Annotated in this window: 46 protein-coding genes, 1 tRNA gene and 2 pseudogenes (1 of these 49 running past the window's edge); 35 read left to right on the forward strand and 14 right to left on the reverse strand. The window is 60.5% G+C overall.

The window, feature by feature from the left end; all coding sequences use genetic code 11:
- Positions 1-61: 61 nt before the first annotated feature.
- Together HW554_RS00005 and HW554_RS00010 are read right to left on the reverse strand one after the other, a co-directional pair.
- The gene (locus tag HW554_RS00005; protein ID WP_176906305.1) at positions 62-1,195 is read right to left on the reverse strand and encodes an App1 family protein; all 1,134 of its coding nucleotides are present in this window, start codon (positions 1,193-1,195) and stop codon (positions 62-64) included.
- 150 nt (positions 1,196-1,345) lie between these two features.
- Positions 1,346-2,155 (reverse strand): M48 family metalloprotease, encoded by an 810-nt coding sequence (locus HW554_RS00010; protein WP_176906306.1) that lies wholly within the window; start codon positions 2,153-2,155, stop codon positions 1,346-1,348.
- A gap of 296 nt (positions 2,156-2,451) precedes the next feature.
- Between HW554_RS00010 and HW554_RS00015 the strand changes: the two genes are divergently transcribed.
- Positions 2,452-3,567, forward strand: a complete 1,116-nt coding sequence (locus tag HW554_RS00015) for a DNA topoisomerase IB (protein WP_176906307.1) — start codon at positions 2,452-2,454, stop codon at positions 3,565-3,567.
- Positions 3,568-3,805: 238 nt separating this feature from the next.
- Positions 3,806-4,573 carry an IS110 family RNA-guided transposase gene (locus tag HW554_RS00020; RefSeq protein WP_176906308.1) on the forward strand — a complete coding sequence of 256 codons (768 nt, stop codon included), beginning with the start codon at positions 3,806-3,808 and terminating at the stop codon, positions 4,571-4,573.
- A 284-nt stretch (positions 4,574-4,857) separates the two neighbouring features.
- Here the strand turns inward: HW554_RS00020 and HW554_RS00025 are convergent, their stop codons facing one another.
- A complete protein-coding gene (locus HW554_RS00025; RefSeq protein ID WP_176906309.1) occupies positions 4,858-6,456 on the reverse strand; it encodes a hypothetical protein in 1,599 nt (532 codons plus the stop codon).
- Between the two features lie 165 nt (positions 6,457-6,621).
- On the opposite strand from HW554_RS00025, the gene HW554_RS00030 reads away from it, so the two are divergent.
- Positions 6,622-8,229, forward strand: coding sequence for a hypothetical protein (locus HW554_RS00030; RefSeq protein ID WP_176906310.1), 1,608 nt, complete (start codon positions 6,622-6,624; stop codon positions 8,227-8,229).
- Between the two features lie 133 nt (positions 8,230-8,362).
- Here the strand turns inward: HW554_RS00030 and HW554_RS00035 are convergent, their stop codons facing one another.
- The 4 genes from HW554_RS00035 to HW554_RS00050 all read right to left on the reverse strand — a co-directional run bounded on the left by HW554_RS00035 (position 8,363) and on the right by HW554_RS00050 (position 12,589).
- The gene (locus HW554_RS00035) at positions 8,363-8,791 is read right to left on the reverse strand and encodes a hypothetical protein (protein ID WP_176906311.1); all 429 of its coding nucleotides are present in this window, start codon (positions 8,789-8,791) and stop codon (positions 8,363-8,365) included.
- A gap of 295 nt (positions 8,792-9,086) precedes the next feature.
- Positions 9,087-10,592 carry an exonuclease domain-containing protein gene (locus tag HW554_RS00040; protein ID WP_176906312.1) on the reverse strand — a complete coding sequence of 502 codons (1,506 nt, stop codon included), beginning with the start codon at positions 10,590-10,592 and terminating at the stop codon, positions 9,087-9,089.
- 231 nt (positions 10,593-10,823) lie between these two features.
- Complete coding sequence (locus HW554_RS00045) at positions 10,824-11,291, reverse strand: ferritin-like domain-containing protein (protein WP_176906313.1); 468 nt, start codon at positions 11,289-11,291, stop codon at positions 10,824-10,826.
- A gap of 110 nt (positions 11,292-11,401) precedes the next feature.
- Positions 11,402-12,589, reverse strand: coding sequence for an AI-2E family transporter (locus HW554_RS00050; protein WP_176906314.1), 1,188 nt, complete (start codon positions 12,587-12,589; stop codon positions 11,402-11,404).
- 194 nt (positions 12,590-12,783) lie between these two features.
- On the opposite strand from HW554_RS00050, the gene HW554_RS00055 reads away from it, so the two are divergent.
- The 8 genes and pseudogenes from HW554_RS00055 (at position 12,784) to rplT (ending at position 23,763) form a co-directional block, all read left to right on the forward strand.
- Positions 12,784-14,694: a DNA topoisomerase IV subunit B gene (locus HW554_RS00055; RefSeq protein WP_176906315.1), complete on the forward strand. Its 1,911-nt coding sequence runs from the start codon at positions 12,784-12,786 to the stop codon at positions 14,692-14,694.
- A gap of 100 nt (positions 14,695-14,794) precedes the next feature.
- Positions 14,795-17,719 carry a DNA gyrase/topoisomerase IV subunit A gene (locus HW554_RS00060; protein ID WP_246285011.1) on the forward strand — a complete coding sequence of 975 codons (2,925 nt, stop codon included), beginning with the start codon at positions 14,795-14,797 and terminating at the stop codon, positions 17,717-17,719.
- A gap of 150 nt (positions 17,720-17,869) precedes the next feature.
- Positions 17,870-18,787, forward strand: coding sequence for a tetratricopeptide repeat protein (locus tag HW554_RS00065; RefSeq protein ID WP_176906316.1), 918 nt, complete (start codon positions 17,870-17,872; stop codon positions 18,785-18,787).
- Positions 18,788-18,833: 46 nt separating this feature from the next.
- On the forward strand, positions 18,834-19,955 hold the full coding sequence (locus tag HW554_RS20895; protein WP_176906317.1) for a tetratricopeptide repeat protein: 1,122 nt from the start codon (positions 18,834-18,836) through the stop codon (positions 19,953-19,955).
- Between the two features lie 158 nt (positions 19,956-20,113).
- Positions 20,114-22,063, forward strand: coding sequence for a threonine--tRNA ligase (gene thrS, locus HW554_RS00075; RefSeq protein WP_176906318.1), 1,950 nt, complete (start codon positions 20,114-20,116; stop codon positions 22,061-22,063).
- A gap of 199 nt (positions 22,064-22,262) precedes the next feature.
- Positions 22,263-22,820 (forward strand): annotated as a pseudogene (infC, locus tag HW554_RS00080) (translation initiation factor IF-3); the annotation flags it as partial.
- A gap of 241 nt (positions 22,821-23,061) precedes the next feature.
- The gene (rpmI, locus tag HW554_RS00085) at positions 23,062-23,256 is read left to right on the forward strand and encodes a 50S ribosomal protein L35 (RefSeq protein WP_092737641.1); all 195 of its coding nucleotides are present in this window, start codon (positions 23,062-23,064) and stop codon (positions 23,254-23,256) included.
- A gap of 162 nt (positions 23,257-23,418) precedes the next feature.
- Complete coding sequence (rplT, locus tag HW554_RS00090; protein WP_092770401.1) at positions 23,419-23,763, forward strand: 50S ribosomal protein L20; 345 nt, start codon at positions 23,419-23,421, stop codon at positions 23,761-23,763.
- A 124-nt stretch (positions 23,764-23,887) separates the two neighbouring features.
- On the opposite strand, the gene HW554_RS00095 is transcribed toward rplT, so the two are convergent.
- Together HW554_RS00095 and HW554_RS00100 are read right to left on the reverse strand one after the other, a co-directional pair.
- Entirely contained in the window at positions 23,888-24,145 is a 258-nt protein-coding gene (locus HW554_RS00095) for a hypothetical protein (RefSeq protein WP_176906319.1), read from the reverse strand.
- A 346-nt stretch (positions 24,146-24,491) separates the two neighbouring features.
- Positions 24,492-24,565: transfer RNA gene (locus HW554_RS00100), tRNA-Met, on the reverse strand.
- A gap of 136 nt (positions 24,566-24,701) precedes the next feature.
- Between HW554_RS00100 and HW554_RS00105 the strand changes: the two genes are divergently transcribed.
- The 9 genes from HW554_RS00105 (at position 24,702) to HW554_RS00145 (ending at position 34,366) form a co-directional block, all read left to right on the forward strand.
- Positions 24,702-25,115 carry an START-like domain-containing protein gene (locus HW554_RS00105; protein WP_176906320.1) on the forward strand — a complete coding sequence of 138 codons (414 nt, stop codon included), beginning with the start codon at positions 24,702-24,704 and terminating at the stop codon, positions 25,113-25,115.
- A 114-nt stretch (positions 25,116-25,229) separates the two neighbouring features.
- Entirely contained in the window at positions 25,230-26,663 is a 1,434-nt protein-coding gene (locus HW554_RS00110; RefSeq protein ID WP_176906321.1) for an LptF/LptG family permease, read from the forward strand.
- 212 nt (positions 26,664-26,875) lie between these two features.
- Positions 26,876-27,151: a 30S ribosomal protein S15 gene (rpsO, locus tag HW554_RS00115; RefSeq protein WP_176906322.1), complete on the forward strand. Its 276-nt coding sequence runs from the start codon at positions 26,876-26,878 to the stop codon at positions 27,149-27,151.
- Between the two features lie 195 nt (positions 27,152-27,346).
- Positions 27,347-29,506 (forward strand): polyribonucleotide nucleotidyltransferase, encoded by a 2,160-nt coding sequence (gene pnp / locus HW554_RS00120; protein WP_176906323.1) that lies wholly within the window; start codon positions 27,347-27,349, stop codon positions 29,504-29,506.
- A 144-nt stretch (positions 29,507-29,650) separates the two neighbouring features.
- On the forward strand, positions 29,651-30,514 hold the full coding sequence (locus HW554_RS00125; protein ID WP_176898989.1) for a sigma-70 family RNA polymerase sigma factor: 864 nt from the start codon (positions 29,651-29,653) through the stop codon (positions 30,512-30,514).
- A gap of 213 nt (positions 30,515-30,727) precedes the next feature.
- Entirely contained in the window at positions 30,728-31,672 is a 945-nt protein-coding gene (trxB, locus tag HW554_RS00130; RefSeq protein ID WP_176906324.1) for a thioredoxin-disulfide reductase, read from the forward strand.
- A 126-nt stretch (positions 31,673-31,798) separates the two neighbouring features.
- Complete coding sequence (locus HW554_RS00135) at positions 31,799-32,932, forward strand: peptidoglycan DD-metalloendopeptidase family protein (RefSeq protein ID WP_246285014.1); 1,134 nt, start codon at positions 31,799-31,801, stop codon at positions 32,930-32,932.
- A 91-nt stretch (positions 32,933-33,023) separates the two neighbouring features.
- Positions 33,024-33,743, forward strand: coding sequence for a bacillithiol biosynthesis deacetylase BshB1 (bshB1, locus tag HW554_RS00140; protein ID WP_176906325.1), 720 nt, complete (start codon positions 33,024-33,026; stop codon positions 33,741-33,743).
- A gap of 182 nt (positions 33,744-33,925) precedes the next feature.
- The gene (locus tag HW554_RS00145; RefSeq protein ID WP_088465630.1) at positions 33,926-34,366 is read left to right on the forward strand and encodes a DUF6331 family protein; all 441 of its coding nucleotides are present in this window, start codon (positions 33,926-33,928) and stop codon (positions 34,364-34,366) included.
- Between the two features lie 314 nt (positions 34,367-34,680).
- On the opposite strand, the gene accC is transcribed toward HW554_RS00145, so the two are convergent.
- Positions 34,681-36,192, reverse strand: coding sequence for an acetyl-CoA carboxylase biotin carboxylase subunit (gene accC / locus HW554_RS00150; protein WP_176906326.1), 1,512 nt, complete (start codon positions 36,190-36,192; stop codon positions 34,681-34,683).
- Between the two features lie 365 nt (positions 36,193-36,557).
- Here accC and HW554_RS00155 point away from each other — a divergent pair, with 365 nt between their 5' ends.
- The gene (locus HW554_RS00155) at positions 36,558-37,808 is read left to right on the forward strand and encodes an aminotransferase class I/II-fold pyridoxal phosphate-dependent enzyme (RefSeq protein ID WP_176906327.1); all 1,251 of its coding nucleotides are present in this window, start codon (positions 36,558-36,560) and stop codon (positions 37,806-37,808) included.
- A gap of 239 nt (positions 37,809-38,047) precedes the next feature.
- Positions 38,048-38,215 (forward strand): annotated as a pseudogene (locus HW554_RS00160) (histone H1); the annotation flags it as partial.
- Between the two features lie 253 nt (positions 38,216-38,468).
- On the opposite strand, the gene tyrS reads toward HW554_RS00160, so the two are convergent.
- The gene (gene tyrS, locus HW554_RS20495; RefSeq protein WP_317170810.1) at positions 38,469-39,998 is read right to left on the reverse strand and encodes a tyrosine--tRNA ligase; all 1,530 of its coding nucleotides are present in this window, start codon (positions 39,996-39,998) and stop codon (positions 38,469-38,471) included.
- A 212-nt stretch (positions 39,999-40,210) separates the two neighbouring features.
- Here tyrS and holA point away from each other — a divergent pair, with 212 nt between their 5' ends.
- From holA to HW554_RS00195, 5 genes are all read left to right on the forward strand, one after another.
- Positions 40,211-41,284, forward strand: a complete 1,074-nt coding sequence (gene holA / locus HW554_RS00175) for a DNA polymerase III subunit delta (RefSeq protein ID WP_246285015.1) — start codon at positions 40,211-40,213, stop codon at positions 41,282-41,284.
- Between the two features lie 35 nt (positions 41,285-41,319).
- The gene (locus HW554_RS00180; protein ID WP_176906330.1) at positions 41,320-41,847 is read left to right on the forward strand and encodes a GyrI-like domain-containing protein; all 528 of its coding nucleotides are present in this window, start codon (positions 41,320-41,322) and stop codon (positions 41,845-41,847) included.
- A 72-nt stretch (positions 41,848-41,919) separates the two neighbouring features.
- Positions 41,920-42,381, forward strand: coding sequence for a type II RES/Xre toxin-antitoxin system antitoxin (gene parS / locus HW554_RS00185; protein ID WP_176906331.1), 462 nt, complete (start codon positions 41,920-41,922; stop codon positions 42,379-42,381).
- Between the two features lie 15 nt (positions 42,382-42,396).
- Complete coding sequence (locus tag HW554_RS00190) at positions 42,397-42,858, forward strand: RES family NAD+ phosphorylase (RefSeq protein WP_176906332.1); 462 nt, start codon at positions 42,397-42,399, stop codon at positions 42,856-42,858.
- Positions 42,859-42,912: 54 nt separating this feature from the next.
- Positions 42,913-43,179 (forward strand): hypothetical protein, encoded by a 267-nt coding sequence (locus HW554_RS00195; protein ID WP_176906333.1) that lies wholly within the window; start codon positions 42,913-42,915, stop codon positions 43,177-43,179.
- 252 nt (positions 43,180-43,431) lie between these two features.
- Here HW554_RS00195 and HW554_RS00200 read toward each other — a convergent pair whose 3' ends face one another.
- The 3 genes from HW554_RS00200 to HW554_RS00210 all read right to left on the reverse strand — a co-directional run bounded on the left by HW554_RS00200 (position 43,432) and on the right by HW554_RS00210 (position 46,117).
- A complete protein-coding gene (locus tag HW554_RS00200; protein WP_176906334.1) occupies positions 43,432-45,153 on the reverse strand; it encodes an alpha/beta fold hydrolase in 1,722 nt (573 codons plus the stop codon).
- A gap of 291 nt (positions 45,154-45,444) precedes the next feature.
- Positions 45,445-45,681 carry a hypothetical protein gene (locus tag HW554_RS00205; protein ID WP_176906335.1) on the reverse strand — a complete coding sequence of 79 codons (237 nt, stop codon included), beginning with the start codon at positions 45,679-45,681 and terminating at the stop codon, positions 45,445-45,447.
- A gap of 19 nt (positions 45,682-45,700) precedes the next feature.
- Positions 45,701-46,117 (reverse strand): hypothetical protein, encoded by a 417-nt coding sequence (locus HW554_RS00210; RefSeq protein ID WP_176906336.1) that lies wholly within the window; start codon positions 46,115-46,117, stop codon positions 45,701-45,703.
- A gap of 655 nt (positions 46,118-46,772) precedes the next feature.
- On the opposite strand from HW554_RS00210, the gene HW554_RS00215 reads away from it, so the two are divergent.
- The 8 genes from HW554_RS00215 to trmB form a co-directional block, all read left to right on the forward strand.
- A complete protein-coding gene (locus HW554_RS00215) occupies positions 46,773-49,940 on the forward strand; it encodes a tetratricopeptide repeat protein (RefSeq protein WP_176906337.1) in 3,168 nt (1,055 codons plus the stop codon).
- A gap of 247 nt (positions 49,941-50,187) precedes the next feature.
- Entirely contained in the window at positions 50,188-51,876 is a 1,689-nt protein-coding gene (locus tag HW554_RS00220) for a TonB-dependent receptor (RefSeq protein WP_176906338.1), read from the forward strand.
- An 85-nt stretch (positions 51,877-51,961) separates the two neighbouring features.
- Positions 51,962-53,146 (forward strand): HU-CCDC81 and SPOR domain-containing protein, encoded by a 1,185-nt coding sequence (locus tag HW554_RS00225; protein ID WP_176906339.1) that lies wholly within the window; start codon positions 51,962-51,964, stop codon positions 53,144-53,146.
- Positions 53,147-53,352: 206 nt separating this feature from the next.
- The gene (locus tag HW554_RS00230; protein ID WP_176900874.1) at positions 53,353-54,087 is read left to right on the forward strand and encodes a MotA/TolQ/ExbB proton channel family protein; all 735 of its coding nucleotides are present in this window, start codon (positions 53,353-53,355) and stop codon (positions 54,085-54,087) included.
- Positions 54,088-54,189: 102 nt separating this feature from the next.
- A complete protein-coding gene (locus HW554_RS00235) occupies positions 54,190-54,594 on the forward strand; it encodes an ExbD/TolR family protein (RefSeq protein WP_176906340.1) in 405 nt (134 codons plus the stop codon).
- A 109-nt stretch (positions 54,595-54,703) separates the two neighbouring features.
- Complete coding sequence (locus HW554_RS00240; RefSeq protein ID WP_176906341.1) at positions 54,704-55,588, forward strand: hypothetical protein; 885 nt, start codon at positions 54,704-54,706, stop codon at positions 55,586-55,588.
- A 167-nt stretch (positions 55,589-55,755) separates the two neighbouring features.
- Positions 55,756-57,057, forward strand: coding sequence for a bifunctional folylpolyglutamate synthase/dihydrofolate synthase (locus HW554_RS00245; protein WP_176906342.1), 1,302 nt, complete (start codon positions 55,756-55,758; stop codon positions 57,055-57,057).
- 43 nt (positions 57,058-57,100) lie between these two features.
- Positions 57,101-57,671: the 5' portion of a tRNA (guanosine(46)-N7)-methyltransferase TrmB gene (gene trmB / locus HW554_RS00250; protein ID WP_176906343.1), read on the forward strand. The gene runs 98 nt beyond the window's last position; the window shows 571 of its 669 coding nt (coding positions 1-571); the start codon lies at positions 57,101-57,103; its stop codon lies off the right edge, out of view.

Raw genomic sequence — 57,671 nt, forward strand, 5'->3', positions numbered from 1 at the left:
GCCGGAATCCGGCGGGGGCGTTTTGCATGTGGAGCGTACTTGTGGTAATGGCTGTAGGGCTCTACTCCTCCACCTCATCCTTCGCCTTTTCCTGCTCCACGGCCGGAATGGCTTCGTGCAAGATCAGGCCGGTGGCGGCGGCGTGCTCGGCGGCCTGTACGGTGTCCTGTACCAGCAGCAACTCCACTTTATCGCCCTGTAAGTCTTCGCGCACCTGCTCGACGAGAGCAGCCCGGTCGGCCCGGTTTACGTCGCGGATATAGATGGCCAGGATGCGGCCCGGGTGGCGGCGCACCACTTCGCGGTAAATGTTGGCATCTTCCTGGCCCGAGTCGCCGATGAGTATGAAGGGCAGGAGCGGATAGGTAAGCAGCAGATTCTCGATTTCGTGCAGCTTGTGGGCGTGGTGGCTGCTGGCGGCGGCCGTCTGACGCTTCAAAGACGCGTCGCGGAGCAGCAATGGGCCGGGCGGAATACCGTTCAGCTCCAGGAAATCGTCGAGCAGGTCGTAGAGGTTCCAGGGTGAGCTGCTGACGTAGAAGAACGGGTTGTTGCGCTTCCCGTTGCGGCCCAATTGCAGCTGGCGGTAGAACTCGGCGACTCCTTTGAAGGGCAGCCGCGAGCGGGCGTTGCGCAGCAGTACCGTGCGGGCCATTCGTAGCAAGTTGGTAGCCGACGTCTCAATTACGGTGTCGTCGAGGTCGGAGATGACGCCGTACTCGGCATCGGGTGGCGGAATGAGCACCATGGCATTGGCGTGCAGCCCGTGCGGGGTAGGGAGGGGGGGCGGCGCCTGCTGTAAAGCCACCTCCACCGGATACCACAGAAAATCGACCGGCACCGGCAATGACTGCGGGGCCAGGTTGAGCGTAAAGTAGCCTTCCTCGTCGGTGAGAATGGGGTGAGTGGTGCCGTCGGTGGGGCGGATGCTGATTTGAGCCCCGGCAATTTCGTTGCTGTCGAAGCGGCGATACATGTTCAGCAGGTTGCGCCAGCGCGAGTCGTCGTCAACTGGCTCGTTGATGCCCCGGTCGGTGAGCAGGCGGCCCTTTACGTAAAGCCGTTCGGGCGTGCCGTAGCTGCGGTAAGGCACCAGTTGCAGCGGGTGCAGCAGCCCGAGGCGGCTGCGCAGGCGGGTCAGAGATTCGTCGGCGTTTTCGGCCCAGGTGTGGAGTGTATCGCGGAAAGGAAGCATAGAGCGCAAATGAAGCAGTTTGCCGGAGAGCTGTTTACGCAGCAGCCGGCCGGTGGTGTTGCCCCGTCGGTGGTAAAGGGTCAGTATCAGCCATAAAAAAGGCTCCCGGCAAACTGCCAGGAGCCTGAAAATACCGAAGAGTGCGTGGCATTACAACGCGCTTCGCAGCTGGTTGAAGTCGTCGGAGCCGGCCGTACGGTTACGGCAGTTCAGCTGGTCGGCCTTGGCCTGAATGCTCTCCACGCGGTTGCCAGGGTTGGGGTGAGTGCTGAGGAACTCAGGGGGGCTGGCCTGGCCGTCGTTCTGCGTTTTGATGAAGAAGCCGGCGGCCCCGTCGCAGGCGTAGTAATTGGTGCCGTTGAGATATTCCACCGAATAGTCATCGGCCTCGATTTCGTAGTCGCGGCTGAACTTGAGCTGGCCCAGGCCGTTGGCTATGTCTACCAACGCGTTCTGGTTGTTGCCCAGCACCAGGCTCAGCAATACGCTGATGCCATACTGCTGCTGTAGCTGGCGGGAAGTGTGGCGGCGGTCGGCGTGCGCAATTTCGTGGCCGATTACGCCGGCAAGCTGGGTTTCGTTGTCGAGGTACTTAATCAGGCCGGAGTACACGTAAATGTGGCCGCCGGGGGTTGCAAAGGCGTTCCGGGTCTGGTCGTCCTTGATTATTTTTACATCCCAAGGGAATTCGTTGCGGTACTGGAGCTTGCCCGAGTTGAGCACCCGGAGCACGATTTTGTTGAGGGCTGCGTAGGCCTGCGGGTTGCTGCCGGGTTCCAGCAGCTGGCCCTTGGCCCGGAAAGTCGAGTCAGTCTGGGCGGCTACCTGCTCGCCCAGGGCCTTGTCGTCTTCAATGGAGAAGAGGAGTACGCCGTCGCCGTCTTTGGAGCAGGAAGCTGCGCCGCCCAGGGTGAAGGCGAGGCCCGCCAGAAGACCGGTTTTTTTCAGAAAATTCCGCATGTGAAGCGAAGAATGGAATGGTTGGATAAGAGAGAGTTGTCTGGCTCCCTAGAAAAAATGGTGCCAGGGCCAGCGGTGCACTAACGGTCCAGCCCGGCGGGGTGTTGCTTGCCCAAGCGTAAAAACAGGCGCCATTCACGCAGAATGCGGCTAATCAGGTAGAAAAAAACAGCTGGCTATTTTACCTGCGCTATCTGGCGGGGCGATGTGCGGCGGCCACCTTCTGCCGGGTTTTTGCGTAGAGCAAAACCCACTCGCCAGCTCCGGCGCGTGTCGTATTCCCTCTTTATTCCGCTATGGTTACCACTGCCACCGCCCGCCCCAAAACCAAAAAAAAACGCCTTGACCCGCTGCCCGCTGCCCACGAGCTTTATAAAGACCCCGCCCGCCAGGCCGAGCTGGCCGGCCTGCGCTACCTCACCGACACCAAGCCCGGCCTGACCCGCGAAACCACCCGCGTCGGCAACGTGCGCTACCGCACGACCAAGGGCGAGCTGCTGCAGGACGAAAAAACGCTGGCCCGCATCGGTGGTTTCGTCATTCCGCCGGCCTGGACCGACGTCTGGATTTCGCCCTCGCCCAACACCCATCTGCAGGTAACGGGCCGCGACGCCAAGGGCCGCAAGCAGTACCTGTACCACACCGCCTGGGACCAGGCCCGGGCCCTCACCAAATTCAGCCGCCTACGGGCTTTCGGTGAAAACCTGGCCGACCTGCGGACCCGCATACACAAGGATCTGGCTCGCCCCCAACTCGATAAAACCAAAGTGGTGGCCCTGGTGCTCACGCTCATGGACCAGTCGTTTATCCGGGTGGGCAACAAGGAATACGCCAAAAAGAACAAAACCTACGGCCTGACCACGTTGCGCGACAAGCATGTGAACGTGAGCGGGGCCGATGTGCGCTTCAGCTTCGTGGGCAAGAAAGGCGTACCCCACGACCTCACCATCCATGACCGGAAACTGGCGCGCATGGTGCAGAAGTGCAAGGAAATACCGGGCCAGCACCTGTTCCAGTACTACGCCCCCGATGGCCACCGCCAGGAACTGGAATCGGGCGACGTGAACGAGTATCTGCACGAAGCCACCGGCCTGAGCCTCTCGGCCAAGGACTTCAGAACCTGGGGCGGCACCGTGAAAATGGTGGAGGCGCTGGAGCGGATTCTAGACGAAGAGCCCGACTTTCCGCGCCCCAAAACCCTGAAACGGGCCGTGAAGGACGTAGCCGAAAACCTGGGCAACACGCCCACCGTGTGCTCGAAATACTACATCCACCCGCAGGTTATCGAGCTCTTCAACTCCAATAAGCTCGTCGACTATCTGCGCCGCCACGATGTCGACCCCAAGCAAAACGACCTGCTCACGCCCACTGAGCATATGGTGCTGGAAATGCTGAAGGAGCTTGAAAAATAGCAGCCGCTTGGATGCCAAAACAACGTCATCATATGTTTGTGTCGCCTCCGCCTTGGGCCACGCCGCCGTTCGTCATTGGCCTCGCAGGCCGTTCAGCATGCCGGCACCCACCCGCGGATGGTTTCCTGTCAAACCCGAACAGTTCAGTGGTCCTTACCGGCCGCATGTATGATGATGGGAAACAGGTACCGAGGCAACGCAAAACAAGGTGTTTTTCGCTCACTTTACGTCTTTTTCCATGCCCTACATCGGTATTGACCTCAGCAAAACCCACCTGGACGTGGATCTGGGCACGGGCCCGGTCCGCCGCTTTGCCCAAAGCAGCGCCGACTACGCTGCGCTGCTGGCGGCGTTGCCCGCCCAGGCCATTTGTGTGCTCGAAGCCACTGGCCCCTATGGGCTGCGGCTGCTCGCCGCGCTCCACCAGGCCCAGCAGCCCGTGTGCGTGGTCAACCCGCTGCAGGTGCGCCGCTTTAGCCAAAGCCAGTTGCGGCGCAGCAAAACTGACCGCACCGATGCGCGCCTGCTCACCCAGTTTGGCACGCTTTTCACCCCACCGCTGCACCAGGCCAGCCCGTTGTGGCTGAGTCAGTTGCAGCAGCGGCAGGCCCTGCTCGACTTGCTCACCCGCCAGCGCACGGCCCTGCGCAACCAGCGCCATGCCCTGCTCGAGTCGCCCTATCCCGACCCGGTCAGCGAACAAATCCTCGACGAGGACATCCGCCGCCTCGATGAGCGAATAGGGCAGCTGGAGCAAGGTTTGGAAGCAACGGCCAAGCGCGAGGCGGGGGCCGATTATGGGCACCTGCTCAGTATTCCGGGCATCGGCCGGCGCATCGCCACGGCCTTGCTGCTGGCGGGTCCGGGCCTGCGCGCTTTTGCTGGCTGGCGGCAGGCCGTGGCCTATGCGGGGCTGTGTCCGCGCCATTTCGAGTCGGGCAGCAGCGTGCACGGCCGACCCCGGTTGAGCAAGCTCGGCGACGGGCGCCTGCGCCGGCTCTTGTAGCTGGGGGCCTGGTCGGCGCGGCGTTTCAACCCCGCCTGCCGGGCGCTCTATGAGCGGCTGCTGGCCCGCGGGCTGGCCAAGCCCCAGGCCTTGTGCGCCGTGGCCGCCCGCCTCTTGCGCCAGGCGTGGGCCGTGCTCGTGCATCAACGACAATTTGATCCCACCCATCATCTAAAACTTGTTTCTTGACACAGTTCATGCTGAGCTTGCCGAAGCATCTCTACCGCATTTAACGAAGCGGTAGAGATGCTTCGGCAAGCTCAGCATGACGTTGTTTTTTTAACTCACCTTCCCGATCCGTCCCGATCAAAGGCGTGGGAGAGGACATCGTGGCTGGTTTTGTCCTTTATTTCGGAGCCGCGCTGAAAATCGTTGTTGCGGGCCGTATCGAAGAAGCGCGTGCGCTTGCGGAGACCGGTTACGCGGGAGGAGTCGCGCACCATGTCTTCGTGGGGGCCGCCGTAAATGTTGATGAAGGGCGAGCGGCGCACCTGGCCCGAAACCAAGAACTCATCTTTGCCCTTGAGGCCGTGCAGGCGCACGGTTTTGGTATCGCGCGGGTCGAAGCTGCGGCTGTACAGCAGTTGCCCCTGCGACTGCCCGGCGGGTACTTTTTCCAGCGAATACACCGACACCACCGTGGCCGTGTCGTTCAGGCGCTCCACCACGAACCGCTCCTTCTCGTCGGTGCCGGCTACCAACACCTCCTCGGCCTGCAGGTGGTAAAATTCGTTGGCTACCTGAGGTAGTTGGGTGCGGCGGGCTTTCAGGCTGGCAATCATGCGTGGGCCTTCGTAGGCGTACACGGCGGGCGGCAGGCCCTGGCGCACAGCCTGCTCAATTACGGCGTCGGTGAGGCGCTGCTGCAGTTCGCGGGCTGCTGCCAGGTAAGTGGCCCGCGGCACGGCTGGCAGTGCCCGGCTGTCAATAAACGAAGCGTTGCGCGTGTAGCCGGCAATGCTTTCGTAACGCGGCCCGAAAGTGCGGAACTTGGCCACGGCCTTGCTCACCACCCACGAAGCCCAGCCATCATCAAACCGGAAAAATACCTGGTCGCGGTCCTGCGGAACGGGTTGCCAGCGCCGTTGCCGGTCGGGCTGCGGGTAGGCGGCCCAGCTCCACTGGCCTTCGTGTCGGTCCCAGTCGCCCAGCCACATGTCCAGCAGGCGGGCCCGCACAAAGGCCGCGCCGTCGAGCTGGTCGCGCTGGTTTTCGTAGCGGGCGGGCAGCACATCCTCCGTCTCATCGAGGTCGGAGGCTCCGGCTACTGGCCCGTCAATGTTTTCCTTGCCCTCATATCGGCGCTCCACCAGTACTACCCGGCCCTGAAAACGCTCGGATTCGGGGCCGAGCCCGGTTTCATCGGGGCGCACGTAGTAGGGCCGTGGGCTGCTGTGCGGAACGCCGGCAGCCTCGGCCAGCGGCGGTACCACAAACGCCCCATAAGGCATGGCTGCCGAAGTGGCGTCGCGCACGGCCCCGAACACAAAGGTGGCCCGCAAGAACTTGGGTAGCGTTTTTTCGGGATTTTTGTCGATGGTGCGCACCGCGTAGCTGTGTCCCGCAGGGTCGGCCATCGTCAGGCTGGTGGTTTGAAATCCCCCGCCCATCTTCACGAATTTTAGCCCGCCCGGCGCCAGGCGCTCGGGCCGGAATACGGGTAGCGTCACTGGCTCGGCCCAGGCCCGGCGGTAGTGCGGGCCCAGCACGAAGCGGCCCAACGGTCCACGCTGGTAGTGGCGGCCGGCCGTTACCAGCGCGCTATCGGCGGTGGGGGGCAGGGGAGTGGTGTAAGCCACGCGGGCATCGGGCTGAAAAAAAGGCTTGCGGCTGCAGGCAGTGGCACTCAGCAGCAGAAATGGCAGGGCGTAACGATAGTTCATGCAGGGCGTAAAGTTCGCGGCAATGGCTTCTGCTACGTAATTGGTCGCGGCTTGTTTGGCTACGGCTTGTTGGTTTCGCAACAACCGCCGGCCCCGGCTTTGCGCTATAAGGGTAGTTGGCCCGCCTGGCGGCGGCCACTTGGTAGGTTCTCCTTCTCTGTTACTGTGTACTTCTTCTCCTCTCCGGCCTGGCTGATAACTGGTCTTAGCAGCAGCCTGCTGCTGCTTTCCTGCTCAGCTCCGGCCCAGCCCTCGGGCGCTACTTCCACATCCCACCCGGTAATCGGCCCCGACTCGACGGTAGTGGTGGCGGCTGGCCCCCAATACGACCGGGGCGGTATCCATCGTTTTTTCTGGGGCACCCACTACCGCGACCTGTGGAAGCTGCCGGTGCGAGTACCCGTGTTCAACCTGCGCACGGCCGTGCCCGGCGGCCTGACGCCCATCAAGGAGGGCGGCTCGTTCCAGACCAAAAACCTGCGCCTCGTTGATCGGAAAGGCCGCGAGTACGTGTTGCGCTCCGTGGATAAAGATGCCACCCGGGCCCTGCCCGAAGGGCTGCGCGAGGGGCCCATAGGCCGCATCATGAAGGACCAGACCAGCGTAATTCATCCGTATGGGGCCTATATTGCCGCGCCGCTGGCCACCGCCGCCGGCCTTTACCACACCAACCCCCGCCTCGTGTACGTGGCCGACGACCCGGCCCTGGGGGAGTTCAGAGAGGAGTTCGGCTATGCGCTGTATCTGTTTGAGGAGCGGCCCGAAGGCGACCAGACCACGGTAGCGAGCTTCGGCCGCTCGGCGTTGGTGGAAAGCTCGCGCAAGGTGTTCACCAACCTGCTGGCCAGCTCCCGGTACCAGGTAGATGCCCGCCAGTACCTGCGCAACCGCTTGTTCGATATGTGGCTCGGCGACTGGAGCCGCCGCGAAGACCAATGGCGCTGGGCCAGCTTCCCGGCTCAGGCTGGTGGTACCACCTACCGGGCAATTCCGCGCGACCGGGACCACGCTTTCTTCAAGTTTGATGATGGCCTGCTGACGCACATGATCGGCTGGGTGAAAACCAACTACCAGAGCTTCCACGAGAAAATACGACTGGCCGATGTGGAGGGCCTCAACCGGGCAGCCTTGCCCATGGACAAGTCGCTGCTGGCTTACCTGACCCGCGAGGATTTCCGGCAGGTAGCCGATTCGCTGACCGTGGCACTTTCTGACGACGTAATAGCCCGCGCGCTGGCCGTGTGGCCGCCCGAAGTGCGGGAGCTTAGCCAAGCCGAATTCACGCGTAAGCTCCGCGCCCGCCGCGCCCAGCTGCCCGCTGTAGCCAACCGGTTCTACGAGCTGCTGGCCCGCGACATAGAGCTGCCCGGCACCGACGAGGCCGAGCGGTTTGTGGTGGAGTCCGCCGGCCCCGATGCCGTGCGGGTGCAGCTGCTGCGCCGCACGCCTCAGGGCGATACGCTCCTGCACCAGCGTACTTTTTCGGCCCCCGAAACCCGCTCTATCAAGCTGTTCGGGCTGGGCGGCAACGATGCGTTCGAGTTGCGCGGCGAGCCCACCGGCCGCATCCGGCTCAGTATCTACGACGGCTCGGGCCAGGATCTGATAGAAGCATCGCCTGCCCCCCTGAAACGCCCCGCAAGCCGCCTCACCATCTATGAAAGCGGCGACGGCAACACGTTGCGGGTAGGCAAGTTTAAAACCGAGGCCTACCAGCCCCAGGCGCAGGAGTTCGATGCCGCCGGCTGGTTACTCCGCCATCGGCTGTACTAGCGCGTACGGTAGCGGCCCCATTCGAGTCTTGGAATGTCTGTGTTGACGACATTCCAAGACTCGAATGGGGCCGCTACCGTGGGGTTGCTGCGCTCCGGACTGCTTGCCGGCGCAGGGCAACGCCCCGATAAAATTATTTGGGTGCCATTTGCTGAAGCCAGCTGGTGGCAACGCCCTCGTCGCTGAAAAGCTGCACATGATACTCGTCTTTGGAAGCCATAGACGAAGACTGCGCCAGCACAGCTAAGGGCGTAGCAGGGGCGTTGCCCGGCTGCCAGGTAGCACCTACCAAGCAAGCCAGGTATATAGGGCGGTTGTCTAGGGCGGGGCTAAGCTCGGGCAGATACTCCTGAGCCAGCCAGTCTACCATTTCGGGGTTCGACTTAAAGCGGCGGCGCGAATCAACGAGCCAGTAGGCCGCCTGGTGCTGGATGGCCGCCTGTAAAACCTGGGCGTAGCCCTCCTGCAACTCGCTTTTTTTTACATCCCGAAGCCAGCGCACAATGAGCAGGTCGAGGTCGGAACGGAAGGTAATCGAAAGCGCAGAGGTATTGGCAGGCATGTAGAAATGAAACAATGGAGCAACTCGCTAGGTCAAAGATACGGCCCGCATACTGGGCAAACTAGCGGCCCACCTGGCTGCGGGTCCACCGGGCACAGTTGCGATGCGCATAATTGCTCCCGACGGTCGGCGTAGCTTCCCTGCTGGCCCACTGCCACCTGCTGGAAACTGGCCGTATTTATTGCTAAACCGGGAACCGCTCCAGGCCAGTCGGTGTGCCGGCATTGCGTTGTTTGCGCATCTTTCGGTACGTCGGGCAACCACCTGGGCCGCGCCAACACCGAAACGCCGGCCACTAGTTGAACACCTTCACCTTGTCCTTATGCTCGGTGCGCAGGTACTGGCGAATAATCTGCTGCACATCCTTATTGTCGTTGTAGCGCGTGATGGCGTCGCGGAAGTCTTCGAAGCGACGGGCCGAAAATGTCTCATCCACGTAGCCAAAGCCTAAGTAGCGGCCATTTTCTACCACCACCAGGGTCTTTTCATCGGGCCGGCGGCCTGCCCCAATCACCACAAACGAGCCGTGCTCGTAGGTAAACGACTCGACGGCCGCCTCCACGCGCTTGTTATACTCCTCGGCCGGCTCCAGGCCCAGGCAGGCCCCCTGGCAGCGGTCTACCTGGTAATCGAAGCAGGCGCCCGGCGTTTTGTACAGGTCGCAGAGCTTCTGGCACAGGTTGAACTTGGCCACCTTATGAAACAGAAAGCCCTTGGCCTTGAACTGGTTGCCCAGCGCAATTAGCGGGTGCGACTCGGCGTGGTCGTCGGCACGGCCGTAATACAGGCGCTTGTAACCGTTGTCGTCGGTACGCAGAAAGATGCCCGCCGGAAATACCGAGCGCCGCTGCTGCCGGTTGTACAGCGGCTTCAGGCGCTTGATTTCGTGCGACTCGTACAGCAGCGCCACCAGTTCCGAACCCGTCAGCTCCCAGGTGATTTCCGATATCGAGTTCTTGAACTCGATGCTCTTGCGCGATTTGTAATCGACGGCAAAATGCTGCTGAATACGCTTGTAGATATTGATACTCTTGCCCACGTAAATCACCTCGCCGGCCTCGTTGTGGAAGTAGTACACGCCCGCCTCGTGGGGTAGCGCGGCCACATGCTGGGGTGTGATGTTGGGCGGTAGCAGCGCAGTTTTAATGGCTTCCTGCACGGCCTTCATCTTGCGGGGCGAGGGCGCCTTGGTAGCGGTAACCGTAGTGGCCGCCGCCGGCTTGCGGCCCGAGGGGGCGTTGGCATCCACTACGGCCAGCGCATCGGCCGGGCTAAGACCGTGGGCCGCGGGGGGCGTTTCCTGTTCCTGGCTGATATCGAGCAGCCGGCCGAATAAAATGGCCGTAGCCGCCGCGTCGCCGGCGGCGCGGTGGCGGCCATTCAGCGGAATACCGATGTTCTGGCAAAGCTTGCCCAGGCTGTAGCTGGGCTGGCCCGGCATAAGCGAGCGGCTCAGGCGCACCGTACACAACGTTTTGCGCGAGTAGTTATAGCCCAGGTCACCGAACTCCTTCTTCAGAAACGAGTAGTCGAAGCGCACGTTGTGGGCCACGAACACGCAGCCCTCAGTCATTTCGACCACCTTACGAGCTACCTCATGGAAGCGCGGGGCCTCACGCACCATATCGTCGGTAATGCCGGTGAGCTGGGTGATGAAGAACGGAATGGCCCGGCCGGGATTGATGAGGGAGCTGAACTCGTCAATCACTTTCTCGCCATCATGAATGTAAATGGCAATTTCGGTGATGCGGTCCTGCGCCGGCTGGCCCCCGGTGGTTTCAAGGTCGATGATGGCGTACAACGGCGTTTCTTTGAGCTGTTAGCTAATAGCGGATGGCTGATAGCGCTGGTTCTGGTAAGACCCGGCAGGGCTGAATTGGCTAAGCAGATTGGTAACAAAGATACCCGCCCGGATGGTTGCACAAGTTATCAAACCAACAGGATTGGTATAAAGCCAAAAAAGAGGCCTACCGATTGGTAGGCCTCTTCTAAAAAGACAGCCGCTAACAGCTGTCAGCTAAAAGCTCAAAAACTAGCGGCCTTTCTGGCCGGTAATCCAGTTCTTGGTCGACAGAATTTCGCTGTGCTGCTTCTCGATAACACTGCGGGCCTGCGCCGGCAGCTCGTTCGATTTGAGCGCTGTTTCGTAGCCCTGCAGTGCCGTAGCGTCGCCGGTTTCGCACTCGCCCAGAATAGCCGAGTCGTCTTGGCCCGTGATGGCCGATTTGATGTTGATCCAGCCGCGGTGTACGGCGGCAGCGGCGTCGGTCAGGGCGCCTTCAACGGTGCTTTCGTCTTCGGGGCTGATGCCGAACTGCCGGGCGCTCTGGCTCAGTTCCGAGGCAAACTGCGCACGCTGCTGGCTGAACTGGCTGAGCTTGGCCTTTAGGTCGGGGCTGCTGACGCCTTCAGCAGCTTCCTGGTAGCCTTTGGCCGCCGTTTTATTGAGTTCTACGAGGTCGTTGTAAGCGCGGGTGGTTTCGCCGGTGATAGTAGCCATGGGGAAGTAGGGTAAGGTAAACGATAAATGCCGGGCCGGTTGGCGGCGGCAACTGCATCCTTATACTGCTGGAAGCCAAGGCCGGGTTGCGTGTAAAATTAGGGGCCGGCCTATGCCGTACCCCGGCCCAGCATCTGGTTCCAGAGCCGCTTGAGCCCGCCCGGCTCGGCCGATTCGGGCTTGAGCGAGTCATCGCCCTCGGCCGTGTCGCCCAGCAAAAAGCCCCAGGGCTCTGTCGACTTATTGGCGTCGAGTACCACTTTTATCACGGCCATCAGCGGAATGCTCAGAATCATGCCGGGCGTACCCCACAGCTCGTTGCCCAGAATAAGGGCCAGAATGGCGGCCAGCGGGTTGATGCTGACCTGTGAGCCGGTTATCATGGGCGTAATGAAGTTGCCTTCCAGAAACTGCACCACCACAAACACACCTACTACCAGCGCTGCCTGCACGGGCGAGCCGGTTTCCACCAGCGTAACGATGGCCGGAACGGTGGCCCCAATCAGGATGCCGATGTAAGGAATAATGGCCAGCACCGAGGCGAAAACGGCAAAGAAGATGGCGAATTTCACGCCCAGCACCAGCAAACCGATGCCGTTGAGTATCGACACAATAACAATCACCTTGAACAGGCCCGAAATGTAGGCCTGCACCACCGTCTGGATGTTATCGACGGTGTGCAACACGAGGGTACGGCGGTCGGGGGCTACAAACCGGAACATAAACTGGCGCAGGTGGTCGCGGTAAAGCAGCAGACAGAAAATATAGATCAGCACCTGGGCCAGGTTGCTGAAAACGGCCGTGGTAGTAGCCAGGGTAGAGCCCAGGTAGGTGCCGCCCGATTTCTTCAGGGTCTTGAGCGTCGACTCCTTTAAGTCCTTCAGGCTCATGGGTTGGTAGCCGAACTTGCGCTGCGCCCACGTTTGTCCGTCGTGAAAGAACTCCAGCAGCTTGTCCTGCAGCTTGGGCAGTTCGCTCTGAAACTGGGTCAGCTGCGAGCCAAAGGCCAGGATAACACCCGCGAATATGGCCAGCAGCAGCAGCAGGCACAGAATTATGGCCAGAATGCGCGGCACCCTGTGGCGTTCGAGCCAGCTGCAGATAGGCAGCAGCAGTAGCGAAAAAAGCACCGCAAACAGCAGCGGCAGCAGAATGTTATCGAGCTTGTGCAGCGTGTACACCAGCAATACCGCCGACAGCAGCAGGAAGGCAAACTTTACGCTCGCTACTTGTTTCACGATGGGCGGCGGCTGCGGAGTAGTGGTGGGCAGGCGGTGCGGACTGAGGGGAGAATTCATTTTGCTAAAATTATTGGGAGAAAGGGGCAATGTATGGGTCCGGAAAGAGGGGCTTGTTGGGTGTTATAGGCCTTGTCAGGGCATCGGTTGGGATAATTGCCCGGTGTTTACTAACTTTACTAGCGAAATGAAACGCGGAAAAGGTCGGTTTTCTGCGTTATTTTACCTCAACTTTTGAATGGCAACCCCTCGGCATGGCTGAAGAACAGATTTCCGTAGCCACCCACGGCTACACCGAAGACAGCATCCGCTCACTCGACTGGCGCGAACATATCCGGCTGCGGCCGGGCATGTACATCGGCAAGCTCGGCGACGGCTCGGCCTACGATGACGGCATTTATGTGTTGGTAAAGGAAGTTATTGATAACTCCATCGATGAGCATGTGATGGGCCACGGCCGCACCATCGAAATCAAGATTTCTGAAGATAAAGTACAGGTACGCGATTATGGCCGGGGTATTCCGCTGGGCAAAGTCGTGGACGTTGTAAGCAAGATTAACACGGGCGGCAAGTACGACAGCAAGGTATTCCAGAAGTCTGTGGGCTTAAACGGGGTCGGAACCAAAGCGGTTAATGCGCTCAGCAATTACTTTCTGGTACAGAGCGTGCGCGATGGGCTGATGAAGTCGGCCGAGTTCTCGCAGGGCATGCTCACCTCGGACCCCAAGCCCCAGAAAACCAGCCAGCGCAACGGCACGCTGATGGTTTTCGAGCCCGACGAGTCGATTTTCAAGAACTACAAATTTTACCCCGAGTACCTCGAAAATCAGATCTGGAACTACGTTTACCTTAACGCTGGCCTTACTATCCACTTCAACGGCCAGAAGTACTATTCCGAGCACGGCCTACTTGACCTGCTCTCCCGCAAGGCCGACCCCGAAACCCTGCGCTACCCAATTATCCACCTCAAGGGCGAGGATATCGAACTGGCCCTCACCCACGGCAACGACTACGGCGAAGAATACTACAGCTTCGTGAACGGGCAGTACACCACCCAGGGCGGCACCCATCTGGCGGCCTTCCGCGAGGCCATCGTGAAAACGCTACGTGAGTTCTATAAGAAGGACTACGACGCCTCCGACGTGCGGGCCTCGGTTATAGCCGCCATTTCGGTGCGGGTACAGGAGCCCGTATTCGAGAGCCAGACCAAAACCAAGCTGGGCTCCATGAACATGGGCCCCGACGGCCCCACGGTACGCGGCTTTATCCTCGATTTCATTAAGGAGCACCTCGACAACTACTTGCACAAGAACCCGGCTATTGCGGAGGCGCTTAAAAAGCGGATCGAGCAGAGCGAGCGGGAGCGTAAGGACATGGCCGGGGTGAAGAAACTGGCCAACCAACGGGCCAAAAAAGCCAACCTGCACAACCGCAAGCTCCGCGACTGCCGCTTCCACCTCGGCGACGGCAAGCACGAAGAGGAGGCCCAAACGACCCTGTTCATCACCGAGGGCGACTCGGCCTCGGGCTCCATCACCAAAAGCCGCAACGTGCAGACCGAGGCCGTATTTAGTCTGCGCGGCAAGCCGCTGAACTGCTTCGGGCTGAAGAAGAAAATCGTGTACGAGAACGAGGAGCTGAACCTGCTCCAGCACGCGCTCAACATCGAGGAGGGCATCGAGAACCTGCGCTACAACCGCGTGGTAATTGCCACCGACGCCGACGTGGACGGTATGCACATCCGGTTGCTGCTGCTCACGTTTTTCCTGCAGTTCTTCCCCGATCTGGTGCGCAACGGCCACGTGTACATCCTCGAAACACCACTGTTTAGGGTGCGCAACAAGAAAACGACCATCTACTGCTATAACGAGAGCGAGAAGCAGGCCGCCATGCGCCAGCTCGGCCGCAACCCCGAAGTCACGCGCTTCAAGGGCCTGGGTGAAATCAGCCCCGATGAGTTCGGCAAATTCATCGGCGAAAACATCAAGCTGGAGCCCGTCATTTTGCAGGCCGAGCGTTCGGTGCAGCAGATTTTAACCTATTACATGGGCAAGAACACGCCCGCACGCCAGGAATTCATCATCGACAACCTGCGCCTGGAGAAGGACCTGATTACCTCCGATGTGCTGCCCGTAGCCGAGGTGCCGGAAGAAGATCTGGCGTAGCGCCACATATTATTGCTCAAAGAATCCTTCGCGGCCTGCTTCTGTGGGCTTCGAAGAGTGGTACAAGAACAAATAAGCGCGGCCCGGAGCCGCACCCCGTATGTCCGACGAAACGAACCCCCAGGCTACCCCGATGAACTCCGAATCCGACCTGTATGCCGCCGGCGACTCGGTGGAGCTGGGCGGCGCCGACACCAACGAAGCTGCCGATACCGCCGAAATTCTGGCCGAGTCCGGGGCCGATGTGGACGCTATTGTTGAGGCGGAAGCCATTCCCGAAGACGAGCTGTCGGCGGAAGAAGAGGAGGAGGCCAAATTTGCGCCTGGCGAAACCATCCACGACGTGGCCACGGTGCGCGGCATGTACCAAAACTGGTTTCTGGACTACGCCTCCTACGTGATTCTGGAGCGGGCCGTGCCAGCCATTGAGGACGGCCTCAAGCCGGTGCAGCGCCGCATCATGCACGCCATGAAGGAGATGGACGACGGCCGCTTCAACAAAGTGGCCAACGTCATCGGCCAGACCATGCAGTACCACCCCCACGGCGACGCCAGCATCGGCGACGCCATGGTGAACCTGGGCCAGAAAGACCTGCTGATTGAAACTCAGGGCAACTGGGGCGACATCCGCACCGGCGACTCGGCGGCAGCGCCCCGCTACATCGAGGCCCGCCTGAGCAAGTTCGCTCTCGAAGTGGTGTTTAACCCCGACATTACGGAGTGGCAGATGAGCTACGACGGCCGCAAGCGCGAGCCGACTACGCTGCCCGTGAAATTCCCGCTGCTGCTGGCCCAGGGCGTGGAGGGCATTGCCGTGGGCCTGAGCACCAAAATTATGCCTCATAACTTCCGCGAGCTGTGCCAAGCCAGCGTGGCGGTGCTTAAGGGCAAGGAGTTCCAGCTTTTTCCCGACTTCTCGACCGGCGGCCTGGCCGACGTGAGCAACTACCAGAACGGGCAGCGGGGCGGCAAAATCCGGCTGCGGGCCACCATCGAGAAGGCCGACAAAACCATGCTCGTCATTCGCGACATTCCGTACGGCACCACCACCACGGCGCTGATGGAAAGCATCGTGAAAGCCTCGGAGGCGAACAAAATCAAGATTAAGAAGGTGGTCGATAATACGGCCGCCGAGGTGGAGGTGCAGGTGCATTTGCCCACCGGCGTGAGCCCCGACCTGACGATGGACGCGCTTTACGCTTTCACCGACTGCGAAATCAGCATCTCGCCCAACACCTGCGTTATTATCGAGGACAAGCCGCGCTTCGTGGCCGTGGAGGACATGCTGCGCCTAAGCACCCAGAAAACGGTGAGGCTGCTGGAGCGGGAGCTGGAAATCAGACAAGAGGAGCTGGGCGAAAAATGGCACTCGGCTTCGCTGGAGAAGATTTTCATCGAAAACCGCATCTATCGCAAAATTGAGGAGTGCGAAACCTGGGAGGAAATCCTGCTCACCATTGAAGCCGGCCTGAAGAAGTTTACGCGGGTGGCCGGCGAGAAGGAGAAACCCGGCGACACGCGCATCGTGCTGGCCCGCGCCATTGAGGAGGACGACCTGACGCGCCTGACCGAAATCCGCATCAAGCGCATCAGCAAGTTCGATGGCTTCAAGGCCGACGAGCTGATTGCCCGCCTCGAAGCCGAGCTGGCCGAGGTGACCGACCATTTGCTCAACCTCACGCGTTACGCCATCAACTATTTCGAGGGCCTGCTGAAAAAGTACGGCGCCAACCGGGAGCGGCGCACCCAGCTGCGCGCTTTCGCGGTGGTAACGGCCCAGAAAGTAGCCGTGGCCAACCAGAAGCTCTACGTGAACTACGCTGATGGTTTCGTGGGCTACGGCCTAAAAAAGGACGAAAAGGCCGTGGCCGTCACCGACTGCTCTGACCTCGACGATATCATTGCCATCCGCCGCGACGGCACGTTTATGGTCACGCGCATTGCCGAGAAAACCTTCGTGGGCAAAGACATTTTGCACGCCGGCGTGTACAATAAGAACGACGACCGGCTGGTGTACAACATGGTGTACCAGGATGGTACTTCGGGCATTAGCTTCGCCAAGCGTTTCCTCGTGTCGGGCATCACCCGCGACAAAACCTACGACCTGACCAAGGGCACCAAGGGCACCAAAACGCTCTACCTGACGGCCAACCCCAACTCCGAGTCGGAGCTCGTGGCCATCCAGCTGGCCGACAAGGCAGTGGCGCGGGTCAAGCAGTTCGACTTCGACTTTGCCGACCTCGCCATTAAGGGAAAGGGTTCGATGGGCAACATTGTCACCAAGCAGCCCATCAAGAAAATTACCCAGAAATCATTGGGCGACTCCACGCTGGGTGGGCGAGAAATGTTCTTCGACAGCGTAGTGGGTCGCCTGAATGCCAACGGCCACGGCCGCTACCTGGGTACTTTCGATACCGACGATACGGTGCTGGCCGTGTACCGCGACGGTACCTATGAGCTGACCGCGCCCGATCCGGCCATCGACTTCGTGGTGGCCAATCTGGTGCTGCTACGCAAGTTCGACCCCAAAACAGTGCTGAGCGCGGTGTATCTGGATGGCGAGACGAAGAGGCACTTCGTGAAGCGCTTCCAGATTGAAACCAGCACGCTGGCCAACCGCTTCACCTTCATCAGTGAAGCCAAGGGCTCGAAGCTGCTGGTAGCCACGGCCCACCCCGAGCCGATGGTGGACATCAAGCTGCAGCGCGACAAAAAAGCTGAGCGCGAAACCGAGAAGCTGCTGCTCCACGAGTTCATCGATGTGAAAGGCTGGAAAGCCCGCGGCAACAAGCTCAACTATTACAAGCTGCACGCCCTCACGCTCGTCACCGACGAAGGCCCCGAGCCCGAGCGCAAGGCGGCCAAGAAGAAAGCCGCGCCGGCTGCGCCGCAACCTGCCGAGGCCCCCAACGCGCCCCACGAGCCGCTGCCCGACCGCACCGACGAATTCAATATCTCGGCCGATGAGGTGGCCCAGGCCAAGGCCCTGCTCAAGACGCCCAAGTCGCAATTGAAATTTTTCTAGAGCAGCTCAAATACCGAAAGTAGTGAGGGGACGTAGCCCCGTAGCAGGTTGCTGCTTCCCCTCACTGCTTTTGGCACTTCAGGTATTTAGGCGGTATTGCGCAATTTTGCGTTAGCTGGCAGGTCCTGACCGCCGGGCTGTTGGTTGTTTATGCTGGTTTTTCGTCTGCTATTGGTTCGTTGTGCGTTGCTGGGGCTGCTCGTTAGTGGGGCAGGGCTGCTGGCGTGTCCGGCGGCGCAGGCCCAGCTCCGTCCAAAACGTGCCTCGGCCGAAAATGCTGCCGCAACGGCCGTGCTTGCGCCCCCATGCGGAGCACCGCCCACCAGCCCTGCGCTGCAGGCCGGGCTGGCCGAAGCCGGGAAGCTGCTTAATGCCTATCGCGAGTCGGAAGCGCTGAGCCGCTACGAGCAGGTGCTGGCGCAGGCTCCGGCCACCTACGAGGCCCTCTGGCAGGCCGCCGTGCTGAGCGTGCGTATTGGCAGCCGCTACACCGACGAAAGCCGCCGGGTTGCTTATTATGCTGCTGCCCGCCTTCTGGCCAACCGTGCCCTGGTAGTGTGCCCCCACGGAGCCGAAGGCCACTACGCCGCCGCCCGCGTACTGGCTGCCCAGGCTCCTTTGCAACCATTGCGCAGTCGGCTGCTGGCCTACCGCGAAATGCGCCCCCACGTGTACCAAGCCACCGAGCTGCGACCCAATTGGGCCGCGGCCTGGCAGCTGTTGGGCCGCTGGCACTACCGCGTCGACCACTACAGCCTGCCCGAGCGCATTTACAGCCGGCTGTTTATGGGGGGCATGCCAGCGGGCGGCAGTACGCTGCTGGCCATTGAGGCGCTGCGCCGTTCTTACCAGCTGGATTCGCAGCGCATTGAGGTGGCCTACGATCTGGCCCGGGTATACCTCAACCGCAGCCAGGATGCCCGCGCCCGGGCGGTTTTGCAGGCCGCCGGGCAGTTGAACCCCGTTACGGCCGAAGAGTTGGTTATCAGCCGCAGTTGCCAGAAACTGCTCGAACAGCTCAATCGTCGCCAGCGCCGGCAACAGGCCCGTTTCCGCCTGACGCTCTAAGCCGCACCACGTATCTTTACCGACTTACCTTACCTTTTTGCTGACTGTGCGGTTTTTTCAATTTCGGGGAATTGCCGGGCTGGCTGTGGCCGCCCTGCTGACCAGCTGTGCCGAGCCAACCCCGGCGGCCCGGCCCGATACCATGATTGACCTGCGCACAGTAGCCAGCGGCCCCCGCGTGCAGGCCGAGGAACTCGACGGTGCCATTGTCCGCCAGCCCCGCAATGCCTCGCTGTACGCCCGCCGCGCTGCTTTCCGCCTCGATGCCGGCCAGACTGATGCTGCCCTGAGCGACATCAACCAGGCGTTGGCGCTTGATGATGCGCCGGGCCAATTCTACTTCACCAAAGCCCGCGCCCTGCGCGCTCAGGGCTTCATTAAAGCGGCCCTCGATGCCACCGACCAAGCTGCCCGCCGCGGCTTCGCTTCGCCCGAGCTCAACCTGCTGGTAGGGGAGATGCACCTGGCCTCCCGCCGCTACCAGGATGCCCTCGACCAACTCGACCGCGCCCTGCAGCAGGAGCCCGACCTAGCAGCCGCGCTATTCTACAAAGGCCTGGCGTTTGTGGGAGTCAACGACACGGCGCAGGCTCTCGATTATCTGCGTGCCAGCGTGGCCCGTGCCCCGCGCGAGCCCGAAATCCTGCACCAACTGGCCTTCTTGTCCAACGCCTACCGGCAGCCCGACCAGGCGGCTATTTATGCTGCCCGAGGCCTGAAGCTGGATTCGACTTACGCCCCGCTCTGGTATGATTATGGCCGCCAGTTTGAGCTGCAAAACCAGCCCGAACAGGCCCTGCGTAGCTATGCCCGCGTGGCGCAGCTCGACTCCACCTTTTACCGGGCCGACTACCGGCTGGGGCTGGCGGCCTACAAAGCCCGCCGCTATGCGCAGGCCGTGCCCCACCTGCAGCGGGCCCTGCGCCGCGCGCCGCGCCTGCCCGATGCCCGTTCTATGCTGGCCGAAAGCTTCGAAAGCCAGGGGCTCTGGGCCGAAGCCGCCGACCAGTACCGCCTGCTGGTGGCCGAAAACCCCGGCAACCGCCGCTGGACCTATAAAGTCTGGAAAGTGGGCAACCGCGCCCGCGGGGTTATAGTCGACGAAACACCGCGTCCCGCACCCGTCGAGGCCATCGAGCCGCTCGACTTCTACAAGCCCGGGCTGTAAGGAGTTGGGTTGATTTCAGGTTTGAGCATAGCCAAGCGGTGGGCTCCAAGTCGCGGGTAAACCCTGTTTTTGGGTGTCGGATGTGAAAACAGCTCCGCTTAAAACTTCCTAACTTGCCGCCTCACGGCTGTTTGTATAGCCATTACGCCCCTTTTTGTATGTTGAATATTACCCTCCCCGACGGCTCGGTGCGCCAGTTTGTAGATGGCGCCACGGGCTACGATGTCGCCGCCGCTATCAGCGAAGGCCTGGCCCGCAACGCTGTAGGTGTGCGCGTTGATGGCGAAGTGCGCGACCTGCACCGCCCCATCGATCAGGACGCCCAGGTGGCCATTCTGACCTGGAACGACGCCGATGGCAAGATGGCCTTCTGGCACTCCTCGGCCCACGTGCTGGCCGAAGCCCTCGAAGCCCTGTATCCCGGCGTAAAGCTGGGCATCGGTCCGGCCATCGAAAACGGCTTTTACTACGACATCGACCTGGGCGAAGGCCGCATGATTTCGAGCGAAGACTTCCCGGAGATCGAGAAGAAAATGCTTGAGCTGGCCCGCCAGAAAAGCAAGTTTGAGCGCCGTGCAGTGAGCAAGGCCGATGCCATTGCTTACTTCACCGAGAAGGCCGACCCTTACAAGCTGGACCTGCTGCAGCGCCTCGACGACGGCACCATCACGTTCTATCAGCAGGGAAATTTCGTGGATTTGTGCCGCGGCCCGCACCTGCCCGACACCGCCAACATCAAAGCCGTCAAGCTGCTCAACATCGCCGGGGCCTACTGGCGCGGTGATGAGAAGAACAAGCAGCTCACGCGCATCTATGGCATCACGTTCCCCAAGGCCAAGGAGCTGACCGAATACCTCGAAAAGCTGGAGGAAGCCAAGCGTCGCGACCACCGCAAGCTGGGCAAGGAGTTGGAGTTGTTTGCCTTCTCGGATAAAGTAGGAGCGGGGCTGCCGCTATGGCTGCCCAAGGGCACCATGCTGCGCGAAAAGCTGGAGCAGTTCCTGCGCCGTGCCCAGATCAAGGCCGGCTACCAGCCCGTGGTAACGCCCCACATCGGCTCAAAGGAGCTGTACGTAACCAGCGGCCACTACGAGAAGTACGGTGCCGATTCGTTCCAGCCTATCAAGACGCCGAACCCAGGCGAGGAGTTCTTCCTCAAGCCCATGAACTGCCCCCACCACTGCGAAATCTATAAGACCAAGCCCCGTAGCTACCGCGACCTGCCGGTGCGCCTGGCCGAGTTCGGCACGGTGTATCGCTACGAGCAAAGCGGCGAGCTGCACGGCCTGACGCGGGTACGCGGCTTCACCCAGGACGACGCCCACATCTTCTGTCGTCCTGATCAAGTAAAGGAAGAGTTTACCAAGGTTATTGATCTGGTTCTCTATGTTTTCCGGGCGCTGGGATTTCAGGATTTCACCGCTCAGATTTCCCTGCGCGACCCCGAGAACAAGGCCAAGTACATCGGCTCCGATGAGAACTGGGACAAGGCCGAGCAAGCCATTATCGAGTCGGCAGCAGAGAAGGGCCTGACCACCGTAACAGAACTGGGCGAGGCGGCCTTCTATGGCCCTAAGCTCGACTTCATGGTGCGCGACGCCCTGGGTCGCAAGTGGCAGTTGGGCACCGTGCAGGTAGACTACAACCTACCCGAGCGTTTCGACCTGGAGTATGTGGCCTCCGACAACTCGCGCCAGCGTCCGGTGATGATTCACCGGGCACCGTTTGGCTCGTTGGAGCGCTTTGTGGCCGTACTCATCGAGCACTGCGCTGGCAACTTCCCGCTCTGGCTCTCGCCCGAGCAGTTCGCCGTGCTGCCCATTTCAGAGAAATATCATGACTATGCTCAGCAGGTGTACGACCGCCTGATGGGTGCCGAGCTGCGCGGTACCGTCGACCACCGCGACGAGAAAATCGGCCGCAAAATCCGCGACGCCGAGGTATCGAAAGTGCCTTACATGCTGATAGTGGGCGAAAAAGAGCAGGAGAACGGCATCGTGTCGGTGCGCAAGCATGGCGAGGGTGATGTAGGCTCGATGCCGATCGACTCGTTTATCAAGAGCTTCGAAAGCCAGGTGGCCGCCATGATGGACGGAGCGGCCGAGTAGCAGCGTTATCGGGGCTTGGCCGTTGGCTGAGCCCTGATAAAATTGGCTTTTTCTGCTCGTTGAGGCCTTTTTTTATATAGGTTTTAGTGAGGATTTGGAAAAAATGCCGGATATTTGCCCACTAGCTGAACTCATTGGCCCCGGTCGGTGTGGTTATAGTTCTAGTCAAAATCGACTTTCACCTTAAGGAGAAACCGCCATAGCTACCCCTAACCGCCGCTATATCCCTCGCGCCCAGGTCGAGGAGCCGTTCAAAATCAATCATAAGATTACGGCCCGTGAAGTGCGCCTCGTTGGCGACAACGTGGAGCAAGGCATCTACCCCACGGATCAGGCCCGGCGCATGGCGCAGGACCAAAACCTGGACTTAGTTGAAATTTCCCCCACGGCCTCGCCTCCGGTGTGCCGGGTTATCGACTACTCGAAATTCAAGTACGAGCAGAAGAAGAAAACCCGTGAGCTGAAGGCTAAGCAAACCAAGGTTGTCATCAAGGAAATCCGTTTCGGACCCAACACCGACGACCACGACTTTGCTTTCAAGCTCAAGCACGCACAGGAATTCCTGAAGGAGGGTGCGAAAATCAAGGCGTACGTTCACTTCGTAGGCCGAAGCATTGTTTTCAAGGAGCGGGGCGAAATTCTGCTGCTCAAGTTTGCCCAGGCCCTTGAGGATCTGGCCAAGGTAGAGCAGTTACCCAAGCTTGAAGGCAAGCGCATGTTCCTGTATCTGGCTCCTAAAGTTATAGCGCCCCCTAAAAAGGTTGCTCCTAAGGAGGCTGACAAGGGCAAGCCAACTGATAAAGCCGCCAAACCTGCCGCTGCCGCTCCGGCTCCCGAATCCGCAGCAGTAGAAGTGCCCAAAACAGCCACGGCTGAAATCAGCGCTGCTGATCAAGGCGCAGAGTAACGCTCTTATCCGGAGCTATGCTCCGTTTTTCGCTGGTGCACCGGCCCTAGGCAGCCGACCACCGCATGTTTCACCTTTTTCTACCACCACAATGCCGAAGATGAAGACCAAGTCCGGCGCCAAGAAGCGTTTTACGCTGACCGGCACGGGCAAAATCAAGCGTAAGCACGCTTACAAGAGCCACATCTTGACCAAGAAAACCACCAAGCAGAAGCGTAACCTTACGCACATCACGCTGGTTAGCTCGGCCGACATGAACCGCGTAAAGGACATGCTTAACATGTAATTAGGAATGGCTTCTTAAGAAGGGCTACTTGGCTGAATTGCCGAGGTTCGCACCTCTTAGTTGCTTGTTGCTGATTATCCATCAAAACTCACACCAGGCGTTCGGTAGGAACCCAAGCTGCGGCAGTAAGTCCGCCGCCGACCGCCAAAAACAACCCAGGTTATGCCAAGAAGTGTAAACCACGCGGCCTCGCGCCACCGTCGGAAAAAAATCATGCGTTTGGCGAAAGGCTATTATGGCCGTCGCAAAAACGTATGGACCGTTGCCAAAAATGCCGTCGAGAAAGGTTTGCTTTATGCTTACCGCGACCGGAAAGTAAAGAAGCGCGAGTTTCGTGCCCTCTGGATCCAGCGTATCAACGCCGGTGCCCGCGAGCATGGCCTGTCGTACTCCCAGTTCATGGGTGGCCTCAAGAAGGCTGGTATCGAACTCAACCGTAAGGTTCTGGCTGATCTTGCCCTCAACCACCCTGAGGCTTTCAAAGGCATCGTGGAGAAAATGAAATAACCACAGACGGTTATTTCCACAAAAAAGCGGCTGCCCCGAAAGGAGCAGCCGCTTTTTTGTGTTATTTTCTAAGTAGAACTGCTTACTAAAAAGGCTAACCGTATTGGTTAGAAGAGGGGTTGACTTATACTCCGCGCTCTATTGCCTGCATTTCGCGCAACCAGGCAACAGCTTCTTCCATCTGCTCGAACAACTGCAGGTGCAAGTGTGAGCCTACACGCAGGTGCATATCCTCCACAGCGGCCTGTCCGAACACACCAGGTGCCTTAACATGGGCGTAGTACGTCATGCCAGCGGCCAGGGCCTGCGGTATCCAGATCTGCTCCAGCCAGTCGTTGGCGTGTTTCCACGAGCCCAGTAAACGGCGGTTATCGGTCAGCATATACGGACAACGTGTGTGCTGTAAGATCTCCAGGATGCCACCAGAGCCTTCCTGGATGGACTCCAGCGTTAGTAGCCCCTGCCAGTCGTTATAAATCCAGTTATTCTGCTGGTCAAATTCGGTTAGAAGGAACGTGGTGCCAGTGCTTGTTTGGAATTGCTGCCGCATAGACTCAAAGGAGCGTATTTCTCGCTCAACCTCCTAGTTATTTAGACGAATGTTGAAAAATCGTCGGTTAGTGACGTTTCTGGCAAAGCAAAACAACCCATTGGCCAGGCAGACAGAACGAACAGGCTGAAACGCAAAAAAAACCGCGCCGGGGTAATGCCGACGCGGTTTTAATATGTAGCGGGAACGAGAGTTGAACTCGTGACCTCAGGGTTATGAATCCTGTGCTCTAACCAACTGAGCTATCCCGCCCTGTTTTGGTGGTGCAAAGGTAGGCACAAGTTTTGACGCAACGCAAGGGGGGAAGGAAAAAAAACCCGCGTATATTGGCTGCCGGAGGAGCTGCCAAGCGGCGTTCCGGTCCTAAATTCTTTACGCTGTACTGCTTATGTCCCTTTCCACTACTCGTCAAAAACACCGTTTTTCGGTAGAACATCCTATTAATGCCTCTCCCAAAATTCTGTATCCCTACCTAGCGACGGCTTCGGGCCTGGAACAGTGGTTTTGCCAGCGCGTGCAGATGGAAGGCGCTCAGCACTTCAACTTCGTGTGGGACAATCAGCCGCACTACGCCGAGATGAGCTCGCACCGCACCAACCGCTCGGTGCGGTTCTGCTTTTTGGATGAGCGCCGCCAGACAGTGGCCGACGCCAATTACCTGGACTTTCTGATTGAGGAGTCGCAGCTGACGCAAGAGGTGTACCTGCGTGTGGTGGACTACTCGGAGGAAACTGATACCGAGGAACTGGAAGAAATGTGGGCCAGCCTGATGCAGAAACTGCGCGAACAGGTAGGGGGCTAAGCCAGGGAGTAGCCCATAAACCGGGGGGCAGACGCGAAACGAGCCGTATCTTCGTTTCACGTTTGCTCCCCGTTGTGTTTTAGTCCGCCGGACTAAGGGCGGGCGGTTGCCTCTATGAAAAAACTCGATAAGCTGATCTTGCAGGCCTTCGCTGGGCCCTTTCTGCTCACCTTCGCCGTGGTGCAGTTTATCTTCCTGATGCAGTTCATGATGAAATACATGGACGATCTGGTGGGCAAGGACCTGGGCCTGGGCGTGATTCTGCAGCTGCTGTTTTACTTCGGGGTGCTGATTGTGCCCATCTCGCTGCCGCTGGCCGTACTGCTCTCGTCGCTGATGACGTTTGGTACCTTGGGTGAGCACCACGAGTTGACCGCTATCAAAACGGCTGGTATTTCGCTTACCCGCATTTTGCGGCCGGTGCTGGTCGTGAGCGTACTGCTGGCGGGGGGCGCGTTCTGGTTCAACAACACCATCGTACCGTTGGCCAACCTGGAGGCCTTTAGCTTGCTCTGGGATGTGCGGCAGCAGAAGCTGGCCCTTGACATTCGCGAGGGCGTTTTTTACAACGGTATTCCCGGTTTTACGATCAAAGTAGACGAAAAGCAGGGCGAGAACGGCGACGTGCTGATGGGCGTGATGATTTACGACCACACCGGCGGGCGGGGTGGCAGCACTGTAATCCTGGCCGACTCGGGCCGCATGTTCACCCGGTTTGGGGGGCAATACCTGGGGCTGGAGCTGTTTCGGGGGCACTCCTATACCGAGCAGCCTAACACCCAGAGTACGGCCGGTGCCAGCTTTATTCGCCAGAACTTCGACCGCAACCTGATTACCTTCTCACTTAAGTCGTTTGGCCTTGATCGGACCCAGAAAGAGCTCTTCAATACCAACAAGATGATGCTCAACCTGGATCAGTTGGGGCATTATACCGACTCGCTCCAGAACCGGGTAAACCAGGAGCGCCGGCAGGTGGTGCGGCAGCTGACACCTTACTACAGCTACCTGCGCCTCGATACGCTGGGGGTGGCCGCCGACCAGCGCGTGGCCGCCTGGACTGTGCCCCCAACCCGACTACCGCCCGCCAGCAAAGCCACTGCCCAGCAGGCCATCAATCGTGCCCGCAACGTGCAGTCGTTCCTGACAACCACCGAAGAACGCCTGGCCAACCTGACCAAGGAGGCGGCCAACTACCGGATCGAAGTCTTCCGTAAGTACACCCAGTCGGCTGCCATTCTGCTCATGTTTCTGATTGGGGCGCCGCTGGGGGCTATTATCAAGAAGGGTGGATTGGGCGTGCCCATTCTGGTATCGATTGTATTCTTCATCATCTACTACGTCTTCTCGATTATGGGCGAGAAGTACGGCCGCGAGCAGGTGATGCCCGTCGCCATCGGCATGTGGATGTCGGGAGCCATTTTGCTGCCCATTGGCCTGTTCTTTCTGTATCAAGCCCGCCACGATTCGGGGCTGCTTGATGTGAATTGGGGCCGGCTGGTGCCGCGCTGGCTACGCTGGCCTTTGCGCGGCTACAAGAAGGCCGTGTAATGTAGCTTGTGGTGTGGGTTGAATGTGCGGATTTCGAAAAGTATGGGTGATGCAGAGTGTCTTAGTGGACCCCGCATTCCAGCTCGACTTTTCACATTATTCCTTATTTCGCACATTCCACCGCATTAAATACGTACCTTTGCAGCCACCCCGAGGTGCGGGGTGGATTTTCTTTTCTTTTTTTAATCTAAGACGGGGCAACCTATCTGCCGATGATTCTGACTACCGAAGCAAAACAGGCTATTTTCGAGAAAAACAGCCTCCAGAAAACCTCCAAAGACACCGGTTCGGCCGAGTCGCAGATTGCTCTCTTCACGCAGCGTATTCTGCACCTGACCGAGCACCTCAAGGTGAACAAGAAGGATTTCTCGACCCGTTTGGGTCTCCTCAAACTGGTAGGTAAGCGTCGCAGCATGTTGGACTACCTCATGCAGCGCGACATCAACCGCTACCGCGCCATCATCAAGGAACTGGGTCTGCGTAAGTAAGCTCACCTTCCGGAGCAGGGAGCCTTCCAACCGGAAGGTTCCCTGCTCTTTTTTTGTGCCAAGCCGGCTGCATCAATTCCGCCGGTTTTGTTGTTTACTCTCCGACATATCTTTTCTTAGAGCAAAACGGGACCATTGCCGGTCCGGTTTTTTCGGCTGCTCGCCCGCTGCACGCTTTCCCTTAAAGCACCCTCGATGCCCAACTACCACGCGGTTACCAAGCACATCACCCTGCCCGATGGTCGGCAGATTTCCCTCGAAACCGGCAAACTGGCCAAATTCGCCGACGGCGCCGTAGTGGTTCGCCTCGGCGACGCCATGTTGCTGGCCACGGTTGTATCGCAGCCCAGCTCGCGCGGCGAGGTGGATTTTCTTCCTCTTTCGGTTGACTACCAGGAGAAGTTCGGCGGTGCCGGCAACATTCCCGGCTCGTTCCAGCGCCGCGAAGGCCGCCTGTCGGACCAGGAAATCCTGGTTTGCCGCATCGTCGACCGGATTCTGCGCCCGATGTTCCCCAAGGATTATCACTACGAGGTGCAGGTGATGATTACGCTGATTTCGGCTGACCGCACCGTGCAGCCTGATGCCCTGGCTGCTTTGGCCGCTTCGGCTGCTCTCTCGATTTCGGATATTCCGTTCGCTGGCCCTATCTCAGAGGTTCGCGTGGCCCGCATCGACGGCAAGCTGCAGATCAACCCCCTCACCGCCGACATTGCCCGCGCCGACATCGACCTGATTGTAGGCGCCACGGCTGACTCGGTGGCCATGGTGGAAGGCGAGATGGACGAGGTGAGCGAGGAGGAAATGGTGGAAGCCATTGCTTACGCTCACGAGGCTATCAAGCTGCAGGTAAAGGCTCAACTGGAGCTGGCCGCCGAAGTGGAGAAGTCGAAGGTGAAGCGCGACTACCCCAAGTACGTGGAGAATGAGGAGCTGAAAAAGCAAATCAACGACGCCGTATACCAGGGCGCCTACGACGTGGCCAAGTCGGGTAACACCAGCAAGGCCGGCCGTAAGGAGGCTTTCGGCGCCATCAAGAAGCCGTTGCTGGCCAAGCTGCTCGAAGAAAACCCCGAGCTCGACCAGAAAATGTTCGGCCGCTACTACGCTTCGGCGGAGAAGAAAGGCATCCGCGACATGATGATCAAGGAGCGCACCCGCCTCGACGGCCGCGCCCTGACCCAGATTCGCCCTATCTGGAGCGAAATCAACTACCTGCCCGGTGCGCACGGTTCGGCCCTGTTCACGCGCGGCGAAACCCAGTCGCTGACTACGGTAGCCCTCGGTACCAAGCTCGATGAGCAGATCATCGATACGGCCATGACGTCGGGCTACAGCAAGTTCATGCTGCACTACAACTTCCCGGCCTTCTCGACCGGCGAAGTGAAGCCCAACCGTGGCCCCGGCCGCCGCGAAATCGGCCACGGCAACCTGGCGTTGCGCTCGTTGAAGAAGGTGATGCCTTCGGACGACGAGAACCCCTACACCGTCCGCATTGTGTCGGATATTCTGGAGTCGAACGGCTCGTCGTCGATGGCCACGGTGTGCGCCGGCTCGATGGCGCTGATGGATGCTGGTATTCCGGTGCGCGCTGCCGTTTCGGGTATTGCCATGGGCCTCGTGCAGGACAAGGAAACCGGCGAGTACGCCGTGCTTTCTGACATCCTGGGTGATGAGGACCACCTTGGCGACATGGACTTCAAGGTAACCGGCACCGAAAAAGGTATCGTGGCTTGCCAGATGGACATCAAAATCCAGGGGCTGAGCGCCGAGATTATGACCGCCGCCCTGCACCAGGCCCGCGAAGGCCGCCTGCACATTCTGGGCGAGATGGCCAAGACCATTGCCACCCCGGCAGCTGAGCTGAAGCCGCATACGCCCCGCTCGCACAAGATGCTGATTGACAAAGAGTACATCGGCGCCGTAATCGGACCCGGTGGCAAGGTTATCCAGCAGATCCAGAAGGATACCAACGCCACGGTAATCATCGAGGAGAAGGACGAAAAGGGCCACGTGAGCATCTACGCTTCCAACCAGGAAGACATGCAGGCTGCCATCGACCGCATCAACGCCATTGCTGCTACGCCGGAAGTAGGCGAAACCTACAAAGGCAAAGTGCGCAGCATTCAGCCTTACGGTGCCTTCGTGGAAATCATGCCGGGCAAAGACGGCCTGTTGCACATTTCGGAGGTGTCGCACGAGCGGCTGGCTACGCTGGAAGGCGTGCTGGAGGTAGGGCAGGAGATTGACGTGAAACTGCTTGATATCGACAAGAAAACCGGCAAATACCGGCTCTCGCGCAAGGTGCTCATGGCGAAGCCCGAGCGTACGGCCGACTCCAACGGCGCGGCCTAATACCGCCTTCGCCGAACTTTAGCGGGTACCGGGCCGTTGCATTAAACTGAGCCCGGTGCCCGCTGAACGGGAGGATTCGCCCGACGAATCAAAATCGACGTTAACAAGCAGAAGCATTCATCATTTCATCCTCTCGCGCCCGCAATGAGACAGTTAAAAATCAGCAAGCAGATTACCAACCGCGAAAGCCAGTCGCTGGATAAATACCTCCAGGAGATTGGCAAAGTGGACCTGCTGACCCCCGATGAGGAGGTAACGCTGGCGCAGCGCATCCGGGAAGGCGACCAGCTGGCGCTGGAAAAATTAACCAAGGCCAACCTTCGCTTCGTGGTGTCGGTGGCCAAGCAGTACCAGAACCAGGGCCTGAGCCTGGGCGACCTGATCAACGAGGGCAACCTCGGTCTGATTAAAGCCGCCAAGCGTTTCGACGAAACCCGGGGCTTTAAATTCATTTCCTACGCCGTTTGGTGGATTCGCCAGTCGATTCTGCAGGCCTTGGCCGAACAGTCGCGCATCGTGCGTTTGCCCTTGAACCGGGTCGGCTCGCTGAACAAAATCAGCAAGTCGTTCTCGGAGTTGGAGCAGAAGTTTGAGCGTGAGCCTTCGCCCGAGGAAATTGCCGAAGTGCTGGAGCTTACCACCTCGGAAGTGGTGGATACGCTCAAGATTTCGGGCCGTCACGTATCGGTGGACGCTCCGTTTGTGCAGGGCGAGGAAAACCGCCTGCTCGACGTGCTCGAAAACGAGGACGAGGAGAGCCCCGACACGGGCCTGATGAACGACTCACTCCGCAAGGAGGTGCAGCGCGCCCTGAGCACGCTCACCAAGCGCGAAGCCGATGTTATCACGCTCTACTTCGGTTTGAACGGCGAAAGCTCGCTCACGCTGGAGGAAATCGGTGAGAAGTTCAACCTGACCCGCGAGCGGGTGCGCCAGATCAAAGAGAAGGCCATTCGTCGCCTGCGCCACACTTCGCGCAGCAAAGCGCTGAAACCATATCTGGGGTAATTTTTTACTCCCCCAAGCATCAAACCCTGACCCACTGGTTGGGGTTTTTTGTTGTAGTATAGCATGCCTTAGCCATTTTTCGTTTGCTGTCAGCTTACGAAGCCCGACAGGAATGTTCTTCCAAAACAGCCCAACCGTCCGGGCTTGTTACCTTTGTAGCCCCAACCTTAATCCATCCCGGCGCGGGCCCGGCCCGCCGCCGCTACATACTGTATGGCCACTACCACTCCCGAACACATTCACTGCCTGATTATTGGCTCCGGTCCGGCCGGCTACACCGCCGCCATTTATGCTGCCCGTGCCGGCCTCAACCCCGTCATGTACCAGGGCCTGCAGCCCGGCGGCCAGCTTACCATCACCAACGACGTGGAGAACTTCCCCGGCTACCCTGACGGCGTGATGGGCCCCGAAATGATGGAGGACCTGAAAAAGCAGGCTGAGCGCTTCGGCACCGACATCCGCTACGGCATTGCTACGGCCGTAGACTTTGAGGCCCACCCGCGCCGCATCACCGTTGATGAGAAGCTGGAGCTGACAGCCGACACCGTTATTATTGCCACCGGGGCTTCGGCCAGATGGCTGGGGCTGCCTTCTGAGCAGCGCCTCAACGGTTCGGGCGTTTCGGCCTGCGCGGTGTGCGACGGGTTCTTCTACCGCGGCAAAGACGTGGCTATTGTGGGTGCCGGCGACACGGCCGCCGAGGAGGCAACCTATCTGGCCAACCTCTGCTCGAAAGTGTACATGATTGTGCGCAAAGGCGAGATGAAGGCTTCGAAGATCATGCAGAAGCGTGTGCTCGACAACCCCAAGATTGAAGTGCTCTGGCACACGGTAACCGACGAAATTCTGGGCGAGCACGTCGTGGAAGCCGTGCGGGTGAAAAACGTACTCGATGGTACCACCCGCGAGCTGGCTATTGAGGGCTTCTTTGTGGCCATTGGCCACGACCCTAACTCCAAAATATTCCAGCCCTACCTGCACCACGATGAGCAGGGCTACCTCAAAACCCTGCCCGGCACCAGCAAAACCAACGTTGATGGCGTGTTTGCCTGCGGCGACGTGCAGGACTTTACCTACCGCCAGGCCGTAACGGCGGCTGGTACCGGCTGCATGGCCGCCCTCGACGCCGAACGCTATCTGGCGGCCCTGGGCGACTAATTACCGTGGCCGAGCGAATGAGTGAATGTGTAACCGGCCGGATATACCAGTTGGTTTAGTGGGGCGTTTACCCTGCGGTATTCACCCATTCGCTTCCCCACGCCTTCACTCATTAATTTTTTGCTCTTGCTGAATTTTGTTAGACACTGGCTGCTGCCGCTGCTACTGATCGGGCTGTTTTTAGGCTTGCCCGGCCAGCTGCTGGCCCAGCGGCGCAAAGTGCCCGCCACTTCCAAGCCTAAAGCCGGCGACGCCGGCAAGCGCAAGGACTTTTTTCGCATCAAAACGCCCACTATTCGCTACGTGCGGCCCGATACCACGGTACTCATCCAGACCGAGGAACTGCCCGACGATAATTCTGAAGCGGCCAAGTCTATCTTTTTCAACCCAGCCCGCAAGCTTTCCATTGTGAGCGAGGATACAACCTCGCTCAACGAAGGCGAGCAGCATATTGTAGAGGTGAGGGAGCAGGTGCAGATCGACTCCAGCTGGATTCAGGTGGCCGGCTACTACGCCATCTGGGACACCCAGAACATCAACCCGTACCGGGTAGATGGCCGCCGCATCAAGGACACGCTTAACCTGCGGCTCATTGAGCCCGAGAAGCAGCGCTACGCCAAAATGCCGCTCACCAGCACGCCCATTACCTCGGGCTTCGGCTTCCGCGGCTACCGCTGGCACTACGGCACCGACCTCGACCTGAATACCGGTGACTCGGTGAAAACGGCTTTCGATGGCGTGGTGCGCCTGGTGAAATGGGACGGCAGCGGCTACGGCAACTACGTGATGGTGCGCCACTACAACGGCATCGAAACGCTCTATGGACACCTGCAGAAGGCGCTTGTAACGCCCGGTACCTTTGTGAAGGCCGGGGAGCTGATTGGCTGGGGTGGCAGCACGGGCCGCAGCAGCGGCTCGCACCTGCACTTCGAGGTGCGCTACGAGGGTAATCCCATCAACCCCAACGAGCTCTACGACTTCCCCGATTACAAGCTCATCAAGGACAACTTTCAGATTACGTCGGCTCTGTTTGACTACTACAGCAAGTCGCTCCGCTACCGCGGGGGCAGCGTGCCGGGAGCAGCCAGCAGCAGCAAAGCGCGGCCCACGCAGGCCCGCCGCGTTGTAACGCACAAAATCCGGAGTGGCGAAACGCTGTCGGGTATTGCCCAGAAATATGGCGTTTCGCAGGCGCAGCTTCGCCGTTTGAACGGTAGCACCGGCACGTTGCGCATCGGCCGTATGCTGCGTATTAAGTAGGGGTAGGGTCTCTGTCTGTGATCCTGACTAAGGGAGGATGACAAATTCCTGGTTCCTCAGCCGACTAAACTCAGACTCCTAATATTCCAAGATGAAACTTGATGTACTGGCCCTCGGGGCGCACCCCGATGATGTGGAAATGTCCTGCTCCGGCACGCTGCTGGCAGCGGCGGCGGCAGGCAAATCCATTGGCATCATCGACTTTACCCGCGGCGAGCTGGGCACCCGCGGCACGCCCCAGACCCGGGCCGAGGAAGCTGCGCAAGCCACCCAAATTCTGAGCCTCGATGTACGCGAAAACCTAGGCATGGCCGATGGCTTCTTTCGCAACGACCGGGAACACCAGCTAGTGCTTATAGCCGCCCTACGCCGTTATCAGCCCGATGTGGTGCTCTGCAACGCCATCCACGACCGGCACCCCGACCACGGTCGGGCCTCGCAGCTGGCCACTGAATCCTGCTTCCTTTCGGGCCTGCGCATGATTGAAACGCTGGGTGAAGATGGGCAGCCCCAGGCCGCGTGGCGCCCCCGCGTGGTGTACCACTACATCCAGGACCGCCAGATTGCGCCCGACTTTGTAGTGGACATTACTGCCCACTGGCCGAAGAAGTGGGAGTCCATTCAAGCTTACAAAACCCAGTTCCACGACCCCAATAGCCAAGAGCCAGCCACCTACCTCTCCACACCCGCGTTCAGCGACTTTATGGAGGCCCGGGCCCGCGAATTCGGCCACCTCATCGGGGCGCAGTACGGCGAAGGTTTCACCCGCGAGCGGCCCATTGGTGTGCGGGAAGTGACGGAGCTGATTTAGATAGCGGGTCTATAGGCATAGCTGACCTACTCTTTAGGAAAGCCCCTAGAAAGGCCGGGCACTCTTTACTAAGCCCCCGCGAGGTAGGGTTCGTAACGTCTTCTAAACGACCGTTTTAGTAAACTGCGGAGTACCGAGGCTGGGCGCGTTCCAAACCTGTATTACTTATTCCTTCCAGTTGTATGACTGCGCAAGCAATCCTTTCCATCGGTCCAGAGGCCCACATTGACCTGTTGGGTTTCGACCCGTTTAGCGACTCTCTTCTTTGCTTTTCGCATACGCAGGACACCCCGGCCAACACTGCTCAGGGCGCGTTGGCGCCCCTAGATGTTTTTTGGAATAACTTGGAAGTGGCGTGCGTCGCGGCTTGTTGCGGGGTTCAAGCCTTTGGGTGGTGGCCGGACGACATCTGCCGCGCGGCCCAGGGGTTGAATCAGCAGTCCTTGGTGGAGGCACTCCGGCAGACGAAACAGACGGTCTTAAGCGCCAACAAGGACGTTGTCAGTTACGATCGGTTTAATCAGCTGTTTGCGCGGGCTTCATTCCTGCGTTTGCTCGACCATCTGCTATCCGTGTTGGCTACTGATAGCCGAGAGCAAGTAACGTTTTCTAACGACTCTTAGCTCTTTCCTAAACGCTCCTTTCCGTGAACGGTAGAAATCAGCTCGGCACCTAGTGGCCAGTTGGCCTCAATGGGGCAGCGCGAGTTTAAGAAACCCGTCTACGATTCAAAGTTTACGAAACGCGCCAAGTAGATGAGTTTCGTAAACTCCCAAACCTGAGTCTGGTCCCCCGGCAAAGTACCACGCGACAGCGCCACGGTCAGCAGGGCCAAAAACCACCACGATTCCAAGGTGGGTCTGAGGACTACCATTACATTAAGGGGGGAGGCATAAGCTTTTCCGCAAAGTAAGTCCGCCATTACAACATCATCCCTCTACCGCACCCCCAGCCGGTTCCGCTTCCAGGCCGAGCCAGTAGCGGGTGAAGCTTCCGAGGTGACGGCTGTGGCGCCCGGTTTTTTGTCCGTGAGCAGCATGGCGGCCAGCGCGGCGGCTACCTGGGCGGTAGCTTCGTCGGGGGCAGCGGGCTTCAGGGCGTCGGCCGGGAAATGGTCGCGGATGAAGTTGGTGTCGAAGTGGCCGCTGACGAAGGCGGGGTGGTTAAGCACGTAGGTGCCGAAGGCCAGCGTGGTTTCGATGCCGGTAATCTGGTACTCCTCGATGGCGCGCAGCATGCGGGCAATGGCCTCCTCGCGGGTGGCGCCATGCACCACCAGCTTGGCAATCATCGGGTCGTAGTAAATCGGGATGTCCATGCCCTGCTCGAAGCCGTCGTCCACGCGCACGCCGGGGCCCTGGGGGCGCACGTAGGTGGTCAGCGTGCCGATATCGGGCAGGAAGTTGTTCTGCGGGTCTTCGGCGTACACGCGCAGCTCCAGCGAGTGGCCGGTAATCGTGAGGTCTTCCTGCGAGAAGGGCAGGGGCTGGCCCTCGGCCACCCTAATCTGCTCTTTCACCAGGTCGAGGCCGGTGATTTGCTCGGTTACCGGGTGCTCTACCTGCAGGCGGGTGTTCATCTCCAGGAAGTAGAAGTTGTGCTTGTCGTCGAGCAGAAACTCCACGGTGCCGGCCCCGGCGTAGTTGCAGGCGCGGGCCACGTCCACAGCGCAGCGGCCCATTTCGGCCCGCAGCTCGGGCGTGAGTATCGAGGAGGGGGCTTCCTCAATCACCTTCTGGTGGCGGCGCTGGATGCTGCACTCGCGCTCGAACAAATGCACGATGTTGCCGTGCTCGTCGCCGAGTACCTGAATTTCGATGTGGCGCGGGCCGGTAACAAACTTCTCGATGAACACGGCCCCGTTGCCGAAGGCCGACACGGCCTCGTTGATGGCCAGCTGCATCTGCTCCTCGAACTCGGCGTCGGAGTTTACGATGCGCATGCCCTTGCCGCCGCCGCCGGCCGAAGCCTTAATCAGGATGGGGAAACCTACCTCGGCGGCAATGCGCCGGGCTTCCTGCACGTCGGAAATGGCCTCGTCGGTACCGGGTACCAGCGGGATGTCGTAGGCTTTCACGGCCTGCTTGGCCGAAAGTTTGTCGCCCATGATGTTCATGGCTTCGGGCGAGGGGCCTACGAAAATCAGCCCGGCCTCCGTGACCTGGCGGGCGAATTCGGCGTTTTCACTCAGGAAGCCATAACCGGGGTGGATGGCATCGACGCCCAGCTGGCGACAGACTTCCAGGATTTTGTCGCCGCGCAGGTAGCTGTCTTTGCTGGCGGGCGGGCCCACGCACACGGCCTCGTCGGCGTAGCGTACGTGCAGGGCGTTGCGGTCGGCCTCCGAGAAGATGGCCACGGTAGCAATGCCCATTTCCTTGGCCGAGCGGAGGATACGCAGGGCAATTTCGCCGCGGTTGGCAACGAGGAGCTTCTTGATTTTTGTCATGAGGTAGGTGGGAGCGAAGGGCGGGTAGCGAGTGAAACAGACCAGAAACTGAACGTCATGCTGAGGGAAGCTGAGGTATCGCTACCGCCTCGCTGAAATGCGATGCAATTGTTAGTGCAGCGAAGCGGTAGCGATGCTTCGGCTGCGCTCAGCATGACATTTCTATAGGGTAATTGTTAGTGTTCTGACACCCAAAGAAACGACCTTCCGGGCGCACCAAAAAACGGACAGGCTGAATTCAACTGGCGTTGGATACCTTGCGGCGAAGGGTTACCTTTGCGGATTGCCATAACTTTGTACATATACCGGTGGTTAAGGTCGCAATTAACCCCGTCGTTTCCGTTTCACATTCAACCCGTTCCCTCGTGGATCTATTTGAAAAGATTGCCGCCAACCGCGGCCCGCTGGGCACCCACTCGAGCTACGCGCACGGCTATTTCGCTTTCCCTAAGTTGGAAGGTGAAATCAAGCCCCGCATGATTTTCCGCGGTAAAGAGGTGCTTACCTGGAGCCTGAACAATTACCTGGGCCTGGCCAACCACCCCGAAGTACGCCGCGCCGACGCTGAGGCCGCCGCCGACTTCGGCATGGCCCTGCCCATGGGGGCCCGCATGATGTCGGGCAACTCCAACCTGCACGAGCAGCTGGAAAACGAGCTGGCCGAGTTTGTGGGCAAGCCCGACTGCATGCTGCTCAACTTCGGTTACCAGGGCGTAGTGTCGATTATCGATGCTATGGTAGGCCGCCACGACGTGATTGTGTACGACGCCGAGTCGCATGCCTGTATCATTGATGGCGTGCGCCTGCACGCCGGCAAGCGCTTTGTGTACGTACACAACGACATGGCCGGCCTCGAGAAGCAACTTGAGCGGGCTCAGCGTATCACCGACGTAAGCGGTGGCGGCATTCTGGTTATCACCGAGGGTGTATTCGGCATGTCGGGCAACCAGGGCGACCTGCGCGGGGTGCTCAAGCTGAAGGAGAAATTCCAGTTCCGTTTGTTCGTGGATGATGCCCACGGCTTCGGCACAATGGGCGCTACGGGCGCTGGAACGGGCGAAGAACAGGGTGTGCAGGACGGCATCGACCTTTATTTTTCGACCTTCGCCAAGAGCATGGCCAGCATCGGCGCGTTCGTAGCGGGTCCTGAGAACGTAATTGAATATTTGCGCTACAACATGCGTAGCCAGATTTTCGCCAAAAGCCTGCCCATGCCGCTGGTAGTGGGGGGGCTCAAGCGGCTGGAGCTGTTGCGCACCAAGCCCGAGCTAAAGGATAACCTCTGGACCATTGTACGGGCCCTGCAGAGTGGCCTGCGTGAGAAAGGCTTCAACCTGGGCACTACTTCCTCGCCCGTAACGCCGGTAATGCTGGCCGGCCAGATTGGCGACGCGGTGCAGATAACCTTCGATTTACGCGAGAATTACGGCATTTTCTGCTCTATCGTGGTGTATCCGGTGGTTCCGAAAGACGTCATCATGCTGCGCCTCATCCCAACGGCGGTGCACACGCTCGACGACGTGGAGCAGACCATCAAAGCCTTTGAGATAGTGCAGGAAAAGCTTTCGAAAGGGCTTTATTCCAAAACTGAAGCGCCTGTCTGGCTGACAGAGTAGCTTCATCCCGCCTAAATGCAAAAGCCAGTTTCCGACCCGGAAGCTGGCTTTTGCATTTAGTACTTTATAAAGACAGGCTTGCCGCTCTTCGGGGCTATATGGGTGGGGTATTGGATCAAAAACGCCTTCATGAGGCCGTAATGGGGGTTTGAGAAAAAAACTTTGCAAGTTGCTTGTATTTGAAATCCCTGTATATTGTGACCGAATCTTTTCTCTTCCACACCACATACCCCCTCCCAATGAGCAATTTTAGCAAACTGAAGGACCTCGTAATGTCGCTCGAAGGTGACTTCGAGAAGTTCTACGACAAGCAGAACTCGGCCGCTGGTACCCGCGTGCGCAAAGGCATGCAGGAGCTGAAGAACATGGCCCAGGAAATCCGCACCGAGGTGCAGAACAAGAAGAACGATGCTCCAGCCGCTCCGGCTGCTGCTAAGAAAGCTGCTCCGGCTGCCGCCAAGAAGGCTGCTCCTGCCAAGAAGAAGTAAGTAGCCCGGCCGCTTGCGGCTGTTGGTATACCAAAAGAGGCCCCGCCAAAATTCGGCAGGGCCTCTTTTTTGTGCTTCGGGCTTCGTGGGTAGTGCCTAGGTCGGCTCCTCATCTTGGGCCCCAACTACGAAGTGCCATTGACTTGGCCCCAACTACGAAGCGCTGACCCAGCTACACCAGCTTTAGCAGGAAGTAGTTCTTCTTGCCCTTCTGAGCCACGATGTACTGACCCAGCAGGGGCGTTACGTCGGTGGCCAGCTGCTCGGGGGCGGCTTTTTCGCGGTTTAAGCTCACGCCGCCGGCCTGCATCATTTTGCGGGCCTCGCCTTTGGAGGGGAAGATGACGCCGCCGGTAGCCTCGCTCAGCAGACTGATGACGTTCATTTCGGCCAGGTCGGCGCGGGGCACTTCTACGCGGGGCACCCCGGCAAACACATCGAGCAGGGTGGCTTCATCGAGCGAGGCCAGCTCGCCGCCACCGAACAACACCTGCGAGGCGGCTAAGGCGGCCTCATAGGCGGCAGGGCCGTGCACACGGGTGGTTACCTGCTCGGCCAGGGCCTTCTGCAGGATGCGCTTGTGCGGGGCCTCGGCATGCTCAGCTTCGAGGGCCTCAATTTCTTCCTTGGTCAGCAACGTGAACACGCGGATGAGGCGGGGCACGTCGGCGTCGGCGGCGTTGAGGAAGAACTGGTAGAACTGATAGGGGCTCGTCAGGGAGCCGTCGAGCCACACAGTGCCGGTTTCGCTCTTGCCGTACTTGGTCCCATCGGCCTTGGTGATGAGCTGGCCGGTGAGGGCATAGGCTTTGGCGGGCTGTTGTGCGCCTTCGGTCAGCTCGCCACCCATGCGGCGGATGAGCTCGGTGCCGGTTGTGATGTTGCCCCACTGGTCGGAGGCGCCCATTTGCAGGGTGCAGCCGTAGGTGCGGAACAGGTGCACGAAATCGTAACCCTGCAGCAGCTGGTAGCTGAACTCGGTGTAGCTCAGTCCTGATTCTTCTAAATTCTCCCAGATACCTCCTTTGAAGACCTCACCGAACTCTTCGCTTTTCTTTTCGAAATCTGGCTCTGTCAGCTTTTGAGTTAAGGCTAAAATTCCGCGTGCAAATTGAAGTTCTTTAATAGCTTCATCTATCTGGCCTTCACCAATTAACTCAATAGCATCATCTAAATACGTAGATGCTTTGTCGGTAATATCATTGATTCTGCCAACCGTTTTAGTGATACCTATCCTTTTTTGGACGGAATCCTTGGCCATCATGTAATTTACCGTCAGGTGCTTGCCCACCTCGCGCAGGAAGCCTAGGAAGCCGAAGTCTTTGAACCAGTCGTAGTTGTTGACCACCAGTGCGCCGGTGGGCGAGTCGTCGAACACCAGAAATTTCTCCAGCTGGGCTTGGATGCCGGCTTGGTTGCGGCGCAGGGCTTCCTCATCGAGCAGGTTGCGTTCGGCCGATTTGCCCGAGGGGTCGCCAATCATGCCGGTAGCGCCGCCTACCAGGGCCATGGGCCGGTGGCCGGCGCGCTGCAGGTGCACCAGCAGCATAATGGTGGCCAGGTTGCCGATGTGCAGCGAGGGCGCAGTCGGGTCGAAGCCGATGTAGCCGGTGATGGGGGCCGCCGTGCGCAGGTGCTCTTCGGTGCCGGGCATCATGTCGTGAAACATGCCGCGCCAGCGCAGTTCGTTTATTAAATCCACTGGGTGAATGAGTGAAGGAATGAATGAGTGACTCCGATAGCCAAGGTATGAGGCCGTAAAGGTACTACCTGACCGATACCGCCTGTCATCCTGATGGAGCAAAGGACTTGGAAAGAAGCGCCCCTCAAATAACACCTTCTGAATAGGTCCTTCGCAAGCTCAGGATGACAGTATCTTTGCCGCACCCATTCACTCCTTTACTCCTTTACTCATTGAACGCCTCGCCCGACGAAATCCTGGCTCAGCTTAAGCAGCGGCAGTTTGTGCCCGTGTACTTTTTGCAGGGCGAGGAGTCGTACTACATCGACTTGGTGGCCGATTTGCTGGAAAAGCACGTGCTGCCCGAGGCCGACAAGGGCTTCAACCAGGTGGTGCTGTATGGCAAGGATACCGACGTGGCCGGCATTCTGGGCCAGGCCAAGCGCTACCCCATGATGGCCGAGCGCTCGGTGGTTATTGTGAAGGAGGCGCAGGCGGTGGCCGACTTGGAGAACGATAAGGCCTGGCCCTTTCTGGAAGCCTACCTCAAAAACCCGCTGCAAAGCACCGTGCTGGTGTTCTGCTATAAGCACAAAACCCTCGACGCCCGCAAAAAGCTGGGTAAGCTGCTGGCCGGCGACAAGAAAACGCCCGCGCCCGCCGGCACCGTGTTGCTCACCAGTAAAAAGCTCTACGACAACCAGGTAATTCCCTGGCTTACGGCCTATGTACGCAGCAAGGGCCAGCAGATTACGCCCCAGGCCACCAGCATGCTGGCCGAGTACATCGGCGGCGAGCTGAGCCGGCTAACCAATGAGGTGGACAAGATGCTGCTCAACCTGCTGCCCGGCCACAGTATCGACGAAGACCTGGTGCAGCGCATGGTGGGCATCAGCAAGGACTACAACATCTTCGAGCTGCAGAGTGCGTTGGTGCGTCGCGACGTGCTCAAGGCGAACCGTATCCTGATGTATTTCGAGGCCAATCCCAAAAACAACCCCATCATCCCCAACCTCACGCTGCTGTTCAACTTCTTCTCGCGGCTGCTGGCCCTGCATCAGCTAAATAACCCCAGCGAAGCCGACTGGCTGAAAATGGGCCTGCGCTTCCCCATCCAGCGCCGCGACTACCAGACCGGCCTCAAGGTGTTCGACTTCGGCCGCTGCCGCGACATCGTGCACCTCATCCGCCGCGCCGACACCCAGAGCAAAGGCATCGATTCGGGCTCGATGAGCGACGGCGAAATCCTGCGCGAACTGGTGTGGCTGGTGCTGCACCCCGTGCCGCTGCACGCCGTAACGGGGTAGGGGCCCGCCGTATGTTGGTTTCGCTCTCAATGCCTATGTCGGCCTTCTCCAATTTGCAGCCCCGCCTGTTCGATACCCCCGCCCGCCGCTTGGTGGGCCAGTGCCTCGTTATGTCGCGCGAGCACGACCGGACGCCGGAGTTGTGGCGGGCCTTCATGCCGCGCCGCCGGGAAATCGAGCAGCCCGTCGGCCCCAATTTATTTTCGGTGACGCAGTACCCGCCTGCGTATTTCGCTTCCTACTCGCCGCGTACCGAGTTTTGCAAGTGGGCGGCCCTGGAAGTGCCGCTTGCAACCCCGGTGCCACCGCTCATGCAGGCCCTGGCAGTGCCCGCCGGCCGCTACGCCATCTTCGACTACCGGGGCTCCAGCCTCAACCCGCGCATCTTTCAGGCTATTCTGACGGAATGGCTGCCCGCTTCGGGCTGGCAGCTCGACAACGCCCGCCCGCACCTGGAGGTGCTGGGCCCCGGCTACCGCAACGCCGACCCCAACTCGGAAGAGGAAATCTGGCTGCCCGTGCGCCCGCCTGTTGCCACTCAAGCAGCGCCGCACATGAGGTGACCGGAACCAACGGAAATATTTCCACGTTTAATGGAAATATTTCCCTAGCTTCGTTCCGCTAATTCCTCTGCCATGCCTGCTACTGCTCAACAACCCCCGATTACGGCGCCGCTGCCAGCTGCTTTGCGGAAGAAGTGGGCTGCCTGGGGCCGCACCGGGCAGGATGCCTACGCCCTGGTGATGGAGGCCCGCAAGGGCGTGCCGGCCGCCATGGCGTTTGAGGTGGCCGCGGCCTATCAGCTACAGACGCCCGAGCTGGAGGCCATCTACGAGCTGTCGACCAAAACCCTGCGCACCTACTCGCAGGAAAACCGGGTGCTTAGTGCCGCCCGTAGCGAAAAGACGCTCAAAATCATCAGCCTCTACCAGCGCGGTATGGAGGTATTCGGCGAACCAGCGGCTTTTTTGCGCTGGCTGGCCAAGCCCGCCCACGGCCTCGACCAGGAGGTGCCCCTGCGGCTGCTCGAAACCAGTGGCGGCATCGATTTGGTGGCCGAGGAGCTGGCCCGCATCGCCTACGGCGACTTGTCGTAGTCTGAAGCCGCTGTTATGCTGGTGTATCGTATCTGCCTGGCCAAGTATGCCGACGACCTGTTCGCCTCGGGCTACCGGGCCCGCTGGAATTACCGCGACCAGTTCGTGATTTACACAGCTGCCAGCCGGGCCCTGGCCTGCCTCGAAAACGTGGTGCATCGGAGTGGAGAAGGACTCAACGACTTGTTTCGGGTGCTGGTAATCGAGATTCCCGACGATTTGCCAATGGAGGAAATCGGCCCTGGGCAGCTACCGCCCGACTGGGAGGGGGCCAGCCGCTACGCCGTCTGCCAGCCGCTGGGCGATGCCTGGTACCGCCGCCGTAGCGCGGCCGTGCTGCGGGTGCCTTCGTCCATCGTGCCCGAAGAGTTCAACTACATCCTACACAGCCGCCACCCCGATTTCAAGCGCATCCGGATTGTGCGCCGGGAGGAGTTCCGGTTCGATACGCGTATCAAAGCCGACAACGCCACCTGAAAGCGGGCAGCCCGCTACCTTTAGTTCTTCTGCTTACTCCTTGCCTTGCCCGTTATGCAGGTTCTCGATATCATCTCCCTCTCGCCCCAGGAAACCCTGCTGGTGGGCTACCCGACTGAAACCCTGCAGCCCGGCCCCTGGGAGCTGCGCCGCAACGGCGAGCTGGTGGCCACCGTGGACGTAACCGGCCAGGCCGAAACCGAGGCCGGCCAGAAAGGCAAGCTGGCTCCTCCCGGCGTGGTGATGTGCCGCGGTCAGGTCGATAAGAAACGCTTCGATTTCACTCGCGACGAGGTGACGCTGGTACGGGCAGGCCAGTAAGGTGAGCCTGTCGGGGCCGTTAACCCTGACATTGAAGCTGTTTAGGAAGTACCCGGAATCAATTAGAACGTCATGCTTCGGCTACGCGGACGCCAGATGAAGCATGACGTTCTTTTGACTTTCTAAACAGCTTCATTGTTAGCCCACCGGCCAATCTACAGTCAGGTTAGCTGCGGGAAGTACTGCTGGTAGGGCTTGTAACTGACTATAGAGGCGATACGGCCGCTTCTCTTGAAAACTACCCGCCCAGTATCAGGGCCGCGCCAGAAACTCCAGCACGGCCTGGTTAAAGGCCTCTGGAATCTCCTGGGGCGCGTAGTGCGTGGCGTTGGGCAAGATGCGTACTTCGCCCAAGGGCAAGCTGCGGGCCAGCTCGCGGGTATGGGCCTCCAGCACTACATCACGCTCGCCCGCCATTACCAATACCGGGACCGAAACGGCGGCCAGCTGCGCGAACTGCATTTGCGGCTGCTGGAGCAGCAGTTGGAGCAGGCGGGCGCGGTGAGGGGCCTGCGGGTCGGGATGGCGTTGAGCCTGGCGGAGCTGCTCGCGGAACAGGGCCAGGTAGTCGGGCGCTATGGCGGCGGGGAACAGGTTGGCCCCCATAACTACGAGGCGGCGTACGGCAGCGGGGCGGGCCAGGGCCAACGCCAGGGCCGTATTGCCGCCGTCGCTCCAGCCCAGCACATCTACCGGCCCCAGGTGCAGGCTATCGAGCAGCTGGGCCACATCCTGGGCGAACAGCTCGTAGGTGAAGGCACCGGTGGCGGCGTCCTGGCTGCGGCCCTGGGCGCGGGTGTCGAGGGCCAGCACGTCGTAGTGTTGGGCCAGCGCGCCCAGCTGGTGGCGGAAAGCGGTTATCGACTGGCCGTTGCCGTGTAGCAACAGGAGCGGGGTGCCCCGGCCGTAACGCTCGTAGTAGAGCCGGCCCCCGCGCACGGGCAGGTAGTGGCCGGCCGCGGGGTTGCGGCCGTAGCGCACCGAATCGGGGGCGGGCCGCTGAGCGGTGGCTGCCTGCTGTTCTTCCAGCGCCATAACGCGTTGCAGGTAGCGCAGGCTGTCGGGCAGCTGGGCGGCTGGTTCGGGAGCAGCGGCCGGAGCCAGCCGGCGGCCCTTCTGCGGGTACTCATCAAGCACGAGCTGCAGGCTGAGGTAGCCGGGCGTGGACTGCCAGCGGGCCTGGCTTTTGTCGCGGGTGAGGATGGCGTGGCCCGGCCCCGGCACGGCCGACAGCGCGAAGCCCGTGGCGCTGTCGGGGCGGGCCTCACTGTGCAGCCATTGAATGGTCGCCACTACCTCGCGCCGGTTCTGGAAATACAGGCGGTAGGGCTCCAAATCGACCTCTACCCAACCGCGGGGCTGGGTTACGGTGAAGCGGACATCCTGGGTGAGTAGCGGCCCGGTAGGGCGGCCTTGCTGCACGCCGTATAGGTTCAGGCGGAAGGTTACCGACCGGAAGCGGTTGAAGGCCACGTGCAGGCGCAGGGTGCGCAGGTGGCAGTCGGGCGGCAGGGCCAGCAGGGTGCCCTGTTCCTTGGCCCGCTCATCCTGGCCCGCGCCGGGCTCGGTGTAGAGGCGGGCCGTCATGAAGCTGGCGCTACCGGTGCGGCCCGTGGTGCGGGTGCGCACCTGGCCCGGCCGCACCGTAACGTCCGCCAGAGCCACAGCAACGGGCTGCAGCCGCACGGTTGCCCCGGCAGCGGGCGGCGCGGTGGCGGGCACGGCGGCGGTGGCATAGCCCACGCCCGAAGCCAGCACCCGCGCCCCGGCTGCCACCGAATCGGGGAGCAGAAAGCGGAACTGCCCCGCCGAATCGGCCACCGTGCCGTAGGGCCGGCCGGCTGCACCCACCGAGGCAAACGGTACCGGCCGGCCCGTAGCCGCATCGAGCACCCGGCCGTGCAGGCGGGTGGTTTGGGGGAAGGCGAAGGGGCCGTTAAGCAGCAGGAGCAACAACAGAAACCAGGGGCGCATGAGCAGCAGCAGAAATGTAATGGGGAGGGGAGTCTGCGCCGCAAGATAAAGTTGCCTGCCCGCTTGCGTACTTTCGGCTTATTGCTCGGTAAGCCGCTGCCCAGCCGGCATAGTCTGAAAAAACGAAGCCCCGGCTGCGCTAACAGCCAGGGCTTCAGGAAGTGGGTGGGCTCAGCCCTGTTCAGCTGAACAGGCAGGGCCGGGCACCCGCCCAGATTAGGCCGTGAGGGTGGCGCGGTGGGCGGCAATGCCGGCCAGCACATCCGTCAGCACATCTACCTGGGCCTGCACCTAGGCGGCATCCACAGTGCCTAGGAACCGGTCGGTGCCGGCGCTGGTGCGGTTGTTTTTCATGATGCGCTTGCGCTGGACCTGGAGTAGCTCCACGGCGTCGAGGGCGTCTTGCTGCTGCTGGGGCGTGAGGCCGGGCACGGCGGCCTGGCCCTGGGCCGTCAGGGTTTCGCCGTCTTTCTTGGCCAGCGCACTGGAGCCGCTGGTCTGGCTGCGGGTGGCCCGCTCGCCGGCCAAATCGAGGCCGGCGGGGCATTTAGTCGATTTTTGCTTGCACGTTGGGCGAAAAGGCGTGGTCCCGGTCGTAGTTGCTTAGCTCCTGGTAGAGTTTCTCATTGCTGTAACGCGCCAGCTTGCTGATTCCAACCCCACCGAATAACCCCAACATGAGGCCGTATCCGAGTGGCGTAACAGTGGTGGTAGTGGTACCGCCGTTGGAACTGGTTTTGGTGCCGGTTTGCAAGGCCACAAAGCCGATGGCCAACGCTCCCGTGCCCAGCCACAGCTTGCCACCGGTTTGGCGGCGGGCAAACAGCCGAATTACGCGCGTGGCCTGTTCGTTGCCGACGTAGCGTTGGTAGAGGTACTTTTTATAGGATTGGTCTTTGACCAGGCCGGGCTTAAGCAACGGAGTGGAAACTGCTTCGGCGACTGGTGCAGCGGCGGGTGGCATAGTTTGCGCCAAGCTGGTAAAGGAAAGACCACCAAGTAAGGATAGGGTAAGAGTACTGCGGAGCAAGAGACGCATGTTGGGGTAAGAGAAGTATGGAGTTGGGAAGGTAGAATCCAAAGGTAATAAGGGCACTACAGTAATGGGCGGCATTTACAGGGCTTAGAGCGTATTCGGGGATTTGGAAAGAACAACCTGTTGAGCCAAGCGCAGCACGACGGAAACGGCGTCTCAATATAATCTGCCGCCATCGCTCGGCTGAGCCGGGTGGGGGGTAGGCCAGCGCCTCGACGGCCGCGTGCTGCTGCTGCGAGTCGGCCGCCGGGAAGTAGAACGTCGTCGAATCGCGCGGGTGGCCCTGGGCATCGGAAACGGCCGGGTTTTGCGGGTAGGGGCCGGGGGTAGTGGGGGAGCCACAGGCGGCCAGCAGCAGAAACGGGAAGAGGAAACAGGCGCCGCGCATAAGCAGGAGGGTAGGATAGAGCTGACGGAGCACAAGGTAATGTTGCCTTTCCAGCACACCAAACCAGCCAGCTCCACCGTTAAAAGCCATAAAAACGCCCATTCCGGGGCGACCCCGCCCTACTTTTCGCTACTTTTGGGTTCCGCCCGTCGCCGCCAACCGTGCGCGGGGCCCTTTTTGCGCAACGACTCCTAGATGAACTTATTCCCCCGTCTGGCGCTGGCTGCCACCCTTGGCGCCGCCGCCCCGCTGGCCGCCCTGGCCCAGCAAACGCAGGTTTTCACCAACGATGAACGCTTTTTCCAGGAAGGCCTGGAGCTGTTCGACAAGGGCAAGTACGGGGCCGCCCAGCAGGCGTTTCGGCAGTACCAGGGCCAGATAGAGCGCCGCACCGGCCAACTGGCCCCCGGCCGCCTCGCCGATGCCGAGTACTACGACGCCGTGGCCGGGCTGCAGTTGCTGCACCCCGATGCCGAGGACCGCATCCTGGCCTTTGCCGCCAACAACCCGGCCCACCCCAAGGCTAGCCAGGCCTACTTCGAGCTGGGCCGCTTCTACTTCAACAAGAAGGACTACGTGCGGGCCATCGACTACCTGCAGAAGGTGGGGCCCGACAACCTGAGCGAGGATCAGCGGGCCGAGTCGGAGTTCAAGCTGGGCTACAGCTACTTCGCCCAAAAGGAGTTCGATAAGGCCCGCCTGCAGTTCGACCGCAACAAGACCGGCAACCACCAGTACCGCTACGCCAGCGCCTACTACGCCGGCTACCTGGCCTACCGGGCCGGCGACTTCGAGGGGGCCCGCCGCGACCTGGACGTGGCCGAGCAGAACGACGCCTACCGGCCCGTGGTGCCCGCCCTGATGGCCCAGATTCTGTACAAGGAAGGCGACTACGACGGCCTGATTGCCTACGCCCCCGAGGCCCTGCGCCAGACCCCGCCGCCCCAGAGCGCCGACGAAATCCAGCTGCTGCTGGCGGATGCCTACTACCAGAAGCAGGATTTCAAGGAGGCCGCCGTTTACTTTGATAAGTATGCCGCCGGCCGCAAGAAGCTGGAGCCCGAGGTGCAGTATAAAGTAGGCTACGCCAACTTCCGGCAGGATGACTTTAAAGGAGCCATTGCCAGCCTGAAGGGCGTGGCCGCCCGCCGCGACTCGCTGGGCCAGAACGCCGCCTATCACCTGGGCCTGAGCTACCTGAAAACCAATCAGAAGCAGCTGGCCCTGAACTCGTTCGGGGCCGCCCGCCAGCTCACGTTCGACAAGAACATCACCGAAAATGCCACGCTCAAGTACGCCCAGGTAAGCTACGAGCTGGGCAACTCGCCCGAAACGGTGGCCGCGCTGCGCGACTTCCAGAAGCGGTTTCCGCGCTCCAAAAACCAGCCAGCCGTCGATGAGCTGCTGAGCGAGAGTTTCCTCAACTCCAGCGACTATGCCCAGGCCCTTAACTACCTGGAAAAGCTGGACGACCGGAGCACCAAGCTGAACACCACCTACCAGCGCGTAGCCTACCTACAGGCTGCCACGCTCTACAACGACAACCGCTACCAGGACGCGCTTACGCTACTCGACAAGAGCCTGCGCTACCCCGAAGACGACGCGCTGCGCGCCGCCGCGCAGGTGCTCAAGGGCGACATCTACTCCTATGGGCAGCAGTACCCGGCCGCCATTACGGCTTACCAGGCCGCGGCCCGCACCAGCCGCCGCGCCGGCGCCGCCGACACCGACTACGACCAAAAAGCCCGCTACGGGCTGGGCTACGCCTACTACAACACCAAGGATTATAGCCAGGCCCGCCAGCAGTTCCAGGCCTGGCTGCGCGACCCGGTGGCTAAGCCGGCCGATGCCAACTACTACGACGTGACCCTGCGCCTGGGCGACCTGGCCTACCTGGCCAAGCAGTACCCGCAGGCCCTGGAGCAGTACGAGCAGGTAATAAAGGCCAACGCCGCCGACAAGGACTACGCCTACTACCAGAAAAGCGTGGTGCTGGGCCAGATGGGCCGCCGCGATGAGGCCGCCGCCACCCTCAGCACGCTGCTCAAAACCACCCCCGGCTCGCGCTACGCCGACGATGCGGTGTACCAGCAGGCCCAACTCGACTACGAGGCTGGCGACTTCCAAGCCGCCGTCAATGGCTTTTCGCGCCTGATGACCAACCGGCCCAGCTCGCCGCTTATCCCGCAGGCGCTGCAGAAGCGTGGCATTGCCTACCAGAACCTCAACCAGTACGATAAGGCGGCCGACGATTTCAAGCGGGTGCTGCGCGAGTTTCCGCGCACCAAATCGGCCCAGAGCGCTATTTACAGCCTCCAGGAAAGCCTGAGCGCCCAGGGAAAAACGGAGGAATTCGACCAGTACCTGGCCCAGTTCCGGCAGCAGAACCCCGATAGCAAGGCCGCCGAGAGCGTGGAGTTTGAGGCAGCCAAGTCGCTGTACCTGGCCGAGAAGTACGCCCAGGCTATTCCGCGCCTCGAGGGCTACCTGAAGCAGTACCCGAGCACGGTGCTGGCCGCCGACGGACGCTACTTCCTGGCCGACGCCTACCTGCGGACCGACCGCAAGGCCGAGGCGTTGCCGCGCCTGAAGGCCGTGGTGGAGGAAAACAAGAGTGAGTTCGTGAACCGCGCCGTGGGCCGACTGGCCGACCTGGAGTTTGAAAACAAGAACTACACCGAGGCCGCCAAGTACTACGCCCGCCTGCGGGAGGTGTCGCAGAACAAGCGTGAGGTGGCCAATGCCGGTATCGGGCTGCTGAAAAGTAGCTACGAGGCCGGCGACCTGGAAACCACCCGCCGCGTGGCCACTGAGCTTCAAACCCAGGGTGGAGCCGCTCTCAACGCCACCAACCTGGCGCTGCTCTACCTGGGCAAGGCGAGCCTGAAAGCCGGCAACCTCGACCAAGCCGCTACCGAGCTGACCACCGCCGCCACCACGGCCAAGGACGAGAGCGGGGCCGAAGCCCAGTACCTGCTGGCCCAGACGCTGTTTCAGCAGAAGAAGTACCCCGAAGCCCTCGACGCCGCCTATAAGAGCAACACCGATTTCGCCGGTTACGACCTGTGGCTGGGCCGCGCCTTCCTGCTGATTGCCGATATCTACAAGGAGCAGGGCGAAATCTTCCAGGCCCGGGCCACGCTCAATTCTATCATCGACAACAAATTCCCGGTGCCTGAAGTGGTAGCCGGAGCGAAGGAGCGCCTCGCCGCTCTACCCGCCGACACTAACACCCCGGCGGCTCCCGCCACGCCCGCGCCCACCGGCAAAGGAGCTCCCAAAACCACCAAGCCCAAAGCCCCCGCCCGCAACTCGCTGACGGCCCCCGCCGACTCTACCGCTGCGCCTCAGGACCAGCGCTGACCGGCGCAGAGATGCACTGTCTTGCGTTTCGTTGCTGAATGGTTGGCCAGCGAGCGGCTTACCCAAGGGGTACCCGGACCACGAGCTGTTCAACGACGAGGTATAGCTGCGCATATTTAGATCGATAGTTGAAGTGCAAGCTTGAAAAAAATTGATAATCAGCATTAAATAGGAGAGGAGTGACGGTTGAATTAGCTGCTTAAACAACCGCTTGATTCCCGAACTCTTACTATCCCAAGCCCCCGACATGACCCATAAACTGCTGGCTGCCGCCGCCCTGCTAACCGTTGCCGCCCCGGCCTTTGAGGCCCGGGCCCAGCGGACGCCCGGCAAGATTGAGGACGCCGAAATAGAGATTGTGAAGGAGCGGGTGAACGAGCTGCCCACCGCTACCCGCAACTTCGAGAAGGTGAAGATTGAGGCTCCGGCTAAAATACCCGCGGCCCCCAACTACACCTATCCCGACTTCCGGCTGCCGGCCGACAAGCTCAACCCCACGGTGCGCGTGCTCACCATCCGGCAGGAGCAGTTGCCCGAGCTGAGCGGTAACTACCTCAAGGCAGCCATCGGCAATTACGGCACCGCCTACGGCCGGGCCTACTTGCACAACAACCGCTCGGAAAACGCGAGCTACGGCCTCGATTTCAAGCACCTTTCGTCGAGCCGGGGGCCGGTTGACCGCGAGAACTCGCGCCAGAGCCAGACCAGCCTGGGCCTGAACGGCGAAACCTACAGCGGCCCGCTGGTGCTGGGCACCAAGGTGAACCTGGGCCGCGAGCGGTACAATTTCTACGGCTATAACCGCAACGTCATCGAGCTGCCCGAGGCCGACAGCCTTAAGCAGGTGTTCAAGCGGGCCGGCGTGCTGGTGTACGCCCGCAACCGGGCCCGCGACGCGGCTTTTCAGTACGATTTGGGCCTGGGCTACAATTACTGGTCCGACGCTTTTAAGGCCAGTGAGAGCAACGTGTACGCCACGCTGCGCTCGACCTACAAACTGACGGAAACCAGCCGCGTGCGCGTCGATGGCGACGTGTCGTTCATCTCCCACAAGGATTCGCTGACCGATACCCGGCCTTTTTTCCAGGTGACGCCGGCCTTCGAAACCACCCTAAACCGCCTGAGCCTGCGCGTAGGCGCCACGCTGGGCTACACCGGCGACACCATTACCGATGCCCGCCAGTTCAACGTGTACCCGGCGCTGCGGGCGGCCTACGCCGTTACCGAAGAAAAGTTTGTGGTGTACGCCGGGCTGGGCGGGGGCATCCAGCGGGTTACGATGTATGACCTGAGCACCGAAAACCCTTGGCTGGCGCCCAACGTGCGCGTGGCCGACACCCGCCGCGGCCCCACGCTCTACTTCGGCTTCGATGCCACGCCCGCCCGCGCCCTAGAGGTGAAAGCCCGCGTAACGCTGTCCAACGACCGGAACCTGTACTTCTTCAACAACTCGGCCCGCGACACCACCAAATTCGAGCTGGTGTACGACCAGAAATCCACCCAGCTTTTCAACCTGCACGGCGAGGTGATGTACACCGCTGCCGAGAAGCTGCGCCTGGGCCTGAAGGCCGACTACAATGGCTACAACGTGAAAACGCTGGCCCAGCCCTTCCACCGGCCCAAATTCCAGTCGGCGCTGACGGGCTCGTATAATTTCTACGACAAGCTGCGGGTTGGTGCCGAGCTGTACACGCTGAGTGCCAGCTACGGCACCGGCCTGCGCTCGGGCGGCGCTTTCCCCGGCGGTAGCCCGATCCGCGAAGCCCGCCTCACCGACACGGTAATCGACCTGAACCTGCGCGGCGACTACCAGCTGACGGAGCAATTTTCGGTTTTCCTGATGGGTAATAACCTGCTGGGCCGCAGCAATATGCAGTACCTTAACTACCCGGTAAAAGGCATCAACGTGCTGGGGGGCGCGAGTTACCAGTTCTAGCGGCCCGTTGCCGAAAAAGCGGCATATCAACTCATCATTCCGTACATTTCGGTTTCTGTTTCCTGCTCCGACCGACTCCCTACCTATGCTAGCCGACCATATCCGGGCCCTGCTCCAGCACCACGACTGCGTTATTATCCCTGATTTTGGGGGCCTGATTGCCGACTATGCGCCGGCCCGCATCCATCCGGTGCGCCACACGCTGGCCCCACCGGCTAAGCGCGTGGCCTTCAACCAGAGCCTGACCCGCAACGACGGGCTGCTGGTGGATGCGCTGAGCGCCCGGCTGAGCGTGAGCACGGCCCAGGCCCGCGAGTTGGTGCAGCAGGCCGTGCAGCGCATGCAGCAGGAGCTGGCTGCCGGCAACCGCACCGAGCTGGGTGGGGTCGGCACGTTTCGGCAGGCATCTGGCCGCGGACTGGAGTTTGAATACACGGGGTCCGAGAACCTGCTCGGCGCCAGCTTCGGGCTGCCCGAACTGGTGTCGCGCCCGGTGCGGGCTACCGATGCGCTGCTGGCCCGCGAGCGGCCCGTAGCGGCCCCGCAGCTGCGCACCCAACGCCTCGGCCGGGTGTGGCGCATGCTAGGCGTTACGGCCATTGCCGGCTTGGTACTGTCGGCCAACTATATGTTTGCCGACCTGGCTGGCTACCTGCCCGATGCGTTGCAGGGAATCTCACTGGCGCGGCCTACCGCCCCCGTACCGGCACCGCGCCAGCAGGCCAGCCTGAGCAGCGCCGCTACCCACCTCACGGAAAGCACTGCCGCGCAGCCTACCAACGAGCAGCCCGCCGCGTCCCCGGAGGTTGATGAATGGTCGGTTGCTGCCACAAGCACCACACCGGCTGAGCCGGCTCCGGTAGCTACCGCCCCGGCTCCGGCCAGCAAGCCCGCTGCCGCGGTAGCCGCTCTGCCTGATCAGGGCACCAAGCCGGCTGCCCCGAAAGCGGCTGCCAAGCCTAAAGCGAAAGCACCGGGCTGGGAGAAGGCTGCCGCTACCAATGCAACCGCCGGGGCTTCGGCCGCGACTGTTAATAAGCGCACGGGCCGTTACTATGTAATTGCCGGTTCGTACACCACGTTGGTTAACGCCGAGAAGGGCCGCCAGGCACTGGTGCGGATGGGCCACCCGGCCCGCGTGCTGCTGCCCGCACCCGGCAGCCGGCAGTTCATGCTTTCGGCCGCCGATTTCCCCGACCGCACTTCCGCCGACCGTCAGGCCAGCATCCTGCGCAAGCGCATGGGCGACCTGTGGATCAAGCAGTATTAAGATTAGTGCTTAGTTGATAGTGCATAGAAACTCGTCATCCTGAAAAAGCCGTACGTTTCCCCGGCAGCCCGCGTCAGCACGACGAACTGGTTGCGGGGAAACATACTGGCTTCATCAGGATGACGTTATTTTATTCACCTGGCCAACTACTAAGCATCCGTTTTCATCAGCTTACGCACTCTCAACCAAGCACTACGCCCTAACGAATGACGCTTCTGTCTCTGTTTCTGCAACTTCAGGTGGGCGACCCCACAGCAGTACCTGCTGGCTCGCCCGCAGCCGCCGACTCGGCGGTAACTGCCGCCAACCAGGCTGTGGCCGAGGCCTCGGGCCTTTCGCTTATCGACCTGGTTATAGCCGGCGGCTGGATTATGGTGCCGCTGTTTCTGCTGCTCTTCCTCACAATTTATATCATGCTGGAGCGCTACCTCACCATCCGCAAGGCCGGGGCCGTGCCCGAGTCGTTTATGCCCGGCATTGGCAACCTCATGGTAAAGGGCGACCTGCAGGGCGCCAAAATGCTGTGTGCCCAGAACCCCACGCCGCTGGCCCGCATGATTGAGAAAGGCATTCGGCGGGTAGGTTTGCCGCTGAGCGAAATCGAAACCAGCGTGGAAAACGTGGGTAAAATCGAAATTGCCCGCCTCGAAAAAAACATCAACGTGCTGGGCATTGTGGCCGGCATTGCGCCCATGCTGGGCTTTGTGGGCACGATTATCGGCGTAATCAAGATTTTCTACGCCATTAGTTCAACCGGCGACTTTGGTATTGCCCAGATTTCGGGTGGCCTCTACACCAAAATGGTCACCTCGGCCGCTGGCCTCATCATCGGTATCATTGCCCACATCGGTTACCACTGGCTCAGCATCATGGTCGAGCGCATGGTGTTCCGCATGGAGCACTCGGCCGTCGAGTTCATGGACATCCTGCAGGATAACTAGTTTATTTGGAGCTGTTAGCCGTTAGCTGTTAGCCGTTAGCTTGATGTTCAGGCAAACAGGTGAGAGCTAATAGCTGGCAGCTGAAAGCTAATAGCTCAAAAAATGAATCTCAGCCGGCGCCGTAAGCTTTCATCCCACGTCGAGACCAGCTCGATGAACGACATCATGTTCTTTTTGATGCTGTTCTTCCTGATTGTCTCGACGATGGTCAACCCGAACGTGATTAAGCTCATGCTGCCCAATGCCCGCTCGGGCAAGCAGGCCATGAAGCAACCCATCACCATTTCGGTTGATGCGGCCGGCACCTACTTCCTCGACCGTACGCCTATTACGGCAACCGAGCTGGAACCCGAGTTGGCCCGCCGCATTGTGGGCCTCGAAAGCCCTACCGCCGTATTGCGGGTAGATGCCTCGTTGAACGTGCAGAAGCTGGTTGATATTCTCGAAATCGGCAACCGGCTCAAAATCAAAATGGTGATGGCCACCCAGGCTCAGCAGGGGAAATAAGTTGTTGGTTGTCAGCTAGTAATTGTCAGGCTGTTCAACGAATGCTTCCGGACAACTAGTAGCAGACACTTCATCACTAACAACTGACAACTAAGCACTGACAACGAATATGGAATACCGCGAAGAACACCGGCGCGAGGCCCTTATCGGAACCGTGATTTTTCACGTGGCCCTGGCGGTGCTGTTCTTTTTCGCCGTGTTCAAGGGCCCCGATCCGCCGCTGGAAACGCTGGGCGGTGATGGGGTGGAGCTGAACTACGGCGTGGACGAGGTCGGCTCGGGCGACATCCAGAGCCAGGCCCCGGCCAACGAATCGAAGAACCGCGAGGACAGCCGCCCACCGGCCGCCCAACCCGACCCCACGCCGCCCCAGCCCACCGCCCAACCCGACCCCACGCCGCCCACCGAGCAGCGCGTAGTAACCAGCGAAGCCGAGGAAAGCCCCGTATCGGTGCCGCCCGCGCCCAAGCTCGCCCCGCCCCGCGAGGAAGTAAAGCCCACGCCCGAACCCGTGCGCCCGAAAGTGGACCAGCGGGCCGTTTTCACGCCCCGCGCCAACCGCGCCGATGGCGGCGGCAACGGCGTAAACGGCACCAGCAATGCGCCCACCGGCAACAACAACGGCGACAACCCCGGTACCGTAGGCGACAAAGGCGACCCGCGCGGCACCTATGGCGGCACGGCCTACTCGGGCGAGCCCGGCAGCGGCGGCCGCGGCACCAGCCCCGGCAGCGGCGGCCTCGACATGGCCGGCTGGGCCTTCGTCAACCGCCCCACGGCCCCGGCCATCGACAACACCTCCGGCTTCATCCGCTTCAGCATCAAGGTTAATGCCGACGGCGAAGTGGAGGCAGTGCGCAAGGTGTCGGGCAACGTGTCGCCGGCCCAGGAAAAAGCCTGCCGCGACGCCCTGGAAAGTGCCGAGTTCCGCCGCACCAATTCGGCTAACGGCGGCGCCACCGGTTTCTACACGTTCCGGTTCACGGTACGGTAGGTATTTGAACTGCTAACGGAACGCTGTAGGGGCGGGGCTTGTCCCCGCCCGCCGTTGAACGAAGCTTCAAAGAGCTGTTTGTAGGCCCCATAAAGTCCGTGCATGTGGCGGGCGGGGGCAAGCCCCGCCCCTACAACGTTCTGTCGGCAGTTACCAAATCCCCAAAAATGACGTACCAGCAGACGCTTGATTACCTGTATGCCCGGCTGCCCATGTTTCAGCGGGTGGGGGCGGCGGGCTACAAGCCGGGGTTGCAGCGAACTGAAGCGCTGGCAGAGGCCACTGGCCACCCCGAGCGGCAGTTTCGGAGTGTGCATGTGGCGGGCACCAACGGCAAGGGTAGCTCCAGCCATTTGCTGGCGGCCGTGCTGCAGGCAGCCGGCTACCGGGTGGGCCTCTACACTTCACCGCACCTCAAGGAGTTTACCGAGCGAATCCGGCTGAATGGGCAGCCGCTGGAACCAGCGTTTCTGGTGGAGTGGGTGGCGCGCTGGCGGCCTACGTTCGAGCAGGCCGAGGCTTCGTTTTTTGAGGTGTGCGTGGCGCTGGCCTTCGACTACTTTGCCCAGCAGAAAGTTGACGTGGCCGTGGTAGAAGTGGGCCTGGGCGGCCGGCTCGACTCGACCAATATTCTGCAGCCGCTGGTGTCGCTCATTACCAACATCAGCCTCGACCACCAGGCCCTGCTCGGCGACACGCTGCCGCTGATTGCGGTCGAAAAAGCCGGCATCATCAAGCCCGGCATCCCGGCCATCATCAGCCAGACCCAGCCCGAGGTAGCGGCCGTATTCGAACAAAAGGCGCAGCAGGAGGAAGCCCCGCTGCTCTTCGCCGACCAGCACTACCGCGCCGAGCTGCTACGCGAGCCCGCCCCCGGCGAGGCAGTACAACTGCTGCGCATCTGGCACGACGACAAAGTGCTATTGGATGATGTGGAGTTGGGCCTGGTAGGCGACTACCAGCGTCACAATCTGCCCGGCGTGCTGGCCACCATAGCCGAGCTGCGCCGTCAGGGCTTCGTTATTGAAGAAAGCCACCTGCGCGAGGGCCTGCGCGAGGTAACCCGTCTGACCGGCCTGCGGGGCCGCTGGACCATCCTGGGTCGCCAGCCGTTGGTGGTTTGCGACACGGGCCACAACGAGGCCGGCATCAGGTTCATTGTGGCCCAGTTGGCGCGGCTGCCCCGGCGGCGGCTGCACTTCGTGCTGGGCGTGGTGCAGGACAAGGACGTGAGCAAGATGCTGGCTTTACTGCCCCCGGAGGCCACGTACTACTTCTGCCAGGCCACCATCCCGCGGGCGCTGCCGGCTGCCGAGCTGGCGGGCCAGGCCGCTGCTTTGGGCCTGAGCGGCACCATCTACGCCTCGGTGCCGGCCGCCGTAGCCGCCGCCCGCGCCGCGGCCGAAGCAGATGATGTAGTGTTTATCGGAGGTAGTACCTTTGTGGTGGCCGAAATTGAAGAACTATAAGGCCGTTGACAGGCGGGCAAACTCACCATTTCACTATTGCACCTTGAGCAGAAGTAAACTCCGGCGCTTTGCCGCCAACGCCGAGCGGCCGACCATCATCGAGCCGGGCAAGGATACCTACGAACAGCTGTCCGGGCGCTGGCACGCCGATTTTTTTGAGAACGACCACCCGATTACGCTTGAAGTGGGCTGCGGCAAAGGCGAGTACACCGTGGGGCTGGCTGCGCGCTACCCCGAGCGCAACTTCCTGGGCCTCGACATCAAGGGCGACCGAATCTGGAAGGGCAGCACCCGGGCCCTGGAACAAAACCTGACCAACGTGGGCTGGCTGCGCACCCCGGCCCTCACCCTGGCCGCGCACTTTGCCGCCGGCGAGCTGCACGAAATCTGGATCACCTTTCCCGACCCGCGCCCCCGCGACCGGGACATCAAGCGCCGCCTCACCTACCCGCGCTTCCTCGACCTCTACCAGAGCATCCTGCGCCCCGGCGGCCGGCTCCACCTCAAAACCGACAACGCCGACCTGTTCGAATACACCCTCGAAACCCTGCAGCAACGCCCCGGCACCACCATCATCGCCCAGACCCGCGACCTGTACGCCACGCCCGAGCTGC

It is taken from the genome of Hymenobacter lapidiphilus (assembly GCF_013377885.1).
GTDB classification, from domain to species: domain Bacteria; phylum Bacteroidota; class Bacteroidia; order Cytophagales; family Hymenobacteraceae; genus Hymenobacter; species Hymenobacter lapidiphilus.

Bases quoted from the DNA above. Each gene is read 5' to 3' on its own strand.
- HW554_RS00240 (WP_176906341.1), top strand. From the start codon at position 54,704: ATGGAATACCGCGAAGAACACCGGCGCGAGGCCCTTATCGGAACCGTG.
- HW554_RS00020 (WP_176906308.1), top strand. From the start codon at position 3,806: ATGCCCTACATCGGTATTGACCTCAGCAAAACCCACCTGGACGTGGAT.
- accC (WP_176906326.1), bottom strand. From the start codon at position 36,192: ATGACAAAAATCAAGAAGCTCCTCGTTGCCAACCGCGGCGAAATTGCC.
- HW554_RS00180 (WP_176906330.1), top strand. From the start codon at position 41,320: ATGTCGGCCTTCTCCAATTTGCAGCCCCGCCTGTTCGATACCCCCGCC.
- HW554_RS00065 (WP_176906316.1), top strand. From the start codon at position 17,870: ATGCTGGTTTTTCGTCTGCTATTGGTTCGTTGTGCGTTGCTGGGGCTG.
- HW554_RS00125 (WP_176898989.1), top strand. From the start codon at position 29,651: ATGAGACAGTTAAAAATCAGCAAGCAGATTACCAACCGCGAAAGCCAG.
- HW554_RS00045 (WP_176906313.1), bottom strand. From the start codon at position 11,291: ATGGCTACTATCACCGGCGAAACCACCCGCGCTTACAACGACCTCGTA.
- rpsO (WP_176906322.1), top strand. From the start codon at position 26,876: ATGATTCTGACTACCGAAGCAAAACAGGCTATTTTCGAGAAAAACAGC.
- bshB1 (WP_176906325.1), top strand. From the start codon at position 33,024: ATGAAACTTGATGTACTGGCCCTCGGGGCGCACCCCGATGATGTGGAA.
- HW554_RS00225 (WP_176906339.1), top strand. From the start codon at position 51,962: ATGCTAGCCGACCATATCCGGGCCCTGCTCCAGCACCACGACTGCGTT.
- HW554_RS00010 (WP_176906306.1), bottom strand. From the start codon at position 2,155: ATGCGGAATTTTCTGAAAAAAACCGGTCTTCTGGCGGGCCTCGCCTTC.
- HW554_RS00055 (WP_176906315.1), top strand. From the start codon at position 12,784: ATGGCTGAAGAACAGATTTCCGTAGCCACCCACGGCTACACCGAAGAC.
- HW554_RS00005 (WP_176906305.1), bottom strand. From the start codon at position 1,195: ATGCTTCCTTTCCGCGATACACTCCACACCTGGGCCGAAAACGCCGAC.
- HW554_RS00190 (WP_176906332.1), top strand. From the start codon at position 42,397: ATGCTGGTGTATCGTATCTGCCTGGCCAAGTATGCCGACGACCTGTTC.
- HW554_RS00105 (WP_176906320.1), top strand. From the start codon at position 24,702: ATGTCCCTTTCCACTACTCGTCAAAAACACCGTTTTTCGGTAGAACAT.
- HW554_RS00025 (WP_176906309.1), bottom strand. From the start codon at position 6,456: ATGAACTATCGTTACGCCCTGCCATTTCTGCTGCTGAGTGCCACTGCC.
- rplT (WP_092770401.1), top strand. From the start codon at position 23,419: ATGCCAAGAAGTGTAAACCACGCGGCCTCGCGCCACCGTCGGAAAAAA.
- HW554_RS00110 (WP_176906321.1), top strand. From the start codon at position 25,230: ATGAAAAAACTCGATAAGCTGATCTTGCAGGCCTTCGCTGGGCCCTTT.
- HW554_RS00060 (WP_246285011.1), top strand. From the start codon at position 14,795: ATGTCCGACGAAACGAACCCCCAGGCTACCCCGATGAACTCCGAATCC.
- trxB (WP_176906324.1), top strand. From the start codon at position 30,728: ATGGCCACTACCACTCCCGAACACATTCACTGCCTGATTATTGGCTCC.
- HW554_RS00245 (WP_176906342.1), top strand. From the start codon at position 55,756: ATGACGTACCAGCAGACGCTTGATTACCTGTATGCCCGGCTGCCCATG.
- HW554_RS00050 (WP_176906314.1), bottom strand. From the start codon at position 12,589: ATGAATTCTCCCCTCAGTCCGCACCGCCTGCCCACCACTACTCCGCAG.
- HW554_RS00195 (WP_176906333.1), top strand. From the start codon at position 42,913: ATGCAGGTTCTCGATATCATCTCCCTCTCGCCCCAGGAAACCCTGCTG.
- HW554_RS00095 (WP_176906319.1), bottom strand. From the start codon at position 24,145: ATGCTGACCGATAACCGCCGTTTACTGGGCTCGTGGAAACACGCCAAC.
- HW554_RS00235 (WP_176906340.1), top strand. From the start codon at position 54,190: ATGAATCTCAGCCGGCGCCGTAAGCTTTCATCCCACGTCGAGACCAGC.
- thrS (WP_176906318.1), top strand. From the start codon at position 20,114: ATGTTGAATATTACCCTCCCCGACGGCTCGGTGCGCCAGTTTGTAGAT.
- HW554_RS00145 (WP_088465630.1), top strand. From the start codon at position 33,926: ATGACTGCGCAAGCAATCCTTTCCATCGGTCCAGAGGCCCACATTGAC.
- HW554_RS00220 (WP_176906338.1), top strand. From the start codon at position 50,188: ATGACCCATAAACTGCTGGCTGCCGCCGCCCTGCTAACCGTTGCCGCC.
- pnp (WP_176906323.1), top strand. From the start codon at position 27,347: ATGCCCAACTACCACGCGGTTACCAAGCACATCACCCTGCCCGATGGT.
- HW554_RS00035 (WP_176906311.1), bottom strand. From the start codon at position 8,791: ATGCCTGCCAATACCTCTGCGCTTTCGATTACCTTCCGTTCCGACCTC.
- HW554_RS00200 (WP_176906334.1), bottom strand. From the start codon at position 45,153: ATGCGCCCCTGGTTTCTGTTGTTGCTCCTGCTGCTTAACGGCCCCTTC.
- parS (WP_176906331.1), top strand. From the start codon at position 41,920: ATGCCTGCTACTGCTCAACAACCCCCGATTACGGCGCCGCTGCCAGCT.
- HW554_RS00230 (WP_176900874.1), top strand. From the start codon at position 53,353: ATGACGCTTCTGTCTCTGTTTCTGCAACTTCAGGTGGGCGACCCCACA.
- rpmI (WP_092737641.1), top strand. From the start codon at position 23,062: ATGCCGAAGATGAAGACCAAGTCCGGCGCCAAGAAGCGTTTTACGCTG.
- HW554_RS00215 (WP_176906337.1), top strand. From the start codon at position 46,773: ATGAACTTATTCCCCCGTCTGGCGCTGGCTGCCACCCTTGGCGCCGCC.
- HW554_RS00015 (WP_176906307.1), top strand. From the start codon at position 2,452: ATGGTTACCACTGCCACCGCCCGCCCCAAAACCAAAAAAAAACGCCTT.
- HW554_RS00210 (WP_176906336.1), bottom strand. From the start codon at position 46,117: ATGCCACCCGCCGCTGCACCAGTCGCCGAAGCAGTTTCCACTCCGTTG.